Source organism: Stutzerimonas sp. 21-1, from assembly GCF_056336065.1.
This window is the reverse complement of the sequence record NZ_CM150500.1, coordinates 2930820-2986453: the sequence shown is the minus strand read 5'-3', so window position 1 is coordinate 2986453 and position 55634 is coordinate 2930820. Positions and strand designations below refer to the sequence as shown.

The window sequence follows — 55634 nt, the reverse complement described above, 5'->3', positions numbered from 1 at the left end:
AGAGAGATTCATCAGCCTTCATGGTTTCAGAGGACCGGGCTGCGATGGAAGTTTCACTGTTTCAGGAGCGGCGGACGAATGGTTTTCCCTATATCGCTCGTGCGTATGGCGCCGTGCAATTACAACGAAACGGTAGTTGCAATTAAAAGGGATAACTTCGCCGCGTCAGGCCGCCAGGGCGAGTTGTCGCTGAGCGAGCAGGCGCATGACGTAACCGATCTTCAAGGCGGTGGGGCCGAGGATCACCAGCGCGTGGCAGGCGACCACCAGCGGCAGGCCCAGCCACTGGTCGAACAGATAGGCGCCGCTGACGCCCAGCAGCAGGAGCAGCACGCCGCCGAACATCAGCGCGTTGGCCAGATGGAGCAGGTGTTGCGGGTCCCAGGTGCGTTGAAACATGGTTCACCTCCGTCAAGGCAGGAGAGGGAGCCCGCGCATACGCGGGCTCGGTGGGTTCATTCGAGGGCGCTGGCCGGGCCGAAGAACTCGTAGCGGGTCTGCCGCTCCGGTACGCCGAGCGCTTTCAGCTGGCGCTTGACCGCCGCCATGAAGGGCTTGGGGCCGAGGAAGTAGGCGTCCACATCGCGGTCCTCCGGCAGCCACGCGGCCAGGCGGTCCTCGGTGAGCAGGCCGACGGCGTCGGGCGCGGCGGCTTCGCCTTCGTGTTCGTCATAGCAGTAGAAGTGCCGCAGCTGCGCATGCCGCTCGGCCAGGGCGTCCACGGTGTGACGAAACGCATGCACGCCGGCATTGCGCGCGCAGTGGATGAAGTGCACTGGGCGCGAGGTGGCCAGTGCCTGTTCAAGCATGGCGAGGGTCGGGGTGATGCCGACGCCACCGCTGATCAGTACCAACGGCTTGTCGCCGGGTTGCAGGGTGAAGTCGCCAGCCGGGGCGAACAGCTCCACCACCGCGCCTTCGTCCAATGCGTGCAGGGCGTTGGAGACTACGCCGCCGGGCTCGCGCTTGACGCTGATGCGGTACTCGCGGCCGTTGCTGGCTGCCGACAGCGAATAGTTGCGGCGCACTTCCTCGCCGTCGATCTGCAGGCGCAGGCCGATGTACTGGCCGGGCAGGAAGTCCATCAGCGCGCCGCCGTCCTCGGGCTGCAGGTGGAACGAGCTGATTTCTTCGCTCTCGGCGACCTTGCGGGCGATGCGGAAACGCCGCGCGCCACGCCAGCCACCGGGTGCCTCGGCCTTGGCCTGGTAGAGCTGCTCCTCGTTGCCGATGAGGATGTCAGCCAGCTGCTGATAGGCGGCGGCCCAGGCATCGATCACCGCATCGGTGGCGATCTCCGCACCGAGTACTTCGCGAATGGCGCGCAGCAGGCAGCCGCCGACAATCGGGTAATGCTCGGGCAGCACCTGCAGCGCCACGTGCTTGTTGATGATCTGGCCGACCAGCGGGCCGAGCGCCTCCAGCCGGTCGATGTGGCGGGCATACATCAGCACGCCGTTGGCCAGCGCGCGCGGCTGCTCGCCGCTGGCCTGGTGGGCCTGGTTGAACAGCGGGCGCACCTCCGGGTGCTCATTCAGCATCAGGTGGTAGAAATGCGTGGTCAGTGCCTCCCCGCCGCTTTCCAGCAGCGGCACGGTGGCTTTGATCAGGGCAATTTGTTCAGCGCAAAGCATCGAATACTCCTCTGGTGGGAAAGTCGCCGCGTCCGTTGCCTAAGGCAAAGGCGCGACGTTCTACCTAGGTTCTTTCAACAATCGTTCCAGCTCTGGAATTGACTGAAATCAAGGTTTGTAATGCCTGGAAGGTACAAAAAACCTCGGCGTTAGAGGGTTTTTATCACCATTAGGGTCGAGATAACCCTGGAGCGAACCCTCGCGCCCGGCATATGCCCTATGGAAAGAGCCCACCACCACTGCAAGGGAGATCGACATGGAGACTTACCACATCACCCGGGAAGCCAATCGCTGGCTGCTGCGCGAGGAAGGCGACCCACGCGTGCTGATCGAAACTGCCAGCCGCGAAGCGGCGCTCGAGCAGGCCCGTGACTACATGAAACTGCGCACGGCGACGGTGAAGGTCCACGGCAGCGACGGCGAAGTGGAAGAGGAGCGCCATTACCCGCAGGAGCAGAATCCGCGCGCCACCGGCGGCTGAGGCTAGGCGTTCTCGGGTTGCCGGCGAACCCGTCGCGCCGCCAGCGCCACCAGCCAGCAGGCGAGGATGAACGGCATCGTCAGCGGCGGCAGGCCCAACCGATCGAAGGCCAGTCGCGCCAGCACAGCGGCGACGATTGCCAGCAACGGCGCCCACACCGAGCGCTGCACCTGGCTTACCGCCAGCGCGGCCAGCGCCGGGTTGTAGCCGGCCAGGCCCGCGAGGATCGGTCCGTGCGCAGCGCCAAACAGCAAGCCGATGCCCAGACCGGCGGCGGAGCCGGCGAGCATCCAGCGCGCGGCGCGTCGATCAGCCAGCCAGACCGCCACCAGCACCAGCAACCCGGCCAGCGGCTGGTCGAGGAAGATCACCTGGCCGATGCCGGTGGCGATGGCGAACGCCAGCGCCTGCGCATCGATCGGCGCGACTGACGCTGGCGTGCCAGCGGGTGTCGGCAGCAGCGTCAGCACGAGCCAGCCGAACAGCACGAAGGGCAGGGTGAAACCGGGCAGCCACCGGCGCTCGCGCAGGCCGGCGAGCAGGCGCGTCTGCAGCGGGTCGATGAGCAGCGCAGCGCATGCGATCAACCCCAGCGAAAACGCCGAAAGCCCCAGCTGCAGCACGATCAGCAGGCCCAGCAGCGCGCTGTTGTAGCCGTACAGCCCGCAGTCGATATCGGCGCGCGAACGCCCCAGCGCGGCGGCGCCGAAGGTACCGGCGAGCGCCCCGGCCAGCGCGCCGGCCAGCAGCGCCGGCGTGTGCAGCGCGATGGCGAATGCGATCAGCAGTCCACAGAGCGGATGGGCCTGCAGGAAGATCTGGCTGAAGCCGTTGAGCACGGCGCTGACATGACGCGGGAGGCGGAGCATCGGAAGCCTGGCGGGGGGATTGGTGCGGGCGTGCATGCTACAGCGCCGCGGCGCCGGCCCCCAGGCCGACGCGCTGCGCCGTGTGCAGACAGGCGGTCAGGCGAGCGTTTCGATACGCAGCGAATTGGTGGTGCCCGGCTTGCCCAGCGGTACGCCGGCGGTGATCAGCACGGTATCGCCGCTGCCGGCCATGCCGCGGGCGCGGGCCAGCTCCAACGCCTGGGCGCAGACCTGCTCCATGTCGCGCAGCGGCGCCTCGACCAGCGAGTACACGCCCCAGGCGACGGTCAGCTTGCGCGCCGTGGCCAGGTTCGGCGTCAGGCTGAGGATCGGCGTCGCCGGCCGTTCGCGCGAGGCGCGCAGGCTGGAAGCGCCGGACTCGGTGTAGTTGACCAGCACCGCGACCGGCAGGATGCCGCTGATGCGGCGGATCGCGCAGCTGATCGCGTCCGACAGCGTGGCCTCGGCGCTCGGCCGGTGCACGTCGAGCTGCGCCTGGAAGTCCGGGCCGCTCTCCACCTGACGGATGATCTTGCTCATCATGCTCACCGCTTCCAGCGGGTAATCGCCGGAGGCGGTTTCCGCCGACAGCATCACCGCATCGGCGCCCTCGGCCACCGCGTTGGCCACGTCGGTGACTTCGGCACGGGTCGGCGCCGGGGCGAAACGCATGGATTCGAGCATCTGCGTGGCCACCACCACCGGGCGGCCGAGCTGGCGGCAGATGCGCACGATGTTCTTCTGGATGCGCGGCACATTCTCCGCGGGCACCTCCACGCCGAGGTCGCCACGCGCCACCATGATGGCGTCCGACAGCCGAGCGATCTCGCGCAGGTGCTGCACGGCCGAGGGCTTCTCGATCTTCGCCATGAGGAAGGCGCGTTCGCCGATCAGTTCGCGCGCCTCGTGGATGTCCTGCGGGCGCTGCACGAACGACAGCGCCACCCAGTCCACGCCCAGTTCCAGGCCGAAGGCCAGGTCGCGACGGTCCTTGGCGGTCAGCGGTGAGAGTTCCAGTACCGCCTCCGGCACATTGACGCCCTTGCGGTCGGACAGCTCGCCGCCGGCCATCACGCGGGTCTCGATGACGTCGTTGTGCTTGGACAGGACGGTCAGGCGCAGGCGGCCGTCGTCGATCAGCAGGGTCATGCCGGGTTCCAGCGCGGCGATGATTTCCGGGTGCGGCAGCATCACGCGGTGCTGGTCGCCCGGCGTCTCGTCCAGGTCCAGGCGGAATTTCTGCCCGCGCTCGAGCTGCACGCGGCCGCCGGCGAAGCGACCGACGCGCAGCTTCGGTCCCTGCAGGTCCATGAGGATGCCGATGGCCTGGTTCTGCTCGCGCTCGACCTGGCGAATCCAGTGAAAACGCTCGGCGTGGTCGGCATGCTCGCCGTGGCTGAAGTTCAGACGGAACAGGTTCACCCCGGCGTCCACCAGGGCGCGCACGTCGTCGACGCTGCGCGTGGCGGGGCCGAGGGTGGCGAGAATCTTGACCTTCTTGTCGGGCGTCATGAGCGGATACTCCCTGTGGGCCGCTAGGCAGTGGGCGGCAGAATGAGGATGGCGCGGAAATCGTTGACGTTGGTGCGCGTCGGCCCGGTGACGATCAGGCTGTCCAGCGCGGCGAAGTAGCCGTAGCCGTCGTTGTTGGCCAGCGCGTCGGCGGCGCGCAGGCCGAGGGCCTCGGCACGGGCGAAGCTGTCCGGGGTCATCAGCGCGCCGGCGTTGTCTTCCGAGCCGTCGATGCCGTCGGTGTCGCCGGCCAGCGCGTAGACGTTCGGCAGGCCCTGCAGCGCTTCGGTGAGGCCGAGCAGGAATTCCGCATTGCGTCCGCCACGGCCGTTGCCGCGCACGGTCACCGTGGTTTCCCCACCGGAGAGAATCACGCACGGCGCGGCGATCGGCTGGCCATGCAGTACCACCTGGCGGGCGATGCCGGCATGCACCTTCGCCACCTCGCGCGCTTCGCCCTCCAGATCGCCGAGGATCAGCGGGGTGATACCCGCGGCGCGGGCCACCTCGGCGGCGGCGTCGAGCGACTGCTGCGGCGTGGCGATCAGCTGGAAGTGGCTGCGCGAGAGCATCGGGTCGCCCGGCTTGAGCGTCTCCGAGCGCGGGTCCTCGAGCCAGGCGCGCACGTTGGCCGGCACCTCGATGTGGTAGCGCGCGAGGATTTCCAGCGCCTGCGCCGAGGTGGTCGGGTCGGCCACGGTCGGCCCGGAGGCGATCACCGTGGCCTCGTCGCCGGGCACGTCGGAAATCGCGTAGGTGTACACGCTGGCCGGCCAGCAGGCGCGGGCCAGGCGGCCGCCCTTGATCGCCGAGAGGTGCTTGCGTACGCAGTTCATCTCGCCGATGTGCGCGCCGGAGCGCAGCAGCGCCTTGTTGATCGCCTGCTTGTCGGCCAGCGAGATGCCTTCGGCCGGCAGCGCCAGCAGCGAGGAGCCGCCGCCGGAGAGCAGGAAGATCACCCGGTCGCTTTCCTCGAGATTGCTGACCAGCTCCAGCACGCGACGCGCGACGCGCTCGCCGGCGTCGTCCGGCACCGGGTGCGCGGCTTCCACCACCTCGATCTTGCGGCAGTTGGCGCCGTGCTCGTAGCGGGTCACCACCAGTCCGGAAATCTCGCCTTCCCAGACCTGTTCGATGGCTTCGGCCATGGCGGCGGCGGCCTTGCCGGCGCCGATGACGATGGCGCGGCCGCTGCGATCCTCGGGCAGCTGATCGGCCAGCACCTGGCGCGGATGGGCGGCGTCGATGGCACTGTCGAACAGTTGGCGCAGCAGGGTTTGCGGGTCGATAGGCATGTGCGGATTCCTTCTAATAGTTTTGTTGAAAAACTACCTGCGTAGCCATTGCGGCGTTAAAAACAGGCTCAAAATGCTCATTTACAACCTCGTAAACTGCGCTTTTTCGCCTGTTTTTGCCTTGCACTGGCTGCCTCGTCTACGTTTTTCATCTTTCTATTCAGGTCTGCGCCGATTCCAGACCTCAAGGCTCGATAAGGCAAGCACTGAGGGTTGGAATCGACCCGCCCGGCGGTCGGGCCGTGACTCCTTCTGCCGGGCGAATCGAAAGGGTTGCCGTCCGAAGACGGCGGTTGAACCGCGACTGCGCGAGGTGAGGTCGTGGGGGGACACTGTGATTCCGGCCCCGCGCCGCCGTGGTTCAACTCTCGAAGCGCCGCTGCGTCTGACGCTGCGATGGCCCACCACCCGGGGTTCTGTCTGTCCTGAAGGTGGGTACCGCATGGCCCGACGCAGCGGGCTCGGGAGCTGCTTGATTACTTGCGGATCGAGAAGTTGGCCATGTGCTCCAGCCCCTTGATCAGCGCCGAGTGGTCCCAGCCGCTGCCGCCGATGGCCGCACAGGTGCTGAACACCTGCTGGGCGTTGGCGGTGTTGGGCAGGTTCAGGCCCAGTTCACGCGCGCCGTTGAGCGCCAGGTTGAGGTCCTTCTGGTGCAGGCTGATGCGGAAGCCCGGATCGAAGGTGCCCTTGATCATGCGCTCGCCGTGCACTTCGAGAATCTTCGAGCCGGCGAACCCGCCCATCAGCGCTTCGCGCACCTTGGCCGGGTCGGCGCCGTTCTTGGCAGCGAACAGTAGTGCCTCGGCCACCGCCTGGATGTTCAGCGCGACGATGATCTGGTTGGCCACCTTGGCGGTCTGGCCGTCGCCGTTGCCGCCGACGCGGGTGATGTTCTTGCCCATCGCCTGGAACAGCGGCAGGGCGCGCTCGAAGGCATTCGGGCAGCCGCCGACCATGATCGACAGGGTAGCCGCCTTGGCGCCTACTTCACCGCCGGAGACCGGGGCGTCGAGGTAGGCGGCGCCGGTGGCCTTGATCTTCTCGGCGAACTGCTTGGTGGCGGTCGGCGAGATCGAGCTCATGTCGATCACCACCTTGCCGGCGCCGACGCCTTCGGCCACGCCGTTCTCGCGGAACAGCACGTCCTCGACATGCGGGGTGTCCGGCACCATGACGATGACGAACTCGGCTTCCTGGGCGACTTCCTTCGGGTTGGCCAGGGCGACGGCGCCGCCTTCGACCAGCGCGGCCGGAGCGGCGTCGTGGTGAGTGGAAACGAAGATGTCGTGACCGGCTTTCTGCAGGTTGAGTGCCATGGGCAGACCCATGATGCCGGTGCCGATGAATCCGATTTTAGCCATGAGAGTTCTCCTTCAATTCGTTCGGGTCAGATCGCGTTATGCGCTTTCATCCAGCCGAGGCCGGCTTCGGTGGTGGTGGCCGGCTTGTACTCGCAGCCCACCCAGCCCTGGTAGCCGATGCGGTCCAGGTGTTCGAACAGGAAGCGGTAGTTGATCTCGCCGGTGCCCGGCTCGTTGCGGCCGGGGTTGTCGGCCAGCTGTACGTGGTTGATCGCCGCCAGGTTGCTTTCCATGGTCCGGGCCAGGTCACCTTCCATGATCTGCATGTGATAGATGTCGTACTGCAGGAACAGGTTGGGGTGGCCGACCTTGTCGCGAATCTCCAGCGCCTGCGAGGTGTTGTTGAGGAAGAAACGCGGGATGTCGCGGGTGTTGATCATCTCCATCACCAGGCGGATACCGGCCTCTTCGAGCTTCTCGGCGGCGTAGCGCAGGTTCTCGATGAGGGTGATTTCCAGCTTGCCGAGGTCGGCATTCTTCGGCGCGATACCGGCCAGGCAGTTGACCTGGGTATTGCCCAGCACCTTGGCGTAGGCGATGGCCTGATCGACGCCGGCGCGGAATTCCTCGACCCGCTCCGGCAGGATGGCGATGCCGCGCTCGCCACCGGCCCAGTCGCCGGCCGGCAGGTTGAACAGCACCTGGGTCAGGCCGTTGGCGTCCAGCCGGGCCTTGATCTCATCGGCCGCATAGTCGTAGGGGAACAGGTATTCAACGCCGGGAAAACCGGCCTTGGCGGCGGCCTCGAAGCGTTCGAGAAAGTCCTGTTCGGTGAACAGCATCGACAGGTTGGCGGCAAAGCGGGGCATGGTTCTCTCTCCTGATCTGTAGGGATCAAATTCGGTTCTGCATGGCGGCGGTGTGGTGACCGCCCTGGGTGTTGCCTTGCGGTGGATATGCTTCGCGATATCCACCCTACGGTTGGTTCGGTGTAGGGTGGATAACGCCGCTTGCGGCTTATCCACCGTGGTGCATAGCTTCAGTCCAGCAATCCAACCGCCGTCGGCGCGTCCTCGCGGCCTTCGGCCAGTGGCTCGAACTCGTTGATGGCGTCGATCTCGGTGCCCATGGCGATGTTGGTCACCCGCTCGAGGATCACCTCGATCACCACCGGCACCTGATGCTCGGCCATCCAGGCCTGGGCCTGTTCGATGGCCGGGCGCAGGTCTTCCTGCTTGAACACGCGGATCGCCTTGCAACCCAGGCCCTCGACCACCGCGACGTGGTCGACGCCGTAGCCTTCCATGCCGCTCTGATCGGCATTGATGTTCTCGAAGCCCAGCTGCACGCAGTAATCCATCTCGAAACCGCGCTGCGCCTGGCGGATCAGCCCGAGGTAGGCGTTGTTCACCAGGATGTGGATGTACGGCAGCTTGAACTGCGCACCCACGGCCAGCTCCTCGATCATGAACTGGAAGTCGTAGTCACCCGAGAGCGCCACCACCTTGCGCGACGGGTCCGCGGCGACCACGCCAAGCGCCGCCGGAATGGTCCAGCCGAGCGGGCCGGCCTGGCCGCAGTTGATCCAGTGGCGCGGCTTGTAGACGTGCAGGAACTGCGCGGCGGCGATCTGCGACAGGCCGATGGTGCTGACGTAGCAGGCGTCCTTGCCGAACGCGTTGTTCATGCACTGGTACACGCGCTGCGGCTTCATCGGCACGCTGTCGAAGTGGGTCTTGCGCAGCATCGTGCGCTTGCGCTCATGGCAGTCGGCAGCCCAGCTGCTGCGATCCGGCAACTGGCCGGCGGCCTTGCGCTCTTTGGCGACCTCGACGAACAGCTTCAGCGCGGCGCCGGCATCGGAGGTGATGCCGTAGTCCGGCGAGAACACCCGGCCAATCTGCGTCGGCTCGATGTCCACGTGGACGAACTTGCGGCCCTTGGTGTAGACCTCGACCGAGCCGGTGTGGCGGTTGGCCCAGCGGTTGCCGATGCCGAGCACGAAGTCGGACGCCAGCATGTTCGCGTTGCCGTAGCGGTGGCTGGTCTGCAGGCCGCACATGCCGGCCATCAGCGGGTGGTCATCGGGGATCGAGCCCCAGCCCATCAGCGTCGGGATCACCGGCACGCCGACGGTCTCGGCGAACTCCACCAGCAGCGCTTCGGCACCGGCGTTATAGATGCCGCCACCGGCGACGATCAGCGGGCGCTCGGCGGCGCAGAGCATGTCGATGGCTTTCTCGATCTGCTTGCGGGTGGCCGCCGGCTTGTAGACGGAAAGCGGCTCGTAGGTATCGACGTCGAACTCGATCTCGGCCATCTGCACGTCGAACGGCAGGTCGATCAGCACCGGACCCGGACGGCCCGAGCGCATCACGTGGAAGGCCTGCTGGAACACGCGCGGCACCAGCGCCGGCTCGCGCACGGTCACCGCCCACTTGGTCACCGGCTTGGCGATGGACTCGATATCCACGGCTTGGAAGTCTTCTTTGTACAGGCGGGCACGCGGCGCCTGGCCGGTGATGCAGAGGATCGGGATGGAGTCGGCCCAGGCCGAGTAGAGGCCGGTGATCATGTCGGTGCCGGCCGGACCCGAGGTGCCGATGCACACGCCGATGTTGCCGGCCTTGGTGCGGGTGTAGCCCTCGGCCATGTGCGAGGCGCCTTCGACGTGGCGGGCGAGAATGTGGCGGATGCCGCCATCGGCGCGCAGGGCGGAATACAGCGGGTTGATCGCGGCGCCTGGAATGCCGAAGGCAGTGTCGATGCCTTCCTTGCGCAGTACCGCGACGGCGGCGTCGATTGCTCTCATGCGGGCCATGGTTCTTCCTCCTCGAGGGATCCGATAGTTTTTGTAGGTGGCCCAAGCATGCCGGCCTGGATTCTATGGCGGAATTGGCCGAGACTTCAGTTCTGTCGATATCAGGAGTATCGAATGGACCGATATACGAGCCTGCGCAGCTTTGTGCTGGTCGCTGACTGCGGCAGCTTCGCCGCCGCTGCGCACAAGGAAAACGTCACGCCGGTGGTGATGGGCCGGCGGCTGGATGCACTGGAGCGTCATCTGGGTGTGAAGCTCATGCACCGCTCCACGCGCGGCCTGTCGCTGACCGATCTGGGCGAGCAGTACCTGGAGCGTGCGCGCGGGCTGCTGCGGGACTTCGACGAGGTCGACGCCAGCATCAGCCATGACCGCAACTCGGTACGCGGGCATCTGGTGGTGTCGGCGCCGGCGGCGTTCGGCCGCCGGCATATCGGCCCGCACGCGCCGGCGTTCCAGGCGCGCTACCCGGACCTGCAGCTGTCGTTCAACTTCACCGACAGCGTGGTCGATCTGGTGCGCCACGGTTACGACATGGGCATCCGCATCGGCGAGGTGACCGACCCCAACTACGTGGCGGTCAAGCTGTACCCCAACCGCCGCGTGGTCTGTGGTGCGCCGTACTATTTCGATCGCCAGGGCGTGCCGCGGGTACTGGAAGACCTGACGCGACACAACTGCCTGGCCTTCAACCTGCAGGGCGGCCAACAGCGCGGCTGGACCTTCCTGCGCGACGGCAAGCAGGTGGCGATTCGGGTATCCGGCAATCTCGACTGTAACGACGGCGAACTGCTGTTCGACTGGGTCAAGCAGGGGCTGGGTATCGGCTGGCGCTCGACCTGGGAAATCCAGGCCGAGCTCAAGCGCGGCGAGCTGGTCACGGTACTCGACGAGTACGCGCTGCCGGCCTACGACATCCAGGCGGTATACCCGCAGCAGCGCTACCTGCCGGCCAAGGTGCGTTTCTTCATCGATTACCTGAAGGGCATCTACAACGCCCCCGGCTACTGGGAAACGCGCTGAATGGCTCAGTTGCCGCGGTAGGTGGAGAAGCCGTAGGGGCTCAGCAGCAGCGGGATGTGGTAGTGCTCGACGCTGCCATCGGCCTCGAAGATCACCGGAACTTCCGGGAAAAAGGTGCTGGCGTTGTGTGCGGCGAACCAGTCGCCGGTCTTGAAGGTGACGCGGTAGGTGCCCTTTTCCAGCGCCTTGCCTTCCGGGTAGAGCGCGGTGATCCGCCCCTGGGCATTGGTCTCGCCGCTGTTGAGCGCTTTCCAGGCATCGCCCTGGCGCTGCTCCAGGGTGACGCGCACATCCGGTGACGGCAGGCCGTTTTCCAGATTGAGCACATGCACGCTGAGCGGGTTGCCGGCGGCCAGAGTGAGACCGGACAGGCCGCTGAGCATCAAGCCGGCGGCGATTGAACGTAGTGCTTTCATGGTGTTTTTTCCTTTTCTTCAGTGGGAGGAGGGCAGCAGTTTTTCGATGGCGGCCACGGCGCAGGCCTCGTCGTTCTTGGCACCGCCGGCACCGGCCACGCCGATGGCACCGATCACTTCGTCGCCGACCTTCAGCGGCACACCGCCGCCGAGCAGCAGCAGTTCGTCCAGGGTGTTGAGGTTGGCGGCGTCCGGCGTAGCGGCGGCGCGCTCGGCGAACAGGCGGGTCGGCGTCTTGCTCGACAGCGCGGTGTAGGCCTTGCGCTGCGCGGCGAGGGTGTTGTGCGGGCCGACGTTGTCGTCGCGGCGCAGGGCGACGAGGTTGCCGCCGCGATCGACCACGGCGACCACCGCGGTGCGGTTCTGTGCGTGGCAGGCATCCAGGGTCTGCTGAATCAGACCGTCGGCCAGGGCCAGCGAGACGTTGTGCTGGCTGAGCGGTGCCGGCGGGGCGGCGTGGGCGCCGAAGGCCAGGGTCAGCAATGACAGGGTGGCGGCGATACGCATGGCGGGTTCCTTGGGTGGTGAGCGTCGGAGCGCATGCTGCCGCCCGGCGACCGTCAGAAACGTTGCCGACGCATTACGCTTTTGTAATGGCTCGCCCTGCGGCGACTGCCTAACCTAGCAGGCCGTTGAAGAACTACCTGCGTTGCCATCGCTTCGTTGAAAACAGGCTCAAAATGCTCATTTACCACTTGTAAACTGCGCTTTTTCGCCTGTTTCCGCCTTGCGCTGGCTGCCTCGCTGACGTTCTTCAACGACCTGCGGCGCACATTCAACGAGGCGAGCCGATGCGAATTCTGGTGGTGGAAGACGAGGCCAAGACGGCCGATTACCTCAAGCGCGGGCTGGAAGAGTCCGGCTATCGCGTGGAGGTCGCGCGCAACGGCATCGACGGCAAATACCTGATCGAGGAGGAGGCCTTCGATCTGGTCATCCTCGACGTCATGCTGCCGGGGCTCGATGGCTGGCAGCTGGTGCAGGTGGTGCGCCAGCGCTCGGCGCACACGCCGGTGCTGTTCCTCACCGCGCGCGACGCGGTGGAAGACCGGGTGCGCGGGCTGGAGCTGGGCGCCGACGACTACCTGATCAAACCCTTTTCCTACGCCGAGCTGCTGGCGCGGGTGCGCACGCTGCTGCGTCGCGGCCCGCCACGGGAAATCGAGCAGTTCCACGTCGCCGACCTGGAGCTGGACCTGCTGCGCCGCCGCGTCACCCGTCAGGGCGAGCGCATCAATCTGACCAACAAGGAGTTCGCCCTCCTGCACCTGTTGCTCAGCCGTCAGGGCGAGGTGCTGTCCCGCGCGCAGATCGCTTCGCAGGTCTGGCAGATGAACTTCGACAGCGACACCAACGTGGTCGACGTGGCGATCCGCCGCCTGCGTGCCAAGGTCGACGATCCGTACCCGCTCAAGCTGATCCACACCGTGCGCGGCATGGGTTATGTGCTGGACCCGACGCTATGAGCCGGCTGCCACGCTCGCTGAGTCTGCGCCTGGCGCTGGCCTTCGCGCTGATCGCAGGGGTGCTGCTCGGTGCCATCGGCCTGTACCTGTACCGCTCGCTGGAGCGCGAGATCGTCTGGCGCGACGACCAGGCGCTGCTCGGCCGGCTCGAACGCATGCAGGCGCTGCTCGACGACAGCGCCAGCGTCGACGCGCTGCGCCAGCGCCCGCAGCTCTACGAGAACATGCTGGGCAATCGCGACAGCCTGCTCTGGCTGCTCGACGCTCAGGGCCGCGCGCTGATCGAGATCAACCCGCCGCGGCTGGCGCTGCCGCCGCTGGCCGGTAGTGACCAGCCGTTGTTGCAGGATATCGGCGCGGCGCGGCTGGCCTGGCGCCGGCTGCCGGGTGAAGCCGGCCTGACGCTGGTGGCCGGGCGCCTGCTGGCTGAGCGCGAACAGATGCTTGCGGCCTACCGGCTGCGGCTCTGGCTGGCGCTGGGCGTCGGCGCGCTGCTGGCCTCGCTGCTCGGCTGGGCGATCAGCCGGCGTGCGCTACGTCCGGTACGCCGGCTCACCGAACAGGCGTTGCGCATCGACGTGCAGAACCTGCATCGCCGCCTCGAAGGCGATGCCATGCCGGCCGAGCTGGAGCCGCTGCGCGCAGCGCTGAACCAGATGCTGGCGCGGCTGGAGCAGGGCTTCGCACGGATGTCGCGCTTCAGCGAGGACCTCGCTCACGAGATGCGCACGCCGCTGGGTAACCTCATGGGGCAGACCCAGCAGCACCTGAGCCGACCGCGCAGCGAGGAGGCGTACCGGGCGCTGCTGGAGTCCAGCCAGGAAGAGTACGAACGGCTGGCGCGAATGATCGACAACATGCTGTTCCTCGCCCGTGCCGAGCAGCCGGCGACGGTAATCGAGCGACGCCTGCTGGCGCTGCCGGAGCTGGTCGGGCAGCTGTGCGAGTACTTCGAAGGCATCGCCGAAGAACGCGGCATCCAGCTGATCGACCAGAGCGAAGGCACGTTGATGGCCGATGCCGAGCTGGTGCGTCGCGCGTTAGCCAACCTGATCGCCAACGCGCTGCGCTATGCCGATGCCGGCAGTGCGGTGCGCATCCTCAGCGGCAACGAGGAGGGCTGGCGCTGCGTCAGCGTGGTCAATCAGGGCGCGCCGATCGCCGAGGCGCACTGGCCGCGGTTGTTCGACCGCTTCTACCGCTGCGATCCGGCACGTGCCGAACCGGGTGACTCCGGCGGGCTGGGGCTGGCCATCGTGCGTTCGATCATGCAGCTGCATGGTGGCGAGGTGCGGGTGCACAGCGACGCGCAAGCCACGCGGTTCACGCTGCGTTTTCCGGCGGCAGATGCGGGAGGGCATGACGCCTAGCGTGCGGCGCGGTCAGAGCTAAGGTGAAGACTCAACGCATGACGACGAGGCCCGCCGTGGATCAGCTGAACATCGCCACCTTCAATATCAACGGCATCCGCGCGCGGCTGCCCAACCTGCTGGAATGGCTCGCTCGCGAGCAGCCGGACGTGGTCTGCCTGCAGGAACTCAAGGCGCAGGACGCCGACTTTCCCCTCGACGACATCCGTGCTGCCGGGTATGGCGCGATCTGGCACGGGCAGAAATCCTGGAACGGCGTGGCGATCCTGGCGCGCGATTGCGAGCCGCTGGAAATCCGCCGTGGCCTGCCGGGCGATCCGGACGACAGCCACAGCCGCTACCTCGAAGCGGCGGTGCACGGCGTGATCGTCGCCTGTCTCTACCTGCCCAACGGCAACCCGCAGCCCGGGCCGAAATTCGACTACAAACTGGCCTGGTTCAAGCGGCTGATCGAGCACGCCGCCGGATTGCTCGCCAGCGGCCACCCGGTGGTGCTGGCCGGCGACTACAACGTGGTGCCGACCGACGCGGACATCTACAACCCGCGCTCCTGGCGCAAGGACGCGTTGCTGCAGCCGGAAAGCCGCGACTGCTACGCGCGGCTGCTGGCGCAAGGCTGGACCGATGCGCTACGCGCGCGCTACCCCGATGAACCGGTGTTCACCTTCTGGGACTACTTTCGCCAGCACTGGCAGAAGAACTCCGGCCTGCGCATCGACCACCTGCTGCTCAGCCCGGACCTCGTGCCGCGCTTGCGCGACGCCGGCGTGCATCGCTGGGTTCGCGGGCAGGAACACGCCAGCGACCATGCGCCCGCGTGGGTGCTGCTGGATGCCTCCGGGCGGTCCGGCTGAACCTTTTTTCCGGCCCGGCAGTCGACCCTACTGAGGCCGGGCAGCGCGCGTTCCGGCCATTTCAGTCGATCCCGAGGAGAGAGAAATGGATACGAAAGACACGATTTCGGTGCTCAACGACCTGATCGAAACCAGCAAGGACGGCGAAAAGGGCTTCATGGAGTGTGCCGAGGATCTGCGCGATCCGCAGCTCAAGAGCACCATGAGCCAGCGCGCCCGCGACTGCGCCACGGCCGCGGCGGAACTGCAGCAGATGGTGCGCTCGCTGGGCGGCGATCCGGAGACCTCTACCAGCATGGCGGCCGACATGCACCGGCGCTGGGTCGATCTCAAGTCGATGATCACCGGCAAGGACGACGAGGCGATCCTCAACGAATGCGAGCGTGGCGAGGATGTCGCGGTGAAGAGCTATCGCAAGGCGCTGGAGAAGGATCTGCCGGCCGAGGTGCGGCTGGTGGTCGAGCGCCAGTACCAGGGCGTGCTGCGCAATCACGACCAGGTCAAGGCACTGCGCGACGCCGCACGCGCGCGCAGCTAAGCGACGCGCGAGCCGGAAGCTCCAGGCGAGCTTCCGGCTTTCCCTGCCGTCACAACTCCCCTCAGAACAGCACCTTCGCCACGTCGGCGAAGCGCCGGGCGAAATGCACCGTCAGGCCTTCCTTCAGGTAGTCCGGCAGCTCCTCGAAGTCGCCGCGGTTGGCTTCCGGCAGGATCAGCTCGAAGATCTTCTGTCGCCGGGCGGCAATCACCTTCTCGCGCACACCGCCAATGGGCAGCACCAGTCCGGTCAGCGTCAGCTCGCCGGTCATCGCCACGCCTTTCATCGGCGGCTGGTTGCGCGCCAGCGACAGCAGCGCGCTGGCCATGGTGATGCCGGCGCTGGGGCCGTCCTTGGGCGTCGCGCCTTCGGGTACGTGCAGGTGCACGAAGGCCTGGTCGAAGAACGCCGGATCGCCCTTGAACTGCTTGAGGTGCGAACTGACATAGCTGTAGGCGATCTCCGCCGATTCCTTCATCACCTCGCCGAGCTGGCCGGTGAGCTTAAAACCGCGGTTGAGCGTATGGATGCGCGTCGCCTCGATGGGCAGGGTGGCGCCGCCCATGCTGGTCCAGGCCAGCCCGGTGATCACGCCGACGCCGGAAAGCACCTGCTCGCTGCGGAACACCGGCTTGCCGAGGTAATGCTCAAGGTCCTTCGGGACGATCTTCAGCGTGGCCTGCGGGTCTTCCAGCAGCTGGACCACCGCCTTGCGCACCACCTTGCCGAGCTGTTTCTCCAGCTGGCGCACGCCCGCCTCGCGCGCATAACCCTCGATCACCGCCTTGAGGGCGCTGTCGCTGATGGCCAGGCGCTCCTTCGGCACGCCGGTCTTGTCCAGTAGCTTGGGCCACAGGTGGCGCTTGGCGATCGCCAGCTTTTCCTCGGCGATGTAGCCGGACAGGCGGATCACCTCCATGCGGTCGAGCAGCGGGCCAGGGATCGAATCCAGCGTGTTGGCCGTGCAGACGAACAGCACCTTGGACAGGTCCAGGCGCAGGTCCAGATAGTGGTCGAGGAATTCGACGTTCTGCTCCGGGTCCAGCGTCTCCAGCAGCGCCGAGGCCGGATCGCCCTGGTAGCTGGCGCCGAGCTTGTCGATCTCGTCGAGCATGATCACCGGGTTCATCACCTCGACTTCCTTCAGCGCCTGTACCAGCTTGCCGGGCAGGGCGCCGATGTAGGTGCGGCGGTGGCCCTTGATCTCCGCCTCGTCGCGCATGCCGCCGACCGAGAAGCGATAGAACGGTCGCCCCAGCGACTCGGCGATGGATTTGCCGATGCTGGTCTTGCCCACGCCCGGCGGGCCGACCAGCAGCACGATGGAGCCGGCGATCTCGCCCTTGAAGGCGCCGACGGCGAGGAATTCGATGATCCGCTGCTTGATGTCGTCCATGCCGGCGTGGTGCTTGTCGAGCACCTTGCGCGCACGCTTGAGGTCGAGCTTGTCCTGGCCGTGCACGCCCCAGGGCAGGGCGGTGGCCCAGTCCAGATAGTTGCGGGTGACGGCATATTCCGGCGAGCCGGTTTCGAGAATCGACAGCTTGTTCAGCTCCTCGTCGATGCGCTTCTGCGCGGCCGGCGGCACCACCTTGCCTTCCAGGCGCGCGCGGAACTCGTCGGCGTCGGCGCTCTTGTCGTCCTTGGTGATGCCCAGCTCGCGCTGGATGATCTTCAGCTGTTCCTTGAGGAAGAACTCGCGCTGGCGTTCGCCGATCTTGCGATTCACCTCGCCGGTCAGCTCCTTCTGCAGCTTGGCCACCTCGACCTCGCGGCGTAGCAGCGGCAGCACCTTCTCCATGCGCTTGAGCACCGGCACGCAGTCGAGCACCTCCTGCAATTCCGTGCCGGGCGCGGTGGTCAGCGCGGCGGCGAAGTCGGTCAACGGCGACGGGTCGTTCGGGCTGAAGCGGTTGAGGTAGTTCTTCAGCTCCTCGCTGTACAGCGGGTTGAGTGGCAGCAGCTCCTTGATCGCGTTGATCAGCGCCATGCCGTAGGCCTTCACCTCGTCACGCGGGTCGGCGTCGCTCTTGGGGTAGTCGACCTCCACCAGATACGGCGGCTTGCGCCGCAGCCAGCCACGGATGCGTACGCGCGCCAGACCCTGGGCGACGAACTGCAGCTTGCCGCCTTCCTGGGTGGCGTGGTGCACGCGCACCATGGTGCCGTGCTCGGGCAGGCTGGCGGGGTCGAAGGTGGCCATATCCAGCACCGGCGAGTCGACGAAGAACAGCGCCACGCGCTGGTGCGGCGTCTTGGCCACGCGCGCCAGGGTTTCGGCCCAGGGGTCTTCGTTGACGATCACCGGCAGCACCTGCGCCGGGAAGAACGGCCGGTTATGCACCGGAATGATGTAGAGCTTGTCCGGCTGCTGCTGGTCCGGCAGCACCAGACCGTTGGAGGAAATGAATTCCTGCTCGAGATGATCCTGATTGACGTCGTCGTTCATGCGGCACCCGTTGCGATTACTTGCGGGATACATGGTGGCCGTCCGGCCGATTTCAATCCCGCCGGCCGGGGCTGGGCGGCGTCCGCCGGCTTCGGGTAGAGTGCCGCATGCCGTTTGCGTCACCTTGCGGTCGCGAACGAGCGCGCCGGGCGCCCGACGCAACGGCGCCCGGCGCATCGGCGCCCGCTTCAGGTACTCGTCATGCTCAACGCCCGTTTGCTTCGCCTGGATGACCAGATTCACCAGCACGCCCACGACTATCACCAGCTGGTGCTGTCGCTGGCGGGCCGCGCCGAATTCGAGGTGGATGGTTCGGGCGGCGAGGTCTGCCGGATGCGCGCCTGCCTGGTGCCGGGCGACGCCGATCACGGCTTTGCCGGCATGGGCGACAACCGCATGCTGATCATCGATCTGGACGAGCAGGACGCCTGCCTAGATGACCCCGCGTTGCTCGCCCGGCTGTTCGAGGCGCCGCGCTACCCGGCGCTGGATGCCGATTTCCAGAATCTCCTGGCTTACGCCGGTGCCGAGCTGGCGCGCTATGGCAGCGATCCGTTGCTGGCACGTGCGCTTGGCGGCGTGCTGCTGCGCGCGCTGCACCTGCGCCTGTTCGGCGAAGCGCCGCAGCGCCCGAGCGGGCCGCTGGATTTGCAGCGGCTGGATGCGCACATCCAGGACAACCTGGCGCGACGCATCACCGTGGCCGAGCTGGCGCAGGTGGCCTGCCTGAGCCCCAGCCACTTCCACGTGCAGTTCAAGGACAGCGTCGGCCTCACGCCGCACCAGTATCTGCTCAAGAGCCGTCTCGACCGCGCCGCGCGGCTGCTGCGTGAATCGCCACTGCCGCTGGTGCGCATCGCCGAGGAGTGCGGTTTTTCCAGCCAGAGCGCACTGACCACCGCGACGCGCCGCTACCTCGGCCTGACCCCGCGCAAGCTGCGCCAGACCGACGACTGATCCCCACGCCGCGCCCGCTTTGCGCCCTTGCGGCCTGGCCGCTGGCGAAGCGCGCGCCAGTGTGCGGCGCCTTCGTGACGCTGCGGTTTCAGCGCGCCGCAATCGTAGCGTTTCGTAAAACTTCCGTAGTTTCCTGCAAGAAGTCGCGCCGGCGCTGCCCCTACATTCCGTCTCCGCCCCGACCCATCGTCGTGTATCGCGCCGAGGGCCGGGCCGTGAACTACACCTAATAAGCAGACACACCCTCAGAGGAGCGGCGCGATGTTCAAGGCCGGTCACGTGCTGGATGGCGCCTTTGCCAGCCAGAAAGCCGCAGAATTCTTTCCCACCATCAGCGCCAACTACAGCGTCGACGAAGCGGGCTATCTCACCGAACTGTTGCAGCTGGCCGATCCCGGCGAGGCGGGCATCGCCGCCATTCGTGAGCGCGCGCGCACGCTGATCGAGACCGTGCGCAGCCGCGAGAATGCCGTCGACACGCTCGATGCGCTGCTGCGCCAGTACAGCCTGGATACCCAGGAAGGGCTGATGCTGATGTGCCTGGCCGAAGCGCTGCTGCGCGTGCCGGACGCTGCCACCGCCGACGCGCTGATCCGCGACAAGCTCAATGCCGCCGAGTGGGAGCGCCACCTCGGCCAGAGCGACAACGTACTGGTCAACTTCGCCGCCTGGGGGTTGGTGATGACCGGCAAGGTGGTCGATCCGGACACCGCCGACGGCCGCCCGAAAAATGTCATCGGCCGCCTGCTCAAGCGCTCCGGCGAGCCGGTGATCCGTGCCGCGATGAACCAGGCGATGAAGCTGATGGGCAAGCAGTTCGTGCTCGGCCGCACCATCGCCGAAGCGCTGAAGAACGGCCGGCCCGAGCGTGAGAAGGGCTACACCTATTCCTTCGACATGCTCGGCGAGGCGGCGCTGACCGCCGAGGACGCGGCCAAGTACATGGCCGATTACCGCCGCGCCGTGGAAACCGTCGGCGCCGAGCCGCAGGTCGGCCCCGGCCCGCGACCGTCGGTGTCGATCAAGCTGTCGGCGCTGCATCCGCGTTACGAAGTCGCCCAGCGCGAGCGCGTACTCAGCGAGCTGTTCGCCAACGTCCGTGAGCTGGCTGTACTGGCGCGCCAGCGCGACGTCGGCATCACCATCGACGCCGAGGAGGCCGACCGCCTCGAACTGTCGCTGGAACTGTACGAAAAACTCCTGCGCGATCCGGCCATCGCCGGCTGGGGTGAGTTCGGTCTGGTGATCCAGGCCTATTCCAAGCGCTGCCTGCCGGTGCTGGTGTGGCTGACCCTGCTCGGCCGCGAGCTGGGCGCGCGCATCCCGCTGCGCCTGGTCAAGGGCGCCTACTGGGACAGCGAGATCAAGCAGTGCCAGGTACAGGGCCTGGAGGGCTACCCGGTGTTCACCCGCAAGGAAGGTACCGACACCTCGTACCTCGCCTGCGCACGCTACCTGCTGTCCGAGCACACCCGCGGCGTGATCTACCCGCAGTTCGCCAGCCACAACGCACACACCGTCAGCTGCATCCTGGCGATGGCCGAGCAGACCGCCACGCCGCGCGAGTTCGAGTTCCAGCGCCTGCACGGCATGGGCGATGCGCTGTACGACACGGTGATCGAGAAGTACCGCAAGAACGTGCGCATCTATGCGCCGGTCGGTGCGCACAAGGACCTGCTGCCTTATCTGGTGCGGCGCCTGCTGGAGAACGGTGCCAACTCCTCGTTCGTCCACCAGCTGGTCGACCCGCGCGTGCCGGTGGATTCGCTGATCGATCACCCGGTGAGCCAGCTGCGCCAGTTTGCGGCGCTCGGCAACCCGCGCATTCCGCTGCCCCCGGCCCTGTATGGCAATCGCAAGAACTCCCAAGGGATCAACATGAATATCCAACAACAATGGAACGAACTCGCCAGCGCCTACCAACCCTTCCTCGACCGCCAGTGGCAGGCCATGCCGGTGATCGGCGGCCAGCGTCTGGGCGGTAGCGCCAGCGAAGTGCGTTGCCCCTACGACCTGAACAAGATCGTCGGCACGGCGCAGTTCGCCAGCGCCGAGCAGGCGCGCCAGGCCATCGACGCGCTGGCGGCCTACTGGCCGACCTGGAACGCGACGCCGGTGGACAGCCGCGCGGCGATCCTCGAACGCCTGGCCGAGCTGCTGGAGCGCAACCGCGCCGAGCTGATGGCACTGTGCACGGTGGAAGCCGGCAAGTCGCTGCAGGACGGCATCGACGAGGTGCGCGAGGCGGTGGACTTCTGCCGCTACTACGCGCAGCAGGCGCGCCTGAAACTGGGCCGCGAAGAGCTGAAAGGCCCGACTGGCGAGCGCAACGAGCTGTTCCATGAAGGCCGCGGCGTGTTCGTCTGCGTCAGCCCGTGGAACTTCCCGCTGGCCATCTACCTCGGCCAGATCAGCGCGGCGCTGGTCGCCGGCAACACCGTGCTGGCCAAGCCGGCCGAGCAGACCAGCCTGATCGCCGCGCGCGCGCTGGAGCTGATGTTCGAGGCCGGCCTGCCGAAGGACGCCATCGCGCTGCTGCCGGGCGACGGCGCCACGCTGGGCGGCGTGTTCTGCCGCGATCCGCGGGTGGTCGGCGTGTGCTTCACCGGCTCCACCGACACCGCGCGGATCATCAACCGCCAGCTGGCCGAGAAGGACGGCCCGATCGCCACGCTGATCGCCGAAACCGGCGGGCAGAACGCGATGATCGTCGACTCCACCGCGCTGCCCGAGCAGGTGATCAAGGACGCCGTCAGCTCCGCCTTCACCAGCGCCGGCCAGCGCTGCTCGGCACTGCGCGTGCTCTACGTGCAGCGCGACATCGCCGATCGCGTCATCGAGCTGCTCAAGGGTGCAATGGCCGAGCTGAAGGTCGGCCCGACCCATCTGCGCGAGAACGACATCGGCCCGGTGATCGATGAGGAGGCACGCGACGGCCTGCTGGCGCATATCCAGCAGCTCAAGAACGAAGGCCGGCTGATCGCCGAAGCGACCTTGCCAGCTGGCCTCAATGGCCATTTTGTGGCGCCGGTGGCCTTCGAGATCGAGGGCATCGAACAGCTCAAGAAAGAGCATTTCGGCCCGGTTCTGCATGTCGTGCGCTACGATGCCGCCGATCTGGAGAAGGTCGTCGCGGCGATCAACGGCACCGGCTACGGCCTGACCCTCGGCGTGCACAGCCGCAACGAGGAAACCGCCGAACGCATCGAGCAGCTGGCGCGGGTCGGCAACGTCTACGTCAACCGTAACCAGATCGGTGCGGTGGTCGGCGTACAGCCTTTCGGCGGCTGCGGGCTGTCCGGCACCGGGCCGAAGGCCGGCGGGCCGAGCTACCTGCTGCGTTTCACCAACGAGCGCACCACATCGACCAACACCACGGCGGTGGGCGGCAACGCCTCGCTGCTGTCGCTCGGCGACGACTGAGCACGGTGAGCGCATGGCAATCGCCGCCGCAAACCGCACGGCGATTTTCCATGTGGCGGGCACCAGCGGTAACCTCGGCGGCTTTGGCAGCCGGGGCACAACAATAACGGACAGATGGCGGACGCTCTTCCGCCACTGACGGGCCGGTTTCGGACCTGTCGCAGGTGATGGCGCCAGTGCCATCGCCCTCTGCCAAGGGCGCGACGCGAGCTGCTCGCGGGACGCCGGACAACAACTAACGAGGGATACACAATGAGCGCCAGTACACCCACCCTGATCACGTTCGTGGTCTACATCGCGGCGATGATTCTCATCGGTTTCGCCGCCTACCGCGCCACCAAGAACTTCGACGACTACATCCTCGGCGGCCGCAGTCTCGGCAGTTTCGTCACCGCGTTGTCGGCCGGCGCTTCTGATATGAGCGGCTGGCTGCTGATGGGCCTGCCGGGGGCGATCTTCGTCGCCGGCCTGTCGGAGAGCTGGATCGCCATCGGCCTGATCATCGGCGCCTGGCTGAACTGGCTGTTCGTCGCCGGACGCCTGCGCGTGCACACCGAGCACAACCACAATGCGCTGACCCTGCCGGACTACTTCACCCACCGCTTCGAGGACACCAGCCGCCTGCTGCGCATCTTCTCGGCGCTGGTGATCCTGGTGTTCTTCACCATCTACTGCGCCTCGGGCGTGGTGGCCGGTGCGCGACTGTTCGAGTCCACTTTTGGCGTGCCCTATGACCTGGCGCTGTGGATCGGCGCGGCGGCGACCATTCTCTATGTGTTCATCGGCGGCTTCCTCGCGGTGAGCTGGACCGACACCGTGCAGGCCACGCTGATGATCTTCGCGCTGCTGGTCACGCCGCTGTTCGTCATCCTGGCGCTGGGCGACATGGGTAGCGTGATGGCCACCATCGAGGCGCAGAATCCGGCCAACTTCGACATGTTCCGCGGGCTGTCCTTCGTTGCGATCATCTCGCTGCTGGCCTGGGGCCTGGGCTACTTCGGCCAGCCGCACATTCTGGTGCGCTTCATGGCCGCCGACTCGGTCAAGACCATCCCCAACGCCCGTCGTATCGGCATGGCCTGGATGATTCTGTGCCTGGGCGGCGCGGTGGCGGTGGGCTTCTTCGGTATCGCCTACTTCGCCGGGCACCCGGAGCTGGCCGGCCCGGTGAGCGAGAACGGCGAGCGGGTGTTCCTCGAGCTGGTGAAGATCCTGTTCAACCCGTGGGTCGCCGGCCTGATTCTCTCCGGCGTGCTGGCGGCGGTGATGAGCACTCTGAGCGCGCAGCTGCTGGTCAGCTCCAGCGCGCTGACCCAGGACTTCTACAAGGCGATGCTGCGCAAGAACGCCTCGCAGACCGAGTTGGTCTGGGTCGGCCGCGGCATGGTGCTGCTGATCGCGCTGATCGCCATCGGCATCGCCTCCAACCCCGACAGCAAGGTGCTGGGCCTGGTGTCCTACGCATGGGCCGGCTTCGGCGCGGCGTTCGGCCCGGTGGTGCTGATCTCGCTGCTGTGGAAACGCATGACCCGCAACGGCGCGCTGGTCGGCATGCTGGTCGGCGCCATCACCGTGGTGGTGTGGAAGGAATTCATCGGTCTGGGACTGTACGAAATCATCCCCGGCTTCATCCTCGCCAGCCTGGCCATCTTCGTGGTCAGCAAGATGGGCGCCGAGCCTGCGCCGAGCATCGTCAAGCGCTTCGAGGAAGCCGACGCGGATTACCGCGCCGGTTGAGCGAGCCGGTAGGGTGGATGGCCGCAGCCATCCACCTTCTGGCGCGTGCGGGTGGAAAATCGCTACGCGAGTTTTCCACCCTACGGAGAAATGGCCGCTCTTGCGCAATGCAGAGCGGCTTTGCCGTTCAGGCTTTGCAGTGCACCGAAACGCCAGCGGCGTAGGTTGCCTTCACGGCGCGGTCGTCGCCGAGCATCATCAGGGCGAAGAGCTTTTCCTCCAGCGTCTGCGCCTGTTGCAGGCGATAGTCGATCAGCGGCGTGGCCTGGTAATCGAGCACCACGAAGTCGGCGTCCTTGCCCGGCTGCAAATTGCCGATCTTGTCGTCCAGATACAGCGCCCGCGCGCCGCCCAGGGTGGCGAGATACAGCGACTTGAACGGGTCGAGCTTCTTGCCCTGCAGCTGCATCACCTTGTACGCCTCGTTCAGCGATTGCAGCTGCGAGAAGCTGGTGCCGGCGCCGACATCGGTGCCCAGGCCGACGCGCACGCCGAAGCCCTCGACCTTTTCCAGATCGAACAGGCCGCTGCCGAGGAACAGGTTGGAGGTCGGGCAGAACGCCACGGCCGAGCCGGTTTCGCCGAGGCGCCGGCATTCTTCGTCGCACAGATGCACGCCGTGGGCGAATACCGAGCGTGCGCCGATCAGGCCGTGGTGGTCATAGACGTCCAGATAGCCCTTGCGCTCGGGGAACAGCTCGCGCACCCACTCGATTTCCTTGCGGTTCTCGGAGAGGTGGGTGTGCATGTAGAGGTCCGGGAATTCCTTGAACAGCTGGCCGGCCAGCGCCAGTTGCTGCGGCGTGCTGGTCGGCGCGAAGCGCGGGGTGACGGCGTAGTGCAGGCGGCCCTTGCCGTGCCAGCGCTCGATTAGCTCGCGGCTGTCGGCGTAGCCCGACTCGGCGGTGTCGGTCAGGTAGTCCGGGGCGTTGCGGTCCATCAGCACCTTGCCGGCGATCATCCGCAGGTTGCGCTTCTCGCAGGCCGCGAAGAAGGCGTCCACCGACTGCTTGTGCACGCTGCCGAACACCAGCGCGGTGGTGGTGCCGTTGCGCAGCAGTTCGTTCAGAAAGATCTCGGCGACCTCGCCGGCGCGAGCTGGGTCGGCAAACGCGCGCTCGGTGGGGAAGGTGTAGGTGTTGAGCCAGTCCAGCAGCTGCTCGCCGTAAGAGGCGATCATGCCGGTCTGCGGGTAGTGGATGTGGGTGTCGATGAAGCCCGGGGTGATCAGCGCGTTCGGGTACTCGACGACTTCGGTGCCCGCTGGCAGCGCTGGCAGCAGTTCGCTGGCGGCGCCGATGTGCGCGACCTTGCCGTCCTCGACGACCAGCAGGCCGTCGGCGAAATATTCATGGGACGCCTCGATGCCCACCTCGCGCGGGTCGGCGAGGCAGTGGAGCAGGGCGGCACGGTAGGCTTTGGTGCGGGACATGGTGTTCTCTTCGCTGTCGTTCTTCTGCACGCGCGGCCGCGTCCTGACGTGACGGGCGCCAGCCCTGTTCACGCGCGAGTCCGCTGCCGCCGGTGGCTTGTGTGGATTCAGCCGCGGCGCGAGGCCGGGACCAGCATGGGGATGGGTTTCTCGCCGCCTTCGCGCTTCTCGCCGCTCTTTTCACCGAAGTGCGCGTTGTAGGTGGCGATCACCTCACCGGCGATGGACACGGCGATCTCCACCGGCAGCTTGCCCTTCACCTCGGCGATGCCCATCGGGCAGCGCATGCGTTGCACGGTTTCCGGCTGGAAGCCGCGGTCGCGCAGGCGATGCTCGAACTTGGCGCGCTTGCTCTGCGAGCCGATCAGCCCGTAGTAGGTGAAGTCGTTGCGTTCGAGGATGGCCGCGGTCAGTTCCAGATCGAGCTGGTGATTATGCGTCATGACGATGAAGTAGCTGCCGGCCGGCATCTCTTCGACTTCCTCGACCACGTCGTCGTTGACCACCTTTTCCACGCCGCGCGGAATCTCGGCGGGGAATTCGTTCTCGCGCGAGTCGATCCAGCGCACCTTGCACGGCAGGCTGGCCAGCAGCGGCACCAGCGCGCGACCGACATGCCCGGCACCGAACACGGCGATATGCGCCTGCGGCTTACCCATCGGCTCGAACAGCACGACCGCCGCGCCGCCGCAGCACTGGCCGAGGCTGGCGCCGAGGGCGAAGCGTTCCAGGCGCGTTTCGCGACTACGGTTTTGCAGCATCTCGCGGGCGATCTGCTGTACGCGGTATTCCAGGTGACCGCCGCCGATGGTGTCGTACAGCCGCTCGTTGGTGACCACCATCTTCGAGCCGGCATTGCGCGGCGTCGAACCGCGCTCCTCGACGATGGTCACCAGCACGCAGGGCTCGCCTTTTTGTTGCAGCTCGGCGAGTGCGTCGATCCAGACCGTGTTGCTCATGGTTCTGTCCTTCGTAGTGCGGGTGGCCGCCCCGTGGAAGACCACGGAGCGTTTTCCACCGGAACATTCGTATTGCGACCGTGGTGGACAAGTGGAGCGTTGTCCACCCTACGGGTCAGTGCGCGGCTTCCACTGCAGGCTCCGGTACGGACGCCGCCTGTTGCTTCAGCTTGCGCATCTGCTCCACGCCCCAGAGCACGCGCTCGGGGGTCGCCGGGGCATCGATCTGCGGCTGTGCGCGGTAGTCGGCCAGGCTCGCCACGGCGTCCTTGATCGCGCACCAGACCGAGATGCCGAGCATGAACGGCGGCTCGCCGACGGCCTTGGAGTGGAACACCGTGTCCTCGGGGTTCTTGCGGTTCTCCACCAGCTTGACGCGCAGGTCCAGCGGCATGTCGGCGACCGCCGGGATCTTGTAGCTGGCCGGGCCGTTGGTCATCAGCTTGCCCTTGTCGTTCCAGACCAGCTCTTCCATGGTCAGCCAGCCCATGCCCTGGACGAAGCCGCCTTCTACCTGGCCGATGTCGATGGCCGGGTTCAGCGAGGCGCCGACGTCATGCAGGATGTCGCTGCGCAGCATCTTGTACTCGCCGGTCAGCGTATCGACGATCACTTCCGAGCAGGCCGCGCCGTAGGCGAAGTAGTAGAACGGCCGGCCGCGCGCCTGGCTGCGGTCGTAATAGATCTTCGGCGTGCGGTAGAAGCCGGTGGACGACAGCGAAACCTGACCGAAGTAGGCCTGCTGGATCAGCTCCTCGAACGAGACGTACTGGTCGCGGATGCGCACCTGGCCGTTGCGGAATTCGACGTCTTCCTCGGTGACGTTCCAGTGCCGCGCGGCGAATTCGACCAGCCGCTGCTTGATGGTCAGCGCCGCGTTCTGCGCCGCCTTGCCGTTGAGGTCGGCACCGCTGGAGGCCGCCGTCGGCGAGGTGTTGGGCACCTTGTCGGTGTTGGTGGCGGTGATCTGGATGCGCTCGATGTCGACCTGGAACACCTCGGCCACCACCTGCGCGACCTTGGTGTTGAGGCCCTGGCCCATCTCGGTGCCGCCGTGGTTCAGGTGGATGCTGCCATCGGTGTAGACGTGCACCAGCGCGCCGGCCTGGTTGAGGAAGCTCGCGGTGAAGCTGATGCCGAACTTCACCGGGGTCAGCGCCAGGCCCTTCTTGAGGACCGGGCTGTTGGCGTTGAACGCGCGGATCTCCTCGCGACGGCGAGCGTACTCGCTGCTGGCCTCCAGCTCGGCGGTCATCTCCTCGAGCATGTTGTGCTCGACGGTCTGGTAGTAGGGCGTGACGTTGCGTTCGGTCTTGCCGTAGTAGTTGCGCTTGCGCACATCGAGCGGGTCCTTGCCCAGCTCGCGGGCGATGGCGTCCATGATCTCCTCGATGGCGACCATGCCCTGCGGGCCGCCGAAGCCGCGATAGGCGGTGTTGGAGGCGAGGTTGGTCTTGCAGCGGTGGCCGTGGATGGTGGCGTCGCCCAGGTAATAGGCATTGTCGGAGTGGAACATGGCGCGGTCGACGATCGAGCCGGACAGATCCGGCGAGTAGCCGCAGTTGCCGGCGAGATCGATCTGGATGCCGTGCAGCAGGCCGTCGTCGTCGAAGCCGACGTCGTATTCGACATAGAACGGGTGGCGCTTGCCGGTCATGGTCATGTCTTCCATGCGCGGCAGGCGCATCTTGGTCGGGCGGCCGGTGAGGTGGGCGATCACCGCGCACAGGCAGGCCGGCATCGAGGCCTGCGTCTCCTTGCCGCCGAAGCCGCCGCCCATGCGGCGCATGTCGATGACGATCTTGTTCATCGGCACGCCGAGCACTTCGGCCACCAGCTTCTGTACCTCGGTCGGGTTCTGCGTCGAGGTGTAGACGATCATGCCGCCGTCCTCGGTGGGCATCACCGAGGAAATCTGCGTTTCCAGGTAGAAGTGCTCCTGGCCGCCGATGTGCAGCGTGCCCTGCAGCCGGCGCGGTGCGCTGGCCAGGGCGCTGGCGGAGTCGCCGCGCTGGTGGGTGTGGCTATCCAGCACGAAGTGCTTCTTGCGCAGCGCCTCGACCACGTCGAGCACCGGCTCCAGGTCTTCGTACTCGATGATCGCCGCCAGCGCCGCCTTGCGCGCGATTTCCAGGCTGTCGGCGGCCACGGCGATCACCGGCTGGCCGATGTATTCCACCTTGCCGTCGGCCAGCAGCGGGTCGCCGGCAACCACCGGGCCGATGTCCAGCTGGCCGGGCACGTCCTCGGCGGTAATGGCGATGGCCACGCCGGGAAAGGCGTAGCACGGCGCAGTGTCGATGCGCACGATACGGGCATGGGCACGGTCGCTCATGCGGGCATAGACGTGCAGCTGGTTGGGGAACTCCAGGCGGTCGTCGACGTACACCGCTTCGCCGGATACGTGCTTGGGCGCGCTGTCGTGCTTGACGCTGCGACCGACGCCGGTGACCAGGTCCTGCTTGAACAGGGCGATGAGTTCTTCCTGAGTCTTGGCAAGGTTGTGGTTAGACATATGCGGTCACCCTCGTCTCGGTCTTGGACGCTTGTTGTTCGAGGAAACATTTGCGCAGCAGGTTCTGCGCCACCAGCAGGCGGTACTCGCGGCTGGCACGGAAGTCGGTCAGCGGGGTGAAGTCCTCGGCCAGTGCATCGCAGGCCGCCTCCACGGTCTGCTGGTTCCACGGTGCGCCCTTGAGCGTCGCTTCGCAGGCGGCGGCGCGTTTGGGAATCGCCGCCATGCCGCCGAAGGCGATGCGGACATCGGCGATCACGCCGTCGCTGATTTGCAGATCGAAGGCGGCGCAGACGGCGGAAATGTCGTCGTCCAGGCGCTTGGAAACCTTGTAGGCGCGGAACAGCCGCTGCGGCGTCGCGCGCGGCACCAGTACCTTCTCGATGAACTCGCCGGGCTGACGCGCGGTGACCTTGTAGTCGATGAAGAAATCCTGCAGCGGCAGGGTACGGCTGCTGGCGCCGTGGCGCAGGACGATCTCGGCGCCGAGGGCGATCAGCAGTGGCGGCGAATCGCCGATGGGCGAGGCGTTGCCGATGTTGCCGCCCAGCGTGCCCTGGTTGCGGATCTGCAGCGAGGCGAAGCGCTGCAGCAGCTCGCCGAAATCCGGGTAGTCGGCGGCCAGCGCGGCGTAGCAGTCGGTCAGCGGTGCGGCGGCGCCGATCTCGATATGGCGGTCGGTGATCACCACCTGCTTCATCTCGGCGACCTGGCCGACGTGGATCAGCAGCGGCAGCGCGCGATGGAACTGGGTGACTTCCAGCGCCAGATCGGTGCCGCCGGCGACCAGCCGGGCGTCCGGATTGGCGGCGTAGACCTCGGCCAGCTCGGCGACGGTCAGCGGCGACAGGCAACGCTTGTCGCCGTCGCTGAGTTCGGCCATTTCACGCGGGGCGATGGCCTTGAGCTGGGCGATGGTAGCGGCTTCTTCAGCGTCGAACTGATCCGCCTCGGGATGGGTGCAGGCCTGCTCGGCGGCGGCGAGGATCGGCCGGTAGCCGGTGCAGCGGCAAAGGTTGCCGGCCAGCGCTTCGTGGGTCTGGTGCGGGTCGTACTCGTTCACCGCGGCGGCATTCTTCTGCAAGGCGAACAGGCTCATGACGAAGCCCGGCGTGCAGAACCCGCACTGTGAGCCGTGGCAGTCGACCATCGCCTGCTGCACGCTGTGCAGACGGCCCTGGTGCTTGAGGTCCTCGACGCTGATCAGCTGCTTGCCGTGCAGCGCGGAGACGAAGGTCAGGCAGGAGTTGAGGGTGCGGTAGCGCAGGCGTTCACCGACCAGTTCGCCGACCACCACGGTGCAGGCGCCACAGTCGCCGGAGGCGCAGCCCTCCTTGGTACCGGTCTTGCCACGGTGCTCGCGCAGGTATTGCAGCACCGTGGTGTTGGGGTCGAGCGTGCGCTCGCTGCGCAGCTCGCGATTGAGCAGAAACTGGATCAAGGTAGACCTCCGCTTTCTTGTTCTTGGCTCTCGGATAGCGCCTGGAGCGAAAAATTAGTATTAACTGACTTTTCGGTCAAGAAAAATTGACTGAAAAGTCAATGTGACGGACGAGCGCACCTGGCGGCCAACAGCCATACAGCAGTGGACGAGCGTTACTAACAGCAAGTAAAGCCGTCTGCGCCACGTCGGTGACGGCTTTTGACGGCAGGTCCGCAACCGCGAGCGAACGCCATGCCGACGTCGTCCCGGTTGCGGAGTGCGTGGTCAGTCGGCGATCAGCTCGCGCGCCGCCTGGCGGTGATCGGCGATCAGCCCGGCGACATCCAGACCTTCGATCTGACCGTCGATCACCCGCCAGCGGCCGCCGACCATCACCCGATCGGCGCGATCGGCCGCGCACAGCAGCAGCGCGGCGATGGGATCGTGGCTGCCGGAGAAGCGCAGTTCGTCGAGCTTGAACAGCGCGAGGTCGGCCTGCTTGCCGACCGCCAGCTCGCCGATGTCGTTGCGTCCGAGCAGCCGCGCCGAACCGCGCGTCGCCCAGCCGAGCACTTTCTCGGGCGTGATCTTCGCCGCACCGTAGCGCAGGCGTCCGATGAACAGCGCCTGGCGCGCTTCGAGCATCATGTTGGAGGCGTCGTTGGAGGCCGAGCCGTCGACGCCCAGGCCGATGATGGCGCCCTTGTCCTCCAGCTCCAGCGTGTGGCAGATGCCCGAGGCCAGGCGCATGTTGGAGCTCGGGCAATGACAGATGCCGACACCGGCCGCGCCCAGGCGATGGATTTCCACCTGGTTGAAATGGATGCCATGCGCCAGCCAGGTCCGCGGGCCGAGCCAGCCGACACTCTGCAGGTAGTCCACGGTACGCATGCCGAAGCGCTGCGCGCAGAACTCCTGCTCGTCCAGCGTCTCGGCCAGGTGGGTATGCAGGCGCACATCGCGCGCCTCGGCCAGCTCGGCGCAGGCGCGCATGATGTCGGTGGTCACCGAGAACGGCGAGCAGGGTGCCAGGGCGATCTGGATTTGCGCGCCGTCGCCGCGCTCGTGGTAGCGCTCGATCAGTCGCTCGCTGTCGGCGAGGATCGTTTCGGCATCCTGCACCACGCTCTTGCACGGCAGGCCGCCGTTCTCCTTGGACAGGTTCATCGAGCCGCGCGTCAGCATGGCGCGCATGCCCAGCTCGCGCACGGCCTCGACCTGGATGTCGATCGCCTCCTCGAGCCCCGCCGGGAACAGGTAGTGGTGGTCGGCGGCGGTGGTGCAGCCCGACAGCAGCAGTTCGGCCAGCGCCACCTTGCTTGCCAGCTCCAGCGCCCGCGGCGTGAGCCGGGCCCAGACCGGGTAGAGCGTCAGCAGCCAGTTGAACAGCGGCTCGTTGACCACCGGCCCCCAGGCACGGGTGAGCGTCTGGTAGAAGTGGTGATGGGTGTTGACCAGCCCCGGCAGCACGACGTGCTCGCGGGCATCGAAGGTCTCGCTCACTGGCTGCGCCGGCGAGGCCCCGGCGGCGAGCATTTCGACGATGACGCCATTTTCGATCACCAGTCCGCCGGGGGCGTGGCTATCGTTGGCGGTGAACAGGGCGAGGGGATTCTTGATCCAGATACGGTCAGCAGGCATGGCCGGCTTTCTCCTGAAGGGTTGAGTTCAGAGTAGCCAGCTCAGTTATGCCCTGTCTGCTGATCCAGGGGGGTGTCGCCGTGGCGAGCATCCGGGGGCGAACGATAGCCGCGGTGTACGGGCTTGTCGACCGTCGGTGCCAGGGTAGGGGAGGCTGCGACCGGAGCACGCCCGGTCGCGAGCGAATCACCAGGGTAGCGGATTGCCCTGGAAGTCGAGGTAGCGATGACCGCCCTGGCCGATGGCGCGGATTACCTGCTCGGTCATGCCGCGCGTGCTGGTCTCGACATCCAGCGGCGCCTCGCTGCCGCCCATGTCGGTCTTCACCCAGCCCGGATGCATCGACAGCACCGTCAGCGTGCTTTCGCCCAGGCCGGCGACGAAGGAACGCGTCAGGTGGTTGAGTGCGGCCTTGCTGGCGCCATACAGCGGCATGCCCATGCCGGGGCCGGTTTCGACGCTGCCGAGGATGGAACTCATGAAGACGATGACGCCCTGTTTCTGCTCCACCAGCGGGAGCAGCCGCTCGGCCAGGCGCACCGGCGCGACCGCATTGGTGAAGAACAGCTGGCCGACTTCCATTTGGCTGGCCGCGGTGGCGGGTTTGTTCTGCGGACCGGCGATACCGGCATTGACGTAGAGCACATCGAGCTGCGTGCCCGTCAGGCGCTGCGCCAGTCGTTCGAGACTGTCGGCATCATCCAGCTCCAGCGCTTCGATCCGCACGCCGGCGAGCGCCTTGAGCGCATCGGCGCGTGCCGGGTCGCGCACGGTGGCGATCACCTGCCAGCCCTGACTGGAGAACTGCCGCGCCAGGCCGAGACCGAGGCCGCGCGAGGCGCCGACGATGAGAATGGTTCTGCTCATGGAATGCTCCGGGCGATTGAGGGAACTTGCAGTCTGGCGCGCCGCCGCGCCGATGGCGAGTGCCATGCGGCACCCGCCCGCCGCAGCCGACGCTCAGCAGCCTGTCAGTGTTCGCCGGCCAGCTTGCGCTGGTACTGGTAGGCCCAGCGCGTATACAGCAGCGCCGAGGTGAACAACACCAGACTGAGCAGTGCCTCCAGCCAGCCGTAGAGCATGCGATTCGGATCGATCGCTGCCAGCACACCCTGGAGGAAGTAGATATTGACGATGAAGCAGGTCCAGGCGTGCGCTCGCGGACTGCCGAGAATCATGCCCGGTGCTACCAGCAGCAGCGGGACCAGCTGAATGCCGATCACCACCCAGGTGCGCGCACCGTGCAGGTCGGCGAAGACGAGGTTCCAGGTCGTCAGCAGCACCGCGAGGGCGACAAAGCTGGCGAGACTGGCGACGCGGGCGAACTTCAGTCGTGGCGCCAGCCAATCGAGGGACGGCAAGGGCTTGCGGGCTTTAGCCACGGGCTGCCTCCAGACGCTGTGCGGTCTGCGCCAGGCGCTGGCCGAGTGCGCGGCAAAGGGCGGTTTCATGCGTATCAAGGGCCCGCTTGCCGTCGGCGCCGGCATGGTGACTGGCGCCATACGGCGTGCCGCCGCCACGGGTTTCCAGCAGGGCGTTCTCGCTGTAGGGCAGGCCCAGAACCAGCATGCCGTGATGCAGCAGCGGCAGCAGCATCGACAGCAGTGTGCTCTCCTGGCCGCCGTGCAGGCTGGCGGTGGAGGTGAATACCGCAGCGGGTTTGCCGACCAGCTCGCCGGTTAGCCACAGGCTGCTGGTGCCGTCGAGGAAGTACTTGAGCGGGGCGGCCATGTTGCCGAAACGCGTCGGACTGCCGAGCGCCACGCCGGCGCAGTGCTTCAGGTCGTCCAGCGTGGCGTAGAGCGCGCCATCCTGCGGAATGCTCGGCGCCACCGCCTCGCATTCGCTGGATACCGCCGGCACCGTGCGCAGGCGCGCCTCGAGTCCGGCCATCTCGATACCGCGGGCGATCTGCCGGGCCATCTCGGCGGTGGCGCCGTGGCGGCTGTAATAGAGCACCAGGATGTAAGACGCACTCACGGCAGGATCTCCAGCACGCGTTCCGGTGGGCGTCCGACTACCGCCTTGTCGCCGGCGATGAGGATCGGTCGCTCGATCAGCCGCGGATGAGCGACCATCGCCTCGATCAGCTGCGCATCGCTGAGGTTCGGGTCGGCCAGGCCGAGGCTCTGGTATTCCTCTTCGCCGCTGCGCAGCAGTTGCCGCGCGCTCAGTCCGAGCTTGGCCAGCAGGGCCTGCAGTTCGGTGGCGCTGGGCGGGTTTTCCAGGTAGCGCACGATGTGCGGCTCGAGTCCGCGGGCTTCGAGCAGTTCCAGCGCGCCGCGCGATTTCGAGCAGCGCGGGTTGTGATAGAGGGTAAGTTCGGTCATTTTGGGTTGCGCCTCGCCGATGAAGGCGGCCATTCTAACCCTCCCGGGGGGACGGTTCGAAACGACCGGTTGGCTAAGGAGCGGGGATGCAGCAGCGCATCGACAATCTGGTGGAGTTCTGTCGCTTTCTGGTGCAGCGTTTCCTCGCCGACCGCGGCCCGAACAGCGCGGCGGCGCTGACCTACACCACGCTGTTCGCAGTGGTGCCGATGATGACCGTCACCTTCGCCATGCTTTCGGCGATTCCGGCGTTCCAGGGCGTCGGCGAACAGATCCAGCTGTATATCTTCAAGAACTTCATCCCCTCCACCGGAGCGACGATTCAGGAGTACCTGATCGCGTTCACCAGCCAGGCACGCCAGCTGACCTGGTTCGGCGTCGGTTTCCTGATGGTCACTGCGCTGATGATGCTGCTGACCATCGAGAAGGCGTTCAACACCATCTGGCGCGTGCGCCAGCCGCGGCGCGGGGTGTCGAGCTTCCTGCTGTACTGGGCGATTCTCAGCCTCGGCCCGTTGCTGCTCGGTGCGGGGTTTGCGACCAGTACCTACCTCGCCTCGCTGACATTTATCTCCGGGCCGTATGCGTTGCTCGGCGCGGGCACGCTGCTGAAGGCGATGCCGCTGGTGCTCAGCATCCTGGCCTTCACCTTGCTCTATGCGGCAGTGCCCAATACCCGCGTGCCGCTGCGCCATGCGCTGGCGGGCGGGCTGTTCGCGGCGGTGTTGTTCGAGGCGGCCAAGCAACTGTTCGGCCTGTATGTCAGCTATTTTCCGAGTTACCAGCTGATCTACGGTGCCTTCGCGGCGGTGCCGCTGTTCCTGCTGTGGATCTATCTGTCGTGGATGATCGTGCTATTCGGCGCCGAGCTGGTTTGCGGCCTGTCCTCGTCGCAACAGTGGCGCCGTCGCCGCCTGCCGCGCCTGCTGGTGATGCTGGTGCTGCTGCGCTTGCTCTACGACCGCCAGCAGGAAGGGCGCGAGCTTGCGCTGCGTGACATGCACCGCGCCGGCTGGCACCTGCCCGAAGACGAGTGGGACGAGCTACTGGAATTCTTCGAGCGCGAACAGTTGGTCTGCCGCACAGGTTCGGGCGGTTGGGTGCTGTGTCGCGACCTCAGTCATTACAGCCTCGACCAGTTGCTGCGCCACAACCCGTGGCCGTTGTCCGGGCTGGAGCGGCTGCCCGAGACGTTATCGGAAGCCTGGTATCCGACGCTGCGGCGCTCGCTGGAACTGCTGCAGCAGGAGCAGCTCAATCTGTTCGGCGGCAGTCTGGCCGACTGGCTGAGCGTCGGTGGTGACAAAAACGGTCAGTAGCTGAGCGATTCCGCCTTCGTACCATGGCACTTTGGCATCCCGGCGGTGTTGAACGGTGCGAATGCACGGCGGTGGAGCAAGGCAGGGCCAGGCTGGCACGTTTCTAGCTGAGGCTTGCACCGAGGCGAAGGAAGGAAGAGGCCGTGAAGACCGAACGCAATACTGTCATCCATCTGCACCAACGGGCTCCGGAGGTGGCGCTGCAGTCGCTCAACCGCCTGACTGGCCTGACCTTCAGCCGCTGGCCCGAATCGCTCGTGCCCTTGTGTCAGCAGGACGAGCCCGTCGAGCGGGAGTCGCCTGCTGTGGAAAAGCTGGCGCGTTGACCCTACGCCTGTACTAGCTGTGCGGGTGCTTCGATCCGTTCGGCGGCCTGTACGAAGAGTTCCTCGACCTTCATCTGCTCGATCACCACGCCGGTGCGCAGGTACACCTGCAGATCTTCGATCCGGCTTCTGACCGTCAGGCGCGCGACGCCGGACAGCAAAATCCTGCCGTTGCTATCGGTACGCCCGTGATCCACGGCGGCTTCGCGCCGCTGTTGACCATCGCGGTATTTCATCACCAGCGAAACGCCCAATCCGGCCTGCCCATGCAGCTGCAGCCAGCTGGCGATGTTGAATTCGGCGACGCGGCCCTCGTAGGCCGTGAGCGCGAGAGGCGCCTGGTCGACGATGTGAGAGGGGACAGGGCCGATCAGTTTGTCATGGGTCTGGGACATGGCTTCGCTGCAGGCAGGGGATGATGGTAGGTGCGAAATTATAGGCAGCACCCTGGCGGCAAAACTGTGCACGTTGCCGACGCCAGGCGTGACTAGGCTCCCAGTTCGGCGAAGACGTCGGTTCGCTGGCAGCGCTCAGCTGAGCTGACATAAAGGCGGCGCACGTGGTTGCCTTGCGGCAGTTGCTTGGGTCAGGCTAGCGGCATCGAACATCTGACGGGGTACCGACGTGGGCAAGTTCAGAGGCCTGTTGTTGATGCTGCTGGGCAGCCTGCTGATCAGCGGCTGCGAGCAGGACTGGGGTGTGGATCAGCACGGGCAACTGGTGGCTGCCGAGCAATTGCAGGGACGCTGGCTGCTGATCAACTACTGGGCGGAGTGGTGCGGCCCGTGTCGTACCGAAATTCCCGAGCTGAATCGTCTGGCCGAGTCCCGTACGGATCTGCACGTGCTTGGCGTCAACTTCGACGAGCTGCGTGGTGAAGAGCTGGCGCAAGCGGCCGAGGCGCTGGGAATCCGCTTTCGCGTGCTCAGCGAGGATCCGGCCGAGCGACTGCAGCTGTCACGCAGCGCGGTACTGCCGGTGACCTATCTGGTCGACGACACCGGTAAGGTGCGCGAGCAACTGGTTGGTGAACAGACCGCTGACAAGCTGTTGGCCCGACTCGAGCAACTGCGCGACGAGTAGAGCGCTGGCGCTCAGGGGCGCACGTACCAGAAGTCCTGCCAGAAGCCGATCACTTTCGCCGGGTAGCGCTGCTGGCCGAGGCTGCCGTTGTAGCGGGCGAGCGCACGGCTGATGTCGCCCTTCTCCTTGCGCAGGTAGTAGCTGAGGATCGTGCAGCCGTAGCGCAGGTTGGTGGCGTTGTCGGTGAGGTTGTCCTGCGGGCGCCCGAGTTCGGCTTTCCAGAACGGCATCACCTGCATCATGCCCTGAGCGCCGACGCTGGAAATCGCGAAGCGATCGAAGCGGCTCTCGGCGTGGATCAGCGCCATGACCAGATCGGGACGCAGCCCGGCCTTGGTCGCCTCGCGATGTACCAGGCGCAGCAGGGTGAGGCGTTCCTCGGTGTCGGCGATGTAGCGCTTGAGACGGGTGGACATGTCGAGCAGCCAGACCTCGGCCTCGAAGCGGTCCTGAAAGCTGTCCGCCTCGTCGACCGTGCGCTGCATCAGTTCGCGCAGTTCGGGTTCCGGAGCCTGGCGGATGCTGGCCTGGAGCGGACATGCTAGGAGCAGCAGCGCCGACAGTAGCCAGCAGCGCCACGGCATGGTGTCAGTTGTCCACCGATGAGGCGGTGCGCCCGGCGTCCTGCATCAGGCGCTGGAGAAACTCCTGCTGCAGTTCGGGATCATGCCGCGTCAGCTCGATCAGGCTCTGCTCCAGCTCGCTGGCTTCTTCCTCCAGTCCCAGCTCGGACAGGCGTTTGACGCGGTGAACCCACTGCGCCACGTCGTCACCTTCGAGATCGTCGAAGATCAGATCGTGGGCTTCCAGCAGCTTGCCGCGCAGGTTGTGGCTGACCAGCAGCACGGCGTCGGCGCGCGTGCCGTCCTGCTCGTCCTCGACGCTCAGCAGCAGCTTGCCGATGGGGCCGATGTCCTGCTCGGCAAATGGTCCGTCGAGCAGATTGAGGTGCAGCACGCCGTTGCGGTCGGTGTTCAGCTCGTGAAGCTGTTCGCCTGCGCTGACCCGCACCGGGCGTTCGGCCCAGGGCAGGCTGGTGTATTCCAGGCGGGAATCGCGGCGCTGTTCGTCGAGGCTGGCGAGGTTCTGCTGCGAGCGCCCGTTGGACTCAACGTTGAGGAAAGGGTTGAGGCCGGCGAAACCGTAGCTGATCCAGCCGCGCGTTGCGCTTTCCGGCACGTTGCCCAGCAGTACGACGTTGACCACGTTGGCGCCGATGCCGGCGACCACGGCGACCGCCCCGAGCGGTATCTCGTACAGCTCGCGCCAGGCTTGGTAGGGCGTGTAGCGATCGTAACGGCGGGTGACCTCGAAATCGGTAACCTCGAAGGTCCGCTGTTCCTGGATGCGGACGCGCCGTTGCGGCAACTCCAGCACCGGCGGCTCGCCAACTTCGATGCGCAGGCTGTGGTCGAGCGGTTTGCGCTCGGTCCTGGCTTCGTGCTCACTGCGCTGCGGCAGATGGTTGGCGCAACCGCCAAGCAGCAGCGCCGCGCAAAGCGCGGCGCCAGTTGAAACTACAACACGTCGGTTGAGCATGGTTTCCGATCAGCGTGCGACACGCGAATTGATGAAAGACAGGATGTCTGCGGCAGCTACCGCCTGCGGTTCGGCATCGCGACGGTGCTTGTACTCCAGGGTGCCGTCGGCCAGACCGCGATCGCCGATGACGATACGATGCGGAATGCCGATCAGCTCCATGTCGGCGAATTTGACGCCCGGACTGGTCTTCTTGTCACGGTCGTCGAGCAGCACCTCGTAACCGGCGGCAGTCAGCTCGGCGTAGAGCTTGTCGGTCGCCTCGCGCACGGCTTCGTTCTCATACTTCATCGGCACGAGAGCGATCTGGAACGGCGCCAGGGCGTCCGGCCAGCGAATGCCGCGATCGTCGTAGTTCTGCTCGATGGCCGCAGCGACGACGCGGGACACGCCGATGCCGTAGCAGCCCATGATCAGCGTGGCCGGCTTGCCGTTCTCGCCCATCACCTGGCAGCTCATGGCCTCGCTGTACTTGGTGCCCAGCTGGAAGATGTGGCCGACCTCGATGCCGCGCTTGATCACTAGGGTGCCGTGGCCATCCGGGCTCGGGTCGCCGGCAACCACGTTGCGCAGGTCGGCGACCTCCGGCAGCGGCAGATCGCGCTCCCAGTTCAGACCGAAGTGGTGCTTGTCGTCGACGTTGGCGCCAGCGCCGAAGTCGCTCATCAGCGCGACCGAACGGTCGATGACGCACGGAATCGGCAGGTTCAGCGGGCCCAGCGAGCCGGGGCCGGCACCGATGGCGGCGCGGATCTCGGCTTCCGAGGCGAATACCAGCGGGCTGGCGACCTGCGCCAGGTTCGCGGCCTTGATCTCGTTGAGTTCGTGATCGCCACGCACGATCAGGGCGATCAGCTGGCCCTTCTCGAGACCATGCACGACCAGTGTCTTGACGGTCTTCTCGATGGCCAGGCCGAACTGCTCGACCAGCTCGGCGATGGTCTTGGCATTCGGCGTGTCGACCAGCCGCAGCTCTTCGGTGGGTGCGGCGCGCTCGCTCTCGCGCGGGATGGCCTCAGCCTTCTCGATGTTGGCGGCGTAGTCGGAGGTATCGCTGAAGGCGATATCGTCCTCGCCGGATTCGGCCAGCACGTGGAACTCGTGCGAGCCAGTGCCGCCGATGGAACCGGTATCGGCCTGCACCGGGCGGAAGTTCAGGCCCAGACGGGTGAAGATGTTGCAGTATGCCTGGTGCATACGGTCGTACGTTTCCTGCAGCGACTCCTGACTCAGGTGGAAGGAGTAGGCATCCTTCATCAGGAATTCGCGGCCACGCATCAGGCCGAAGCGTGGGCGGATTTCATCGCGGAACTTGGTCTGGATCTGGAAGAAGTTGATTGGCAGCTGCTTGTAGCTGTTCAGCTCGTTGCGCGCCAGGTCGGTAATGACTTCCTCGTGGGTCGGGCCGACGCAGAACTCGCGCCCATGACGGTCCTTCAGGCGCAGCAGCTCGGGGCCGTACTGCTCCCAGCGCCCGGATTCCTGCCACAGCTCGGCTGGCTGGATCGCCGGCATCAGCACTTCCAGGGCTCCGGCCTTGTTCATCTCGTCACGCACGATGGCCTCGGCCTTGCGCAGCGCGCGCAGACCCATCGGCATCCAGGTGTAGAGCCCAGAAGCCAGCTTGCGGATCATCCCGGCGCGCAGCATCAGCTGGTGACTGATCACCACGGCATCGGACGGGGTTTCTTTGAGGGTCGAGAGCAGGAACTGACTGGTGCGCATGTGGCCGTTATGTCCTTGCAGAGGCTGGAATTTGGCCCGGCATTGTACGGCTGCGGGAAAGAAGCGTACAGAAGCCGGCCAGCGCGAGCGGACGCGTGGGGCCGGCTGCCGAATGAAAAAGAAGAGCCCGGCCAATTGGCCGGGCTCCGGGGTGTTGCGAGTGTCGGCGGTTACAGGATGCTGATCGGATAGATGGCGTACAGGCGCCATTCGTTCACGTCGTTCCAGGCCGGGTTGTTGGTACGCAGGATGGAGTTGCGCGCGCGCAGGGTCAGGTCCTTGGCAGCACCGTTCTGGAAGGTGTAGGAAACCTGGTTGAAGATCTCACGCTCGGTCGCCTCGCCTTCACCGCCGTAATAGGCTGCGTCGATGTTATCGCCGCGCACATAGGCGGTCTTCCACTGCAGGCCGGATACGCCATAGCTGCTGAAGTCCAGCTCGTAGCTGGCTTGCCAGGAACGCTCGTCCTTGAAGTTAAAGTCGGAGAGGTAGGAGTTGGCTACCCAGATCGAGCCGCCGCCGTCGCCGGCATCGTACAGATAGCCGGTATCGCCGGAGACGCGCTGGTGCGCGAGGATGAACGCGTGGGCGCCGACTGCATACTTGGCCGACAGGCTCCAGATGGTGTTGTCATCGACTTCCGAGCCGTCTTCGCTGAAGTCTTGATTGATGTCGTCGGTCTTGTAGTAGTTGAGATCGAAGGTCAGCGATTGATCGTCCGCCAGCGGCATCACGTAGTTAACGTTGGCGTACTTCTTGTCGTAAGTGTCCTCGACATCGGAGAAGTACAGCGAGGCGCTGAGATTATCGGTGAAGGCATAGGTACCACCGAAGACGTCGAGACTCTTCAGACCGAAGTCGTCACGTGCGGGGGAGCCCATCGGGCTGTCAGCGGTGAAGTGACCGGCGTTCAGTTCAAGCCCTTCGATTTCGCTGCTGGTGATCATGGTGCCGGTGAAGGCTTCAGGCAGCAGACGGGAGTCATCGGAGGCGATGACTGGAAGATTAACGAACTGATTGCCGTACTTGAGCGTGGTATTGGAGAGACGGAATTTTACCGCTGCGCCTGCTTCGGAGAGATCGTCTTCCCAATCCTTCGGCTCTCCGGGGAACATGTCGCCCTGACCGCCATCGAGTTTGACGCCCAGCAGGCCGTAGGCATCGATGCCGACGCCGATGGTGCCTTGGGTGAAGCCGGACTCGAACGTGGTGATGAAGCCCTGCGCCCAGGTGTTGCGGTCGTCGGCGCCATCTTTGTGGTCACGGTTCCAATACGTGTTGCGCAGCAACAGATCCAGCTTGGCATCCTCGACGAAGCCCTTCGCTTCCGATTGCTGGCTGGCCAGCGCCATCTGGGATGTGCCCGCCGCAACGGCAAGGGCGATTACGCTCCACTTCATCACTTTCATCGTGATTTGCTCCATTGGTTCAAAACGGTGCTTGCTCTCGTGTCGACGCACGCAGAGATCGCTTCTTGTTATCCGAATCTGGCCCGATTTCGGCGTATTACGCTTCTTAGTATCGAGCCATTCGCAGAATGTACTGTTTAGCTGCGTCGATAGGCTAGAGCAAGTTTGCCAAGCCTGCTTTCGGCTTACGTGCAAGACTCGACCAATCCTTGTCTAGCAAGAAGCGTACTCAAGTCGTGTCGGCTCAGCGCTGCGCGCACGCGCACCAGGCCGAGCGGCAGCGTGTGCTGCATGGTGGGGCATGCTCGCTTGCCTCTGCTCCGTGAAGGCGCGGACCTGCGCGCAAGGGTATTCTTGGCGCCAGCGTGGGTTCGACCGCGCCTGACCTTGTCATACAGGAGCGCCGTTATGTTCATTCTCGATTCGCATCTGGAGCAGGACACATTGCCGATTGGCGACTTTCCGTTGTGTCGGCTACTGCTGATGAACGATGCACAATACCCGTGGTTCATCTTGGTGCCGCGGCGCGAGGCGGTCAGCGAGCTGTTTCAGCTGGACGCGGCGGATCAGCAGCAGTTGTGGCGTGAAACCACCGCGTTTGCAGAAATCGTCAAGGACAGTTTCGGCGCGGACAAGATGAATGTCGCGACGCTGGGCAACGTCGTCAGCCAGTTGCATATACACGTCATTGCCCGCTCCCGCGACGATGCGGCGTGGCCGGCGCCGGTGTGGGGCAAGCATCAGCCCAAGCCGTATACGCAGGATCAGGCGGCGGCGATCAGGGCCCGCCTCAAGACCGTGCTGGCCGATCAGTTTCGCTTTGGAGAGTGAGCTATGAATGTGGAATCGCGAATCGCCGATCTGGAGGCGCGACTGGCGTTTCAGGACGATACGATCCAGACGTTGAACGATGTACTGGTCGAGCAGCGGCGTCTGGTTGATCGAATGCAGCTGCAGTTGCAGGCATTGGCCAGGCGGCTGGAAGAAATGCAGAGCAGCATTGGGGGCGAGGAAGACGAGGCGCCGCCACCGCATTACTGACGGGTGGAGTGCAAGAGGCCGGCAGGCTTGCACACCTGCCGGCGTCGCAATTACAGCGTGACCACGTCCTCGGCCTGCAGGCCCTTGTCACGCATCATGATGGTGAATTCGACGCGCTGGCCTTCAGTCAGCACGCGATGGCCTTCGCCGCGAATCGCGCGGAAATGCACGAACACGTCGTCGCCGCTATCGCGGGAAATGAAGCCGAAGCCTTTGGATGTGTTGAACCACTTCACCGTACCGGTTTCCCGGCCGGCGCCGCCGACGCTGGCGGCGGGTGCGCGCTGCTGCCGCTGGCGTTCGCGCTGCGGTTGGCGCTGGGTGCGAGTGGTCGCCAGGTGCAGGAGTACGGCGACGAATACCAGCAGCAGGCTGGCGAGCGTGGCCGGTTGGCCGGCGATCTGCTCCAGCGGCAGCAGCAGAATGAGTGCCTGGACTGCGGCGGCCAGCACCAGCAATGCTGATACTCCGAGCAGAACGGGACGGGTGCGTGGATCGGTGTTCGCGGTAATCGACGGAATGAACTGGATATTCAGCAGGCCGATCATCAGCAGGCAGAGGGCGGCTGGTTGCAGAAGAAGCGGCAGGTCGCCGCGCAGGCTGGGGACGAATGACAGCAGCAAGGCGAGGACGCCGGTTAATACATGGACGATCTTGAGCATTCTTATGACTCGTAGTGGATACACGACAGGAAAAGGCGGCGGCAGGCGAGTGCCTGGGAAATGAGCTAGCAGACGTGCAGATGTCTGACTGGCGAGAGACTCGGCGCCGCAGCGCGGCCGTATTTAACAGCAAAGGCCGGTGGCGCTCAAATGAGCCTTTGGCCGGGCACGCGCTTGCGGCGAACCCGGGGAGGGAGCCTGCAGCCGAGGCGGGCGGCACGCGGCCGCCTCGGCGAGGATGACTCAGGCTGCCAGCAGGCTGCGCAGCATCCAGGCGGTCTTTTCGTGAATCTGCATGCGCTGGGTCAGCAGGTCGGCAGTCGGCTCGTCGCTGACCTTGTCCAGCAACGGAAAGATGCCGCGTGCGGTGCGCACGACCGCTTCCTGACCTTCGACCAGCAGCTTGATCATCTGCTCGGCAGACGGCACGCCTTCGTCTTCCTTGATCGACGACAGGCGCGCATAGGCCGCGTACGTTCCTGGCGCCGGGAAGCCGAGAGCGCGGATACGCTCGGCGATCTCGTCCACGGCGAGCGCCAGTTCGGTGTACTGGGTCTCGAACATGGTGTGCAGCGTGTTGAACATCGGCCCGGTGACGTTCCAGTGGAAGTTGTGGGTCTTCAGGTACAGCGTATAGGTGTCGGCGAGCAGACGAGACAGCCCTTCTGCGATGGCGGCACGATCCTGTTCGGCGATGCCGATATCGATTTCCATGGTTGTTCTCCTTGGTGGGTGATCCGGTTGCAGTTATGCCAGAAAAATCGCGGCTTTTGTTGCTGATGTGGCGCCGCGGCAGGCCACCTGGCTTTGGAAGGGGCTCCTCGTCGTGGGTTCCCTGCGAGCGAATGCGCAGGCTCGACTGCCGGGCGACGGCTGCGTCGTGACGATTATGTGGATATAATCCCGCGCTTGTGCCCGGCGGCTCGATAGCCAGGAAGCGGCGCCCGGCAATCGTGCGCCGGCACCGCGGCTCCAGCGACCTAACGAATCAAAGATACGAGAAGCGAACACCACCATGATGCGCAGCCACTATTGCGGCCAACTCAATGAAAGCCTGGATGGCCAGGAAATCACTCTCTGCGGCTGGGTACATCGCCGTCGCGATCATGGCGGGGTGATCTTCCTCGACATTCGTGATCGTGAAGGTCTGGCCCAGGTGGTATTCGATCCGGATCGCGCGGAAACCTTCGCCGTCGCCGACCGCGTGCGCAGCGAGTTCGTCGTCTGCATTCGCGGCAAGGTGCGCCTGCGTCCGGCCGGTGCGGTTAACCCGAACATCGCCTCCGGCGCCATAGAGGTGCTGGGCTACGAGCTGGACGTGCTGAACGAGGCGGAAACCCCGCCGTTCCCGCTTAACGAATACAGCGACGTGGGTGAGGAAACTCGTCTGCGCTATCGTTTCATCGATCTGCGTCGCCCGGAGATGGCCGAGAAGCTCAAGCTGCGCTCGCGCATCACCGCCAGCATCCGTCGCTATCTGGACGAGAACGGCTTCCTCGACGTCGAGACGCCGATCCTCGGCCGCCCGACTCCCGAGGGTGCGCGCGACTACCTCGTGCCGAGCCGCACCCATGCGGGCAACTTCTTTGCTCTGCCGCAATCGCCGCAGCTGTTCAAGCAGCTGCTGATGGTGGCCGGCTTCGATCGCTACTACCAGATCGCCAAATGCTTCCGTGACGAAGACCTGCGCGCCGACCGCCAGCCGGAATTCACCCAGATCGACATCGAGACCAGTTTCCTCGAGGAGGCGGACATCATCGCCATCACCGAGGGCATGATCCGCAAGCTGTTCAAGGAAGTACTGGACCTGGAGTTCGGCGAATTCCCGCACATGCCGTTCGAGGAAGCCATGCGCCGCTATGGCTCGGACAAGCCCGACCTGCGCATCCCGCTGGAACTGGTGGATGTTGCCGATCAGCTCAATGCTGTCGAGTTCAAGGTCTTCTCCGGCCCGGCCAACGATCCGAAGGGTCGCGTTGCTGCGCTGCGCGTTCCGGGCGCGGCGAGCATGCCGCGCAGCCAGATCGACGACTACACCAAGTTCGTCGGCATCTACGGCGCCAAGGGCCTGGCCTACATCAAGGTCAACGAGCGTGCCAAGGGTGTCGAGGGCCTGCAGTCGCCGATCGTCAAGTTCATCCCCGAAGACAACCTCAACGTCATTCTCGACCGCGTCGGTGCGCAGGATGGCGACATCGTCTTCTTCGGCGCCGACAAGGCGAAAATCGTCTCCGAAGCACTGGGTGCATTGCGCATCAAGCTCGGCCATGACCTCAAGCTGCTGACCTGCGAGTGGGCACCGCTGTGGGTCGTGGACTTCCCGATGTTCGAGGAGAACGACGACGGCTCCCTGTCGGCGCTGCACCATCCGTTCACTGCGCCCAAGTGCACCCCCGAGGAGCTGGAGGCCAATCCGGGCGCCGCGCTGTCGCGCGCCTACGACATGGTGCTCAACGGCACCGAGCTGGGTGGCGGCTCCATCCGTATTCACCGCAAGGAAATGCAGCAGGCGGTATTCCGCATCCTCGGCATCGACGAGGCCGAGCAGGAAGAGAAGTTCGGCTTCCTGCTCGACGCGCTGAAGTTCGGCGCGCCGCCGCATGGTGGTCTGGCCTTCGGCCTGGACCGGCTGGTGATGCTGATGACCGGTGCGCAGTCGATCCGCGAAGTGATCGCGTTCCCGAAAACCCAGAGCGCTGCGGACGTGATGACCCAAGCGCCGGGTGCGGTGGACAACAAGGCGCTGCGCGACCTGCACATCCGCCTGCGCGAGCAGCCCAAGGCGGAATAAGCACCATCGGAAGCCTGGTTTTGCCAGGCTTCTTCGTCTTGGCAGTAGCGGTTTGCCAGGCGATTCGGCGAAACCCGCCCGCGGGATGGGTTTCGGAACTACTGATCCAGTTGAAGAAATGGAGTGAGTTATGGCTGGTCATTCCAAATGGGCCAACATCAAGCACCGCAAGGAGCGTCAGGACGCCAAGCGGGGCAAGATCTTCACCAAGCTGATCCGCGAACTGACCGTGGCAGCCAAACACGGCGGTGGCGTACCCGCGGACAACCCGCGCCTGCGCCTGGCGGTGGACAAGGCGCTGACCGCCAACATGTCGCGCGACGTGATCGACCGTGCCATCGCCCGTGGTGCCGGCTCCAACGAAGCCGACAACATGACCGAGCTGACCTATGAGGGCTACGCACCCAGCGGCGTGGCCATCATCATCGAGGCCATGACCGACAACCGTAACCGTACTGCGGCCGAGGTGCGCCACGCCTTCAGCAAGAATGGCGGCAACCTTGGCACCGATGGTTCCGTGGCCTACATGTTCGATCGCAAGGGGCAGATCAGCTACGCGCCGGGTGTCGACGAGGACGCGCTGATGGAAGCGGCGCTGGAAGCGGGCGCCGATGACGTGGTCAGCCAGGATGATGGCTCGGTGGAAATCTACACCAGCTTTGCCGACTTCCTCTCGGTCAACGAGGCGCTGACCCAGGCTGGCTTCAAGGGTGATGAGGCTGAAGTCGCGATGATCCCCTCGATCACCGCTCCGATCGCCGATGTCGAGACCGCGCAGAAGGTGCTGCGCCTGATCGATGCGTTGGAGGATCTGGACGACGTGCAGAACGTCTACCACAACGCCGAGATCGCGGACGAGATCATGGAACAGCTCGGCTGACCGCATCTGGATCGCAGAAGGCCGGAAGATGCCCAGCGGCGCTTCCGGCTTTTTTATGCGCGCCAGTCCGAGGAAATCGCCGGGCCTGAATCGGCTCGGCGGTGGCGCGCTGGGAGGCGCAGCCGTATACTCGCGCACTGGATAAATAGACAGCGCGACCACGGCCATGACGCTGATTTTGGGAATCGACCCCGGCTCGCGAATTACCGGCTACGGGGTGGTGCGTGACACCGGGCGCGGCTGCGAATATGTGGCTTCGGGCTGCATTCGCACCGGCAGCGGCGAGCTGGCCGAGCGTCTGCGAGCGGTATTCGGTGGTGTCAGCGAGGTGATCCGGACCTACGGTCCGGTGACGATGGGCATCGAACAGGTGTTCATGGCGCGCAACGCCGATTCGGCGCTCAAGCTCGGCCAGGCGCGCGGCGCGGCAATCGTCGCCGGTGCCGAGGCCGGCCTGCAGATCGCCGAGTACACGGCGACCCAGGTCAAGCAGGCAATTGCCGGAACCGGTGGGGCGGACAAGCAGCAAGTCCAGATGATGGTCATGCATTTGCTCAAGCTGCTGGAAAAACCGCAGATCGATGCGTCCGATGCGTTGGCCATCGCGCTGTGCCATGCGCATCATCGGCAGAGCCTGATTCCGCACGGTTTGAGCGGCGCCAAGCGCCGGGGCGGACGTTTGCGCTTGTAGCCCCGCTTGGGGCGGTAGAACAGTTTTGGCAGTCGCCGGGCGAGACCGGCGATGTTGGAGGAAGCGGAATCGTGATCGGACGTTTGCGTGGCACCCTGGCGGAAAAGCAACCGCCTCATCTGCTTCTCGATGCGAACGGCGTCGGCTATGAGGTCGAGGTACCGATGACCACGCTCTATCGGCTGCCCGGCGTTGGCGAAAGCGTCACGCTGCACACCCATCTGGTGGTGCGCGAAGACGCCCAGCTGCTCTACGGTTTCTTCGAGAAGCGTGAGCGTGAGCTGTTCCGCGAACTGATTCGCCTCAATGGCGTAGGGCCGAAGCTGGCGCTGGCGCTGATGTCCGGGTTGGAAGTGGACGAGCTGGTGCGTTGCGTGCAAGCGCAGGATACATCGACCCTGGTGAAAATCCCCGGGGTCGGCAAGAAGACCGCCGAGCGCCTGCTGGTCGAACTCAAGGATCGCTTCAAGGCCTGGGAAACCATGCCCTCGATTGCCACGCTGGTGGTTGAACCTCGCGGCGCCGGGGCAGTCACAAGCGCCGAGAACGATGCGGTCAGCGCCCTCATTTCGTTGGGGTTCAAGCCGCAGGAAGCCAGTCGGGCAGTCGGCGCCATACAGGAAGACGGTTTGAGCAGTGAAGAATTGATTCGCCGTGCCCTCAAGGGCATGGTGTAACGCCATGATCGAAGCCGACCGCCTGATCACCGCCAGCAGTCGTGACCGCGACGAGCAGCTGGACCGCGCCATCCGCCCGTTACGGCTTGCCGAATACATCGGTCAGCCGGTCGTGCGCGAGCAGATGGACCTGTTCATCCGCGCCGCCAAGGGTCGCGGCGAGGCGCTGGATCACACCCTGATCTTCGGCCCGCCCGGCCTCGGCAAGACCACCCTGGCGAACATCATCGCCGAGGAGATGGGCGTCTCGATCAAGAGCACGTCCGGCCCGGTCCTCGAGCGCCCGGGCGATCTCGCCGCGTTACTGACCAATCTGGAAGCGGGCGATGTGCTGTTCGTCGATGAGATCCATCGTCTATCTCCGATCGTCGAGGAAGTGCTGTATCCGGCGATGGAGGATTTCCAGCTCGACATCATGATCGGCGAAGGCCCGGCGGCGCGCTCGATCAAGCTCGATCTGCCGCCCTTCACCCTGGTTGGCGCGACGACCCGTGCCGGGATGCTGACCAATCCGCTGCGCGATCGCTTCGGTATCGTGCAGCGCCTGGAGTTCTATTCGACCGAGGATTTGGCGACCATTGTCAGTCGTTCGGCAGGCATCCTCGGGTTGCCGACCGAGGCGGCGGGAGCCTTCGAGATCGCCCGCCGCGCGCGTGGTACCCCGCGCATCGCCAACCGGCTGCTGCGCCGTGTCCGCGATTTCGCAGAAGTGCGCGGTCGTGGTGAGATCACCCGCGAGATCGCCGACCTGGCGTTGAATATGCTGGATGTCGACGAGCGTGGCTTCGATCATCAGGATCGCCGCCTGCTGCTGGCGCTGATCGAGAAGTTCGATGGCGGGCCGGTGGGCGTCGACAGCCTGGCCGCCGCCATCAGTGAAGAGCGCCATACCATCGAGGATGTGCTCGAGCCCTACCTGATCCAGCAGGGCTACATCATGCGTACGCCACGTGGGCGCGTGGTCACGCGGCACGCCTATCTGCACTTCGGCCTGAATCTGCCGCGGCGTCTGGCCGAATCGCCCACGCCGGATCTGTTCAGCGGCGACACGGATTGATGAAAATATTGTTCACCCACCCAATTGGCATTTTTCAGGCCGGGCACTAGTATGCGCGCGCGAATCAACGCTGAGCCGTTCGTCCATCGCTGTCGGGTCTATTACGAGGACACCGACGCGGGCGGCATCGTCTACTACGTCAACTACCTCAAGTTCATGGAACGGGCTCGTACCGAACGCCTGCGCGACCTGGGTTTCGACCAGTCGCAGCTCGTCGGGGAAGACCTGCTGTTCGTTGTGCATTCGTGCGAGGCGCGTTATCACGCCCCGGCGCGACTGGATGACGAGCTGCTGGTGAGTGCCGAGGTGGTTGAAATGAAGCGTGCCAGCCTGCGTTTCAATCAGCAGGTCAAGCGTGCCGCGGATGGGCGATTACTGTGTGAAGGTCAGGTCCTGGTGGCCTGCGTGCGTGCCGAAAGTCTGAAACCCCGAGCCATTCCGGAAGCGCTGCGCGCAGCCTTCGCCGACTCGGGTCTATCCCCTGCAGGAGAGTAAGCGTGGAAGCCAACGTCGATCATATGTCCATGTGGAGCCTGATCAGCAACGCCAGCTTCGTGGTGCAGCTGGTCATGCTGATCCTTGTGGGGGCCTCGGTCACCTCATGGATCATGATTTTCCAGCGTGGCAATCTGCTGCGTGCCGCCAAGCGTTCGCTGGATGCCTTCGAAGAGCGCTTCTGGTCCGGCATCGATCTGTCCAAGCTGTACCGCCAGGCAGGTAGCAATCCCGATCCCGATTCCGGGGTCGAGCAGATCTTCCGCGCAGGTTTCAAGGAGTTTTCCCGGCTGCGCCAGCAGCAGGGCGTTGACCCCGATGCGGTCATGGATGGCGTCAACCGTGCGATGCGCGTGGCCATTTCCCGTGAGGAAGAAAAACTCGAGCAGAGCCTGCCATTTCTCGCCACCGTCGGTTCGACCAGTCCCTACATCGGCCTGTTCGGTACCGTGTGGGGCATCATGAATTCCTTCCGTGGCCTGGCCCAGGTGCAGCAGGCCACCCTGGCGACCGTTGCCCCGGGCATCGCCGAGGCGCTGATTGCCACCGCCATCGGCCTGTTCGCCGCAATTCCGGCGGTTATCGCCTATAACCGTTTCTCCGCTCGCGGCGAGATGCTGATCGGGCGCTACTACACCTTCGCCGACGAGTTCCAGGCGATTCTGCATCGCAAAGTTCACACCACCGAAGATTGAGGCCTCACGTAATGGCCAGAATTCGCAACAGACGCAAGCCCGTCGCCGAGATGAACGTGGTGCCCTACATCGACGTGATGCTGGTGCTGCTGGTGATCTTCATGGTGACCGCGCCCATGCTCAACCAGGGCGTGAAGGTCGATCTGCCCAAGGTCAGCAGCGAGGCGCTGCCGCAGGACAACAACGCCCAGGTGCTGACCATCTCGATCAAGGCCGACAAGACCTATTACTGGAACATGGGCAGCGAGGTGGACACCGATACCGTGCAGGATCGTGCGCTGACGCTCGACGAGATGACCAAGGCGGTCACGGCGATCATGAATCAGAATCGCAGCCAGGGTAAGCAGGTGCAGGTATTCGTACGCGGTGACAAGGCGGTCGATTACGGCTCGGTCATGGCCGCGATGGGTGGGCTGCAGGAAGCAGGCGTGGGCAACGTCGGCCTGATCACCGAGGCGCCCTGATGCAGCACGCTGAACGCTCTCCTGCGGAAAGCTACTTCTGGCCCGTCGTTCTGGCGGTCGGCCTGCATGTCATCATATTCGGCCTGCTTTTCGTCAGCTTCGCCATGACGCCCGATTTGCCGCCGTCCAAGCCCATCGTTCAGGCCACGCTGTATCAGCTGAAGTCGCAAAGCCAGGCCACGACCCAGACTAATCAAAAGATCGCTGGCGAAGCCAAGAAGACTGCTGCCAAGCAATACGAGACCGAGCAGATGGAACAGCGCAAGGTCGAGCAGCAGAAGCAGGCTGCGGCCAAGGCTGCGGAACAAAAGAAGGCCGAGCAGGCTCGAAAGGCCGAAGCGGAGAAAACAGCCGCTGCCAAGAAGGCTGCCGAGGCGAAGAAGGCCGAGGAAGCCAAGAAGGTCGAACAGCAGAAACAGGCCGATATCGCCAAGAAAAAGGCCGCCGAAGAGGCGAAGAAGAAGGCTGCCGAGGAAGCGAAGAAAAAGGCGGCGGCTGAGCAGGCGAAGAAGAAAGCGGCTGAAGACGCCAAGAAAAAGGCGGCAGCCGAAGCGGCGAAGAAGAAGGCTGCCGCAGAGGCTGCGCGTAAAGCGGCCGAGGATAAGAAGGCGCAGGCATTGGCCGAGCTGCTATCGGACACAACCGAGCGCCAGCAGGCGCTGGCCGACAGTCAGGGTGATCAGGTGGCGGGCAACTTCGATGACCTGATTCGTCTGCGCGCCGCTGAGGGCTGGACGCGTCCGCCTTCGGCCCGCAATAACATGTCGGTGCAGTTGCAGGTGAACATGTTGCCTGATGGCACCATCACCGGGGTCAACGTGGCGAGGTCGAGCGGTGATGTGCCATTCGACAACTCCGCGGTCGCTGCGGTGAGGAATATTGGTCGGTTGACGGAGATGCAAGGGCTCAGCCCGCAGGATTTCCAACCTTACCGATCGTTCAAAATGACGTTCACGCCAGAGGATCTAGCGTTGTGATCAATTCCCTTCGAGGTATTCTTGTCCTTCTCTGCTGCCTGCTGGGAACGGCGGTAGCGCAGGAGAAGAACATCGTCGTCACCAGCGGTACCGATCGTGCCATTCCGGTGGCGGTGGTCCCGTTCGGCTGGCAAGGCGGTACCGTATTGCCCGAGGACATGGCCGATATCATCGGCAATGACTTGCGCAATTCCGGTATTTTCCAGCCGATTCCGCGGCAGAACATGATCAGCATGCCTACCCGCGGCAGCGAGATTATCTACCGTGACTGGAAGGCACTGGGCGCCCAGTATGTGGTGGTGGGAAATATCCAGCCGGCCGGTGGGCGTCTGCAGGTGCAGTTCGGTGTGTTCAACGTGACCACCGAACAGCAGGTCATGACCGGTAGTGTCGGTGGTTCTCCCGATCAGCTGCGCGACATGGCGCACTACGTCTCCGACCAGGCGTTCGAGAAACTCACCGGCATCAAGGGTGCCTTTTCCACTCGTTTGCTGTACGTGACGGCGGAGCGCCTCGGTGGCGCAAACACCCGCTATACCCTGCAGCGCTCCGACTATGATGGCGCGCGTGCGGTGACGCTGCTGCAGTCGCGCGAACCGATCCTGTCGCCGCGCTACTCGCCGGACGGTCGGCGCATCGCCTACGTTTCGTTCGAGCAGAAGCGGCCGCGCATCTTCATCCAGCACATCGACACCGGTCGGCGCGAGCAAGTTACCGGTTTCGAGGGGCTGAACGGTGCGCCGGCATTCTCGCCGGATGGCAATCGCCTGGCATTCGTGCTGTCCAAGGACGGCAATCCGGAAATCTATGTGATGGATCTGGGCTCGCGGCAGCTGCAGCGGCTGACCAATCACTATTCCATCGACACCGAGCCGTTCTGGGGGGCTGATGGCCAGACCATCTATTTCACCTCCGACCGCGCCGGCAAGCCGCAGATCTACAAGCAGCGACTGGGCAGCGGTGCGGCCGAGCGGGTTACCTTCGTCGGCAACTACAACGCCAACCCGAAGCTGTCGGCTGACGAAAAGACGCTGGTCATGATTCATCGGCAGGATGGCTATACCAACTTCAAGGTCGCCGCTCAGGACCTTCAGCGGGGCAATCTGCGCCTGCTCTCGGAGACCACTCTGGACGAGTCGCCCACTGTTGCGCCTAATGGCACCATGCTAATCTACGCAACCCGCCAGCAGGGCCGGGGAGTCCTGATGCTCGTGTCCATCAATGGGCGAGTGAGGCTCCCGCTTCCTACTGCTCAAGGCGAAGTCCGAGAGCCATCCTGGTCCCCTTACCTGAACTGATGCGGTACCAACGCTTTTTTAACCAACAAACCAAAACCACACCTGGGGTTGTTACAGATGGAAATGCTGAAATTCGGTAAGTTCACCGCGCTGGCTCTGGCCATGGCTGTCGCTGTTGGCTGTTCCTCCAAGGGCGGCGACGATTCCGGCGAAGGCTCGGGCGCTATCGATCCTAACGCTGGCTACGGTGCGGACGCTGGTTCCGTTGACGGCAGCATGAGCGAAGAAGCTGCTCTGCGCGCCATCACCACCTTCTACTTCGAGTACGACAGCTCCGACCTCAAGCCGGAAGCCATGCGTGCCCTCGACGTACACGCCAAGGACCTGAAAGGCAACGGCGCTCGCGTCGTTCTGGAAGGCCACACCGACGAGCGCGGCACCCGTGAGTACAACATGGCTCTGGGCGAGCGCCGCTCCAAGGCCGTTCAGCGCTACCTGGTGCTGCAGGGCGTTTCCCCGGCTCAGCTGGAACTGGTTTCCTATGGTGAAGAGCGTCCGGTTGCCATGGGCAACGACGAGCAGTCCTGGGCTCAGAACCGCCGCGTCGAACTGCGTAAGTAATTCGTCATGCGCAAGTACCGCCACGCTCTGAGTTTCGCAGTATTCGGGATGCCGCTGATCGCGGCGGCCCAGGTGCCGGTAGTCGAGGGTGATTCGGGGGCCGCTTACGGCAACTCGGGTTACTCCACGGCCGCGCCGGAGAGTGGCGGTGCCTATGTCGGGGGTGGAGCCGCTGCTCCAGCCTCGGCACAGGGCATGCTCTTCCAGCAGTTGCAGCAGATGCAGGAAGAGATCGCGCAGTTGCGCGGCATGCTTGAGGAACAGCAGAACCAGATTCAACGTCTGCAACAGGAAGGTCTGGAGCGTTACCAAGATCTTGATCGTCGCTTAGCCAGTGGTGTCGCTGGTAGTGCCGCGTCAGGTCATAATTCCGTTGCCGATGCTGGCCAGAGCGCCAGCGGCGGCAGTGTTGCACCAAATGCCCCGGCGCCCTCGGGCGATCCGGCAGGCGATCCGGCGAAGGAGAAGCTGTACTACGACGCAGCCTTCGATCTGATCAAGGCCAAGGATTTCGACAAGGCCAGCCAGGCATTCGGTGCATTTTTGCGCAAGTATCCGAACAGTCAGTATGCGGGCAATGCCCAGTACTGGTTGGGCGAGGTTAATCTTGCAAAAGGCGACTTGCAGGGAGCCGGCCAGGCTTTCGCTAAGGTCAGCCAGCTTTATCCGCAGCACAACAAAGTGCCTGACTCGCTGTACAAGCTCGCCGATGTCGAGCTGCGACTGGGCAACCGTGACAAGGCGCAGGGTATTCTGCGGCAGGTCATTGCTCAGTTTCCGAACAGCTCGGCGGCCCAGCTGGCACAGCGACAGCTCAACCGCTGAGTGCTCGATCAAACGAAACCCGCCCACACGGCGGGTTTTTTCGTTAGAATCGGCGCCCCCTTTACCTGCAACGGAGGCGGATGGCCTGTTTAGCCGTCACGCCCGTGGCTGATATGCACCAGACCCTGCGAATTACCGAGATTTTCTACTCGCTGCAGGGGGAGACGCGCACCAGTGGACTGCCCACGGTGTTCGTTCGCCTGACCGGCTGTCCCCTGCGCTGTCAGTACTGCGATACCGCGTACGCCTTCAACGGTGGCGAGCTGATGACGCTCGAAGCCATCCTCGAGCGTGTCGCCGCCTACTCGCCGCGGTATGTCTGCGTCACCGGTGGCGAACCGCTGGCGCAGCCCAATTGTCTGCCACTGCTGCAGCGACTGTGCGATGCCGGTTACGGCGTCTCGCTGGAAACCAGCGGAGCGCTGGACATCGCCGGCGTAGACGAACGGGTAAGCCGCGTGCTCGACCTGAAGACGCCGGGCTCCGCCGAGGTCGGGCGCAATCGCTACGAAAACATAGCGCTGCTTACCCCGAACGATCAGGTGAAGTTCGTTATCTGCTCGCGCGAAGACTACGACTGGGCGGTGTCGAAGCTGATCGAGTACCGGTTGGAGCGGCGGGCGGGTGAGGTGCTGTTCTCGCCCAGTCATGGACAGGTCGATGTACGGGC

Annotated in this window: 54 protein-coding genes (1 of these 54 only partly in view); 27 read left to right on the top strand and 27 right to left on the bottom strand. The window is 65.1% G+C overall.

All coding sequences use genetic code 11. From position 1 onward, the window contains the following. Positions 1-165 precede the first annotated feature (165 nt). Complete coding sequence (locus AC0ZJQ_RS14535; RefSeq protein ID WP_314019635.1) at positions 166-399, bottom strand: hypothetical protein; 234 nt, start codon at positions 397-399, stop codon at positions 166-168. Between the two features lie 56 nt (positions 400-455). Beyond that, positions 456-1634: an NO-inducible flavohemoprotein gene (gene hmpA, locus AC0ZJQ_RS14530; RefSeq protein ID WP_476476840.1), complete on the bottom strand. Its 1179-nt coding sequence runs from the start codon at positions 1632-1634 to the stop codon at positions 456-458. Positions 1635-1890: 256 nt separating this feature from the next. Here hmpA and AC0ZJQ_RS14525 point away from each other — a divergent pair, with 256 nt between their 5' ends. Then, positions 1891-2115 carry a DUF2188 domain-containing protein gene (locus tag AC0ZJQ_RS14525; RefSeq protein WP_102828736.1) on the top strand — a complete coding sequence of 75 codons (225 nt, stop codon included), beginning with the start codon at positions 1891-1893 and terminating at the stop codon, positions 2113-2115. Positions 2116-2117: 2 nt separating this feature from the next. Here AC0ZJQ_RS14525 and AC0ZJQ_RS14520 read toward each other — a convergent pair whose 3' ends face one another. The 6 genes from AC0ZJQ_RS14520 to gcl all read right to left on the bottom strand — a co-directional run bounded on the left by AC0ZJQ_RS14520 (position 2118) and on the right by gcl (position 9916). Continuing rightward, on the bottom strand, positions 2118-2984 hold the full coding sequence (locus AC0ZJQ_RS14520; protein ID WP_314019631.1) for an urea transporter: 867 nt from the start codon (positions 2982-2984) through the stop codon (positions 2118-2120). 96 nt (positions 2985-3080) lie between these two features. Next, the gene (gene pyk, locus AC0ZJQ_RS14515) at positions 3081-4496 is read right to left on the bottom strand and encodes a pyruvate kinase (protein ID WP_476476839.1); all 1416 of its coding nucleotides are present in this window, start codon (positions 4494-4496) and stop codon (positions 3081-3083) included. Positions 4497-4519: 23 nt separating this feature from the next. Further along, on the bottom strand, positions 4520-5791 hold the full coding sequence (locus AC0ZJQ_RS14510) for a glycerate kinase type-2 family protein (protein ID WP_476476838.1): 1272 nt from the start codon (positions 5789-5791) through the stop codon (positions 4520-4522). A gap of 476 nt (positions 5792-6267) precedes the next feature. Continuing rightward, positions 6268-7155 carry a 2-hydroxy-3-oxopropionate reductase gene (locus AC0ZJQ_RS14505; RefSeq protein ID WP_237265026.1) on the bottom strand — a complete coding sequence of 296 codons (888 nt, stop codon included), beginning with the start codon at positions 7153-7155 and terminating at the stop codon, positions 6268-6270. A gap of 26 nt (positions 7156-7181) precedes the next feature. Next, complete coding sequence (hyi, locus tag AC0ZJQ_RS14500; RefSeq protein ID WP_008567698.1) at positions 7182-7964, bottom strand: hydroxypyruvate isomerase; 783 nt, start codon at positions 7962-7964, stop codon at positions 7182-7184. A gap of 170 nt (positions 7965-8134) precedes the next feature. Continuing rightward, on the bottom strand, positions 8135-9916 hold the full coding sequence (gcl, locus tag AC0ZJQ_RS14495) for a glyoxylate carboligase (protein WP_043297544.1): 1782 nt from the start codon (positions 9914-9916) through the stop codon (positions 8135-8137). A gap of 114 nt (positions 9917-10030) precedes the next feature. On the opposite strand from gcl, the gene AC0ZJQ_RS14490 reads away from it, so the two are divergent. Then, a complete protein-coding gene (locus tag AC0ZJQ_RS14490; RefSeq protein WP_008567695.1) occupies positions 10031-10939 on the top strand; it encodes a LysR family transcriptional regulator in 909 nt (302 codons plus the stop codon). Positions 10940-10944: 5 nt separating this feature from the next. On the opposite strand, the gene uraH is transcribed toward AC0ZJQ_RS14490, so the two are convergent. Together uraH and AC0ZJQ_RS14480 are read right to left on the bottom strand one after the other, a co-directional pair. Beyond that, a complete protein-coding gene (uraH, locus tag AC0ZJQ_RS14485; protein WP_476476837.1) occupies positions 10945-11355 on the bottom strand; it encodes a hydroxyisourate hydrolase in 411 nt (136 codons plus the stop codon). An 18-nt stretch (positions 11356-11373) separates the two neighbouring features. Next, positions 11374-11862 carry a GlcG/HbpS family heme-binding protein gene (locus AC0ZJQ_RS14480; protein WP_054095004.1) on the bottom strand — a complete coding sequence of 163 codons (489 nt, stop codon included), beginning with the start codon at positions 11860-11862 and terminating at the stop codon, positions 11374-11376. 284 nt (positions 11863-12146) lie between these two features. Here AC0ZJQ_RS14480 and AC0ZJQ_RS14475 point away from each other — a divergent pair, with 284 nt between their 5' ends. The 4 genes from AC0ZJQ_RS14475 (at position 12147) to AC0ZJQ_RS14460 (ending at position 15583) form a co-directional block, all read left to right on the top strand. Next, the gene (locus AC0ZJQ_RS14475) at positions 12147-12821 is read left to right on the top strand and encodes a heavy metal response regulator transcription factor (protein WP_008567691.1); all 675 of its coding nucleotides are present in this window, start codon (positions 12147-12149) and stop codon (positions 12819-12821) included. Further along, entirely contained in the window at positions 12818-14191 is a 1374-nt protein-coding gene (locus tag AC0ZJQ_RS14470; protein WP_476476836.1) for a heavy metal sensor histidine kinase, read from the top strand. The genes AC0ZJQ_RS14475 and AC0ZJQ_RS14470 overlap by 4 nt, the downstream gene beginning before the upstream one ends. Positions 14192-14247: 56 nt before the next feature. Beyond that, complete coding sequence (gene xth, locus AC0ZJQ_RS14465) at positions 14248-15045, top strand: exodeoxyribonuclease III (RefSeq protein ID WP_476476835.1); 798 nt, start codon at positions 14248-14250, stop codon at positions 15043-15045. An 85-nt stretch (positions 15046-15130) separates the two neighbouring features. Then, positions 15131-15583 carry a PA2169 family four-helix-bundle protein gene (locus AC0ZJQ_RS14460; protein WP_008567688.1) on the top strand — a complete coding sequence of 151 codons (453 nt, stop codon included), beginning with the start codon at positions 15131-15133 and terminating at the stop codon, positions 15581-15583. A 61-nt stretch (positions 15584-15644) separates the two neighbouring features. Here AC0ZJQ_RS14460 and lon read toward each other — a convergent pair whose 3' ends face one another. Next, the gene (gene lon / locus AC0ZJQ_RS14455) at positions 15645-18032 is read right to left on the bottom strand and encodes an endopeptidase La (protein ID WP_008567687.1); all 2388 of its coding nucleotides are present in this window, start codon (positions 18030-18032) and stop codon (positions 15645-15647) included. 201 nt (positions 18033-18233) lie between these two features. On the opposite strand from lon, the gene AC0ZJQ_RS14450 reads away from it, so the two are divergent. The 3 genes from AC0ZJQ_RS14450 to putP all read left to right on the top strand — a co-directional run bounded on the left by AC0ZJQ_RS14450 (position 18234) and on the right by putP (position 24149). Then, positions 18234-18989, top strand: a complete 756-nt coding sequence (locus AC0ZJQ_RS14450; protein ID WP_003290113.1) for an AraC family transcriptional regulator — start codon at positions 18234-18236, stop codon at positions 18987-18989. 261 nt (positions 18990-19250) lie between these two features. Then, positions 19251-22412, top strand: coding sequence for a bifunctional proline dehydrogenase/L-glutamate gamma-semialdehyde dehydrogenase PutA (putA, locus tag AC0ZJQ_RS14445; RefSeq protein ID WP_476476834.1), 3162 nt, complete (start codon positions 19251-19253; stop codon positions 22410-22412). A 252-nt stretch (positions 22413-22664) separates the two neighbouring features. After that, a complete protein-coding gene (gene putP / locus AC0ZJQ_RS14440; protein WP_476476833.1) occupies positions 22665-24149 on the top strand; it encodes a sodium/proline symporter PutP in 1485 nt (494 codons plus the stop codon). Between the two features lie 127 nt (positions 24150-24276). Here the strand turns inward: putP and guaD are convergent, their stop codons facing one another. The 9 genes from guaD to arsC form a co-directional block, all read right to left on the bottom strand. Next, positions 24277-25581, bottom strand: a complete 1305-nt coding sequence (gene guaD, locus AC0ZJQ_RS14435) for a guanine deaminase (protein ID WP_476476832.1) — start codon at positions 25579-25581, stop codon at positions 24277-24279. Between the two features lie 107 nt (positions 25582-25688). Then, positions 25689-26540 carry a xanthine dehydrogenase accessory protein XdhC gene (xdhC, locus tag AC0ZJQ_RS14430; protein WP_476476831.1) on the bottom strand — a complete coding sequence of 284 codons (852 nt, stop codon included), beginning with the start codon at positions 26538-26540 and terminating at the stop codon, positions 25689-25691. A gap of 115 nt (positions 26541-26655) precedes the next feature. Beyond that, the gene (xdhB, locus tag AC0ZJQ_RS14425) at positions 26656-29055 is read right to left on the bottom strand and encodes a xanthine dehydrogenase molybdopterin binding subunit (protein ID WP_476476830.1); all 2400 of its coding nucleotides are present in this window, start codon (positions 29053-29055) and stop codon (positions 26656-26658) included. Then, positions 29048-30496, bottom strand: coding sequence for a xanthine dehydrogenase small subunit (xdhA, locus tag AC0ZJQ_RS14420; protein WP_476476829.1), 1449 nt, complete (start codon positions 30494-30496; stop codon positions 29048-29050). Before xdhA ends, xdhB begins: the two co-directional genes overlap by 8 nt. A gap of 267 nt (positions 30497-30763) precedes the next feature. Further along, positions 30764-32119, bottom strand: a complete 1356-nt coding sequence (locus AC0ZJQ_RS14415; RefSeq protein WP_476476828.1) for an 8-oxoguanine deaminase — start codon at positions 32117-32119, stop codon at positions 30764-30766. Positions 32120-32305: 186 nt separating this feature from the next. Continuing rightward, positions 32306-32986 carry an SDR family oxidoreductase gene (locus AC0ZJQ_RS14410; RefSeq protein WP_165595367.1) on the bottom strand — a complete coding sequence of 227 codons (681 nt, stop codon included), beginning with the start codon at positions 32984-32986 and terminating at the stop codon, positions 32306-32308. Between the two features lie 104 nt (positions 32987-33090). Beyond that, a complete protein-coding gene (locus tag AC0ZJQ_RS14405; RefSeq protein ID WP_003290101.1) occupies positions 33091-33501 on the bottom strand; it encodes a DUF2069 domain-containing protein in 411 nt (136 codons plus the stop codon). Continuing rightward, positions 33494-34099 carry an NAD(P)H:quinone oxidoreductase gene (wrbA, locus tag AC0ZJQ_RS14400; protein WP_165595368.1) on the bottom strand — a complete coding sequence of 202 codons (606 nt, stop codon included), beginning with the start codon at positions 34097-34099 and terminating at the stop codon, positions 33494-33496. Before wrbA ends, AC0ZJQ_RS14405 begins: the two co-directional genes overlap by 8 nt. Beyond that, complete coding sequence (arsC, locus tag AC0ZJQ_RS14395; protein WP_102828957.1) at positions 34096-34449, bottom strand: arsenate reductase (glutaredoxin); 354 nt, start codon at positions 34447-34449, stop codon at positions 34096-34098. Before arsC ends, wrbA begins: the two co-directional genes overlap by 4 nt. 86 nt (positions 34450-34535) lie before the next feature. Here arsC and AC0ZJQ_RS14390 point away from each other — a divergent pair, with 86 nt between their 5' ends. Both AC0ZJQ_RS14390 and AC0ZJQ_RS14385 read left to right on the top strand, forming a co-directional pair. Next, positions 34536-35768: a virulence factor BrkB family protein gene (locus AC0ZJQ_RS14390; RefSeq protein WP_476476827.1), complete on the top strand. Its 1233-nt coding sequence runs from the start codon at positions 34536-34538 to the stop codon at positions 35766-35768. 143 nt (positions 35769-35911) lie between these two features. Next, positions 35912-36094 (top strand): hypothetical protein, encoded by a 183-nt coding sequence (locus tag AC0ZJQ_RS14385; RefSeq protein ID WP_008567671.1) that lies wholly within the window; start codon positions 35912-35914, stop codon positions 36092-36094. 2 nt (positions 36095-36096) lie between these two features. Here the strand turns inward: AC0ZJQ_RS14385 and AC0ZJQ_RS14380 are convergent, their stop codons facing one another. Next, entirely contained in the window at positions 36097-36489 is a 393-nt protein-coding gene (locus tag AC0ZJQ_RS14380) for a hypothetical protein (protein WP_314019605.1), read from the bottom strand. A 256-nt stretch (positions 36490-36745) separates the two neighbouring features. Here AC0ZJQ_RS14380 and AC0ZJQ_RS14375 point away from each other — a divergent pair, with 256 nt between their 5' ends. Continuing rightward, positions 36746-37177, top strand: coding sequence for a TlpA family protein disulfide reductase (locus AC0ZJQ_RS14375; RefSeq protein ID WP_008567669.1), 432 nt, complete (start codon positions 36746-36748; stop codon positions 37175-37177). 11 nt (positions 37178-37188) lie between these two features. Here the strand turns inward: AC0ZJQ_RS14375 and AC0ZJQ_RS14370 are convergent, their stop codons facing one another. From AC0ZJQ_RS14370 to AC0ZJQ_RS14355, 4 genes are all read right to left on the bottom strand, one after another. Continuing rightward, positions 37189-37761, bottom strand: a complete 573-nt coding sequence (locus AC0ZJQ_RS14370; RefSeq protein ID WP_008567668.1) for a lytic transglycosylase domain-containing protein — start codon at positions 37759-37761, stop codon at positions 37189-37191. 4 nt (positions 37762-37765) lie between these two features. Further along, complete coding sequence (locus tag AC0ZJQ_RS14365; RefSeq protein ID WP_008567667.1) at positions 37766-38716, bottom strand: hypothetical protein; 951 nt, start codon at positions 38714-38716, stop codon at positions 37766-37768. A 9-nt stretch (positions 38717-38725) separates the two neighbouring features. After that, the gene (locus AC0ZJQ_RS14360; protein WP_008567666.1) at positions 38726-40441 is read right to left on the bottom strand and encodes a proline--tRNA ligase; all 1716 of its coding nucleotides are present in this window, start codon (positions 40439-40441) and stop codon (positions 38726-38728) included. A gap of 170 nt (positions 40442-40611) precedes the next feature. After that, positions 40612-41850 (bottom strand): OprD family porin, encoded by a 1239-nt coding sequence (locus AC0ZJQ_RS14355; RefSeq protein WP_008567665.1) that lies wholly within the window; start codon positions 41848-41850, stop codon positions 40612-40614. 408 nt (positions 41851-42258) lie between these two features. Between AC0ZJQ_RS14355 and AC0ZJQ_RS14350 the strand changes: the two genes are divergently transcribed. Both AC0ZJQ_RS14350 and AC0ZJQ_RS14345 read left to right on the top strand, forming a co-directional pair. Continuing rightward, positions 42259-42681 carry an HIT family protein gene (locus AC0ZJQ_RS14350; protein ID WP_476476826.1) on the top strand — a complete coding sequence of 141 codons (423 nt, stop codon included), beginning with the start codon at positions 42259-42261 and terminating at the stop codon, positions 42679-42681. 3 nt (positions 42682-42684) lie between these two features. Beyond that, a complete protein-coding gene (locus tag AC0ZJQ_RS14345; protein WP_008567663.1) occupies positions 42685-42891 on the top strand; it encodes a SlyX family protein in 207 nt (68 codons plus the stop codon). A gap of 50 nt (positions 42892-42941) precedes the next feature. On the opposite strand, the gene AC0ZJQ_RS14340 is transcribed toward AC0ZJQ_RS14345, so the two are convergent. Continuing rightward, positions 42942-43553 (bottom strand): cold-shock protein, encoded by a 612-nt coding sequence (locus AC0ZJQ_RS14340; RefSeq protein ID WP_476476825.1) that lies wholly within the window; start codon positions 43551-43553, stop codon positions 42942-42944. Positions 43554-43796: 243 nt separating this feature from the next. Then, positions 43797-44267: a Dps family protein gene (locus tag AC0ZJQ_RS14335; RefSeq protein ID WP_008567659.1), complete on the bottom strand. Its 471-nt coding sequence runs from the start codon at positions 44265-44267 to the stop codon at positions 43797-43799. A gap of 301 nt (positions 44268-44568) precedes the next feature. On the opposite strand from AC0ZJQ_RS14335, the gene aspS reads away from it, so the two are divergent. From aspS to queE, 13 genes are all read left to right on the top strand, one after another. Next, complete coding sequence (aspS, locus tag AC0ZJQ_RS14330) at positions 44569-46344, top strand: aspartate--tRNA ligase (protein WP_155550229.1); 1776 nt, start codon at positions 44569-44571, stop codon at positions 46342-46344. 130 nt (positions 46345-46474) lie between these two features. Beyond that, positions 46475-47224 carry a YebC/PmpR family DNA-binding transcriptional regulator gene (locus tag AC0ZJQ_RS14325; protein ID WP_167137916.1) on the top strand — a complete coding sequence of 250 codons (750 nt, stop codon included), beginning with the start codon at positions 46475-46477 and terminating at the stop codon, positions 47222-47224. Between the two features lie 166 nt (positions 47225-47390). After that, complete coding sequence (ruvC, locus tag AC0ZJQ_RS14320) at positions 47391-47915, top strand: crossover junction endodeoxyribonuclease RuvC (protein ID WP_008567656.1); 525 nt, start codon at positions 47391-47393, stop codon at positions 47913-47915. 71 nt (positions 47916-47986) lie between these two features. Next, on the top strand, positions 47987-48592 hold the full coding sequence (ruvA, locus tag AC0ZJQ_RS14315) for a Holliday junction branch migration protein RuvA (RefSeq protein WP_167137913.1): 606 nt from the start codon (positions 47987-47989) through the stop codon (positions 48590-48592). A 4-nt stretch (positions 48593-48596) separates the two neighbouring features. Beyond that, positions 48597-49649 carry a Holliday junction branch migration DNA helicase RuvB gene (ruvB, locus tag AC0ZJQ_RS14310; RefSeq protein ID WP_043297584.1) on the top strand — a complete coding sequence of 351 codons (1053 nt, stop codon included), beginning with the start codon at positions 48597-48599 and terminating at the stop codon, positions 49647-49649. 51 nt (positions 49650-49700) lie between these two features. After that, positions 49701-50144 carry a tol-pal system-associated acyl-CoA thioesterase gene (ybgC, locus tag AC0ZJQ_RS14305; RefSeq protein ID WP_237264021.1) on the top strand — a complete coding sequence of 148 codons (444 nt, stop codon included), beginning with the start codon at positions 49701-49703 and terminating at the stop codon, positions 50142-50144. 2 nt (positions 50145-50146) lie between these two features. Next, complete coding sequence (gene tolQ / locus AC0ZJQ_RS14300) at positions 50147-50839, top strand: protein TolQ (protein ID WP_008567652.1); 693 nt, start codon at positions 50147-50149, stop codon at positions 50837-50839. 11 nt (positions 50840-50850) lie between these two features. Further along, complete coding sequence (gene tolR, locus AC0ZJQ_RS14295; protein ID WP_008567651.1) at positions 50851-51303, top strand: protein TolR; 453 nt, start codon at positions 50851-50853, stop codon at positions 51301-51303. After that, complete coding sequence (gene tolA, locus AC0ZJQ_RS14290) at positions 51303-52280, top strand: cell envelope integrity protein TolA (RefSeq protein ID WP_237264022.1); 978 nt, start codon at positions 51303-51305, stop codon at positions 52278-52280. The genes tolR and tolA overlap by 1 nt, the downstream gene beginning before the upstream one ends. Beyond that, positions 52277-53578 (top strand): Tol-Pal system beta propeller repeat protein TolB, encoded by a 1302-nt coding sequence (gene tolB, locus AC0ZJQ_RS14285; protein ID WP_314019589.1) that lies wholly within the window; start codon positions 52277-52279, stop codon positions 53576-53578. Before tolA ends, tolB begins: the two co-directional genes overlap by 4 nt. Before the next feature lie 57 nt (positions 53579-53635). Next, the gene (gene pal, locus AC0ZJQ_RS14280; protein ID WP_008567647.1) at positions 53636-54139 is read left to right on the top strand and encodes a peptidoglycan-associated lipoprotein Pal; all 504 of its coding nucleotides are present in this window, start codon (positions 53636-53638) and stop codon (positions 54137-54139) included. Positions 54140-54145: 6 nt separating this feature from the next. Next, positions 54146-54964 (top strand): tol-pal system protein YbgF, encoded by an 819-nt coding sequence (ybgF, locus tag AC0ZJQ_RS14275; RefSeq protein ID WP_167137900.1) that lies wholly within the window; start codon positions 54146-54148, stop codon positions 54962-54964. Positions 54965-55077: 113 nt separating this feature from the next. Continuing rightward, positions 55078-55634, top strand: partial view of a 7-carboxy-7-deazaguanine synthase QueE gene (gene queE, locus AC0ZJQ_RS14270; protein ID WP_102828763.1) — the 5' portion only. Its footprint extends 91 nt past the window's final position; 557 of the gene's 648 nt are visible here — the first part of the coding sequence; the start codon lies at positions 55078-55080; the stop codon falls past the right edge of the window.

Excerpts from the sequence above, each read along its gene's own strand:
- AC0ZJQ_RS14355 (WP_008567665.1), bottom strand. The coding sequence starts at position 41,850 with ATGAAAGTGATGAAGTGGAGCGTAATCGCCCTTGCCGTTGCGGCGGGC.
- AC0ZJQ_RS14350 (WP_476476826.1), top strand. The coding sequence starts at position 42,259 with ATGTTCATTCTCGATTCGCATCTGGAGCAGGACACATTGCCGATTGGC.
- AC0ZJQ_RS14325 (WP_167137916.1), top strand. The coding sequence starts at position 46,475 with ATGGCTGGTCATTCCAAATGGGCCAACATCAAGCACCGCAAGGAGCGT.
- AC0ZJQ_RS14475 (WP_008567691.1), top strand. The coding sequence starts at position 12,147 with ATGCGAATTCTGGTGGTGGAAGACGAGGCCAAGACGGCCGATTACCTC.
- AC0ZJQ_RS14370 (WP_008567668.1), bottom strand. The coding sequence starts at position 37,761 with ATGCCGTGGCGCTGCTGGCTACTGTCGGCGCTGCTGCTCCTAGCATGT.
- guaD (WP_476476832.1), bottom strand. The coding sequence starts at position 25,581 with ATGTCCCGCACCAAAGCCTACCGTGCCGCCCTGCTCCACTGCCTCGCC.
- putA (WP_476476834.1), top strand. The coding sequence starts at position 19,251 with ATGTTCAAGGCCGGTCACGTGCTGGATGGCGCCTTTGCCAGCCAGAAA.
- AC0ZJQ_RS14390 (WP_476476827.1), top strand. The coding sequence starts at position 34,536 with ATGCAGCAGCGCATCGACAATCTGGTGGAGTTCTGTCGCTTTCTGGTG.
- AC0ZJQ_RS14360 (WP_008567666.1), bottom strand. The coding sequence starts at position 40,441 with ATGCGCACCAGTCAGTTCCTGCTCTCGACCCTCAAAGAAACCCCGTCC.
- xdhC (WP_476476831.1), bottom strand. The coding sequence starts at position 26,540 with ATGAGCAACACGGTCTGGATCGACGCACTCGCCGAGCTGCAACAAAAA.
- AC0ZJQ_RS14415 (WP_476476828.1), bottom strand. The coding sequence starts at position 32,119 with ATGCCTGCTGACCGTATCTGGATCAAGAATCCCCTCGCCCTGTTCACC.
- ybgC (WP_237264021.1), top strand. The coding sequence starts at position 49,701 with ATGCGCGCGCGAATCAACGCTGAGCCGTTCGTCCATCGCTGTCGGGTC.
- AC0ZJQ_RS14375 (WP_008567669.1), top strand. The coding sequence starts at position 36,746 with ATGCTGCTGGGCAGCCTGCTGATCAGCGGCTGCGAGCAGGACTGGGGT.
- AC0ZJQ_RS14520 (WP_314019631.1), bottom strand. The coding sequence starts at position 2,984 with ATGCTCCGCCTCCCGCGTCATGTCAGCGCCGTGCTCAACGGCTTCAGC.
- hyi (WP_008567698.1), bottom strand. The coding sequence starts at position 7,964 with ATGCCCCGCTTTGCCGCCAACCTGTCGATGCTGTTCACCGAACAGGAC.
- pyk (WP_476476839.1), bottom strand. The coding sequence starts at position 4,496 with ATGACGCCCGACAAGAAGGTCAAGATTCTCGCCACCCTCGGCCCCGCC.
- AC0ZJQ_RS14380 (WP_314019605.1), bottom strand. The coding sequence starts at position 36,489 with ATGTCCCAGACCCATGACAAACTGATCGGCCCTGTCCCCTCTCACATC.
- lon (WP_008567687.1), bottom strand. The coding sequence starts at position 18,032 with ATGAACGACGACGTCAATCAGGATCATCTCGAGCAGGAATTCATTTCC.
- AC0ZJQ_RS14340 (WP_476476825.1), bottom strand. The coding sequence starts at position 43,553 with ATGCTCAAGATCGTCCATGTATTAACCGGCGTCCTCGCCTTGCTGCTG.
- AC0ZJQ_RS14510 (WP_476476838.1), bottom strand. The coding sequence starts at position 5,791 with ATGCCTATCGACCCGCAAACCCTGCTGCGCCAACTGTTCGACAGTGCC.
- ybgF (WP_167137900.1), top strand. The coding sequence starts at position 54,146 with ATGCGCAAGTACCGCCACGCTCTGAGTTTCGCAGTATTCGGGATGCCG.
- uraH (WP_476476837.1), bottom strand. The coding sequence starts at position 11,355 with ATGAAAGCACTACGTTCAATCGCCGCCGGCTTGATGCTCAGCGGCCTG.
- ruvB (WP_043297584.1), top strand. The coding sequence starts at position 48,597 with ATGATCGAAGCCGACCGCCTGATCACCGCCAGCAGTCGTGACCGCGAC.
- AC0ZJQ_RS14345 (WP_008567663.1), top strand. The coding sequence starts at position 42,685 with ATGAATGTGGAATCGCGAATCGCCGATCTGGAGGCGCGACTGGCGTTT.
- AC0ZJQ_RS14335 (WP_008567659.1), bottom strand. The coding sequence starts at position 44,267 with ATGGAAATCGATATCGGCATCGCCGAACAGGATCGTGCCGCCATCGCA.
- AC0ZJQ_RS14460 (WP_008567688.1), top strand. The coding sequence starts at position 15,131 with ATGGATACGAAAGACACGATTTCGGTGCTCAACGACCTGATCGAAACC.
- AC0ZJQ_RS14450 (WP_003290113.1), top strand. The coding sequence starts at position 18,234 with ATGCTCAACGCCCGTTTGCTTCGCCTGGATGACCAGATTCACCAGCAC.
- xdhB (WP_476476830.1), bottom strand. The coding sequence starts at position 29,055 with ATGTCTAACCACAACCTTGCCAAGACTCAGGAAGAACTCATCGCCCTG.
- tolA (WP_237264022.1), top strand. The coding sequence starts at position 51,303 with ATGCAGCACGCTGAACGCTCTCCTGCGGAAAGCTACTTCTGGCCCGTC.
- AC0ZJQ_RS14410 (WP_165595367.1), bottom strand. The coding sequence starts at position 32,986 with ATGAGCAGAACCATTCTCATCGTCGGCGCCTCGCGCGGCCTCGGTCTC.
- tolR (WP_008567651.1), top strand. The coding sequence starts at position 50,851 with ATGGCCAGAATTCGCAACAGACGCAAGCCCGTCGCCGAGATGAACGTG.
- AC0ZJQ_RS14505 (WP_237265026.1), bottom strand. The coding sequence starts at position 7,155 with ATGGCTAAAATCGGATTCATCGGCACCGGCATCATGGGTCTGCCCATG.
- AC0ZJQ_RS14470 (WP_476476836.1), top strand. The coding sequence starts at position 12,818 with ATGAGCCGGCTGCCACGCTCGCTGAGTCTGCGCCTGGCGCTGGCCTTC.
- aspS (WP_155550229.1), top strand. The coding sequence starts at position 44,569 with ATGATGCGCAGCCACTATTGCGGCCAACTCAATGAAAGCCTGGATGGC.
- AC0ZJQ_RS14365 (WP_008567667.1), bottom strand. The coding sequence starts at position 38,716 with ATGCTCAACCGACGTGTTGTAGTTTCAACTGGCGCCGCGCTTTGCGCG.
- AC0ZJQ_RS14535 (WP_314019635.1), bottom strand. The coding sequence starts at position 399 with ATGTTTCAACGCACCTGGGACCCGCAACACCTGCTCCATCTGGCCAAC.
- pal (WP_008567647.1), top strand. The coding sequence starts at position 53,636 with ATGGAAATGCTGAAATTCGGTAAGTTCACCGCGCTGGCTCTGGCCATG.
- AC0ZJQ_RS14480 (WP_054095004.1), bottom strand. The coding sequence starts at position 11,862 with ATGCGTATCGCCGCCACCCTGTCATTGCTGACCCTGGCCTTCGGCGCC.
- AC0ZJQ_RS14490 (WP_008567695.1), top strand. The coding sequence starts at position 10,031 with ATGGACCGATATACGAGCCTGCGCAGCTTTGTGCTGGTCGCTGACTGC.
- putP (WP_476476833.1), top strand. The coding sequence starts at position 22,665 with ATGAGCGCCAGTACACCCACCCTGATCACGTTCGTGGTCTACATCGCG.
- arsC (WP_102828957.1), bottom strand. The coding sequence starts at position 34,449 with ATGACCGAACTTACCCTCTATCACAACCCGCGCTGCTCGAAATCGCGC.
- gcl (WP_043297544.1), bottom strand. The coding sequence starts at position 9,916 with ATGGCCCGCATGAGAGCAATCGACGCCGCCGTCGCGGTACTGCGCAAG.
- AC0ZJQ_RS14525 (WP_102828736.1), top strand. The coding sequence starts at position 1,891 with ATGGAGACTTACCACATCACCCGGGAAGCCAATCGCTGGCTGCTGCGC.
- ruvC (WP_008567656.1), top strand. The coding sequence starts at position 47,391 with ATGACGCTGATTTTGGGAATCGACCCCGGCTCGCGAATTACCGGCTAC.
- hmpA (WP_476476840.1), bottom strand. The coding sequence starts at position 1,634 with ATGCTTTGCGCTGAACAAATTGCCCTGATCAAAGCCACCGTGCCGCTG.